The sequence below is a fragment of the Paenibacillus sp. J22P90 genome, assembly GCF_059692195.1.
The window spans coordinates 1,095,758-1,153,428 of record NZ_JCAUAY010000002.1 but is presented as its reverse complement, the minus strand read 5'-3'; the positions used below and the strand labels follow the sequence as shown (position 1 = coordinate 1,153,428).

Annotated in this window: 51 protein-coding genes (1 of these 51 cut by a window edge); 44 read left to right on the top strand and 7 right to left on the bottom strand. The window is 45.9% G+C overall.

Translation table 11 applies throughout. The features are described 5' to 3' along the window. From thrS to AC58UX_RS09725, 4 genes are all read left to right on the top strand, one after another. Positions 1–929, top strand: the 3' portion of a protein-coding gene (gene thrS, locus AC58UX_RS09740; protein WP_497251861.1) for a threonine--tRNA ligase. 1,006 nt of this gene lie to the left of the window's left edge; only the last 929 of its 1,935 coding nucleotides appear in the window; its start codon lies beyond the left edge, outside the window; the stop codon is at positions 927–929. Positions 930–1,126: 197 nt separating this feature from the next. Further along, positions 1,127–1,777 carry a 3D domain-containing protein gene (locus AC58UX_RS09735; protein ID WP_497251859.1) on the top strand — a complete coding sequence of 217 codons (651 nt, stop codon included), beginning with the start codon at positions 1,127–1,129 and terminating at the stop codon, positions 1,775–1,777. A 318-nt stretch (positions 1,778–2,095) separates the two neighbouring features. After that, entirely contained in the window at positions 2,096–3,619 is a 1,524-nt protein-coding gene (locus AC58UX_RS09730) for a methyl-accepting chemotaxis protein (protein ID WP_497252151.1), read from the top strand. 71 nt (positions 3,620–3,690) lie between these two features. Beyond that, positions 3,691–4,077, top strand: coding sequence for a hypothetical protein (locus AC58UX_RS09725; protein ID WP_497251857.1), 387 nt, complete (start codon positions 3,691–3,693; stop codon positions 4,075–4,077). Between the two features lie 40 nt (positions 4,078–4,117). Here the strand turns inward: AC58UX_RS09725 and AC58UX_RS09720 are convergent, their stop codons facing one another. Next, positions 4,118–5,404: an ammonium transporter gene (locus AC58UX_RS09720; protein WP_497251855.1), complete on the bottom strand. Its 1,287-nt coding sequence runs from the start codon at positions 5,402–5,404 to the stop codon at positions 4,118–4,120. A 270-nt stretch (positions 5,405–5,674) separates the two neighbouring features. Between AC58UX_RS09720 and liaF the strand changes: the two genes are divergently transcribed. From liaF to AC58UX_RS09605, 23 genes are all read left to right on the top strand, one after another. Then, positions 5,675–6,724 carry a cell wall-active antibiotics response protein LiaF gene (gene liaF, locus AC58UX_RS09715; protein ID WP_497251853.1) on the top strand — a complete coding sequence of 350 codons (1,050 nt, stop codon included), beginning with the start codon at positions 5,675–5,677 and terminating at the stop codon, positions 6,722–6,724. A gap of 10 nt (positions 6,725–6,734) precedes the next feature. Then, positions 6,735–7,769 carry a HAMP domain-containing sensor histidine kinase gene (locus tag AC58UX_RS09710; RefSeq protein ID WP_497251851.1) on the top strand — a complete coding sequence of 345 codons (1,035 nt, stop codon included), beginning with the start codon at positions 6,735–6,737 and terminating at the stop codon, positions 7,767–7,769. A 1-nt stretch (position 7,770) separates the two neighbouring features. After that, on the top strand, positions 7,771–8,424 hold the full coding sequence (locus AC58UX_RS09705; RefSeq protein WP_497251849.1) for a response regulator: 654 nt from the start codon (positions 7,771–7,773) through the stop codon (positions 8,422–8,424). 102 nt (positions 8,425–8,526) lie between these two features. Then, positions 8,527–8,940, top strand: a complete 414-nt coding sequence (locus tag AC58UX_RS09700) for a YugN family protein (RefSeq protein WP_497251847.1) — start codon at positions 8,527–8,529, stop codon at positions 8,938–8,940. Positions 8,941–9,077: 137 nt separating this feature from the next. Continuing rightward, the gene (locus tag AC58UX_RS09695; RefSeq protein WP_497251845.1) at positions 9,078–10,673 is read left to right on the top strand and encodes a S1C family serine protease; all 1,596 of its coding nucleotides are present in this window, start codon (positions 9,078–9,080) and stop codon (positions 10,671–10,673) included. Between the two features lie 113 nt (positions 10,674–10,786). After that, on the top strand, positions 10,787–11,476 hold the full coding sequence (locus AC58UX_RS09690) for a response regulator transcription factor (protein WP_497251843.1): 690 nt from the start codon (positions 10,787–10,789) through the stop codon (positions 11,474–11,476). A gap of 1 nt (position 11,477) precedes the next feature. Continuing rightward, the gene (locus AC58UX_RS09685) at positions 11,478–12,971 is read left to right on the top strand and encodes a sensor histidine kinase (protein WP_497251841.1); all 1,494 of its coding nucleotides are present in this window, start codon (positions 11,478–11,480) and stop codon (positions 12,969–12,971) included. Between the two features lie 46 nt (positions 12,972–13,017). After that, a complete protein-coding gene (locus AC58UX_RS09680) occupies positions 13,018–13,974 on the top strand; it encodes a 4-hydroxy-3-methylbut-2-enyl diphosphate reductase (RefSeq protein ID WP_497251839.1) in 957 nt (318 codons plus the stop codon). Positions 13,975–14,010: 36 nt separating this feature from the next. Continuing rightward, positions 14,011–14,550 carry a DUF2062 domain-containing protein gene (locus AC58UX_RS09675; RefSeq protein WP_497251837.1) on the top strand — a complete coding sequence of 180 codons (540 nt, stop codon included), beginning with the start codon at positions 14,011–14,013 and terminating at the stop codon, positions 14,548–14,550. Between the two features lie 149 nt (positions 14,551–14,699). Then, positions 14,700–15,743: a 3-deoxy-7-phosphoheptulonate synthase gene (aroF, locus tag AC58UX_RS09670; RefSeq protein ID WP_497251835.1), complete on the top strand. Its 1,044-nt coding sequence runs from the start codon at positions 14,700–14,702 to the stop codon at positions 15,741–15,743. A 240-nt stretch (positions 15,744–15,983) separates the two neighbouring features. Then, positions 15,984–17,408, top strand: coding sequence for a type I glutamate--ammonia ligase (gene glnA, locus AC58UX_RS09665; RefSeq protein WP_497251833.1), 1,425 nt, complete (start codon positions 15,984–15,986; stop codon positions 17,406–17,408). Between the two features lie 366 nt (positions 17,409–17,774). Next, positions 17,775–18,320, top strand: a complete 546-nt coding sequence (locus tag AC58UX_RS09660) for an NADPH-dependent FMN reductase (RefSeq protein WP_497251831.1) — start codon at positions 17,775–17,777, stop codon at positions 18,318–18,320. Positions 18,321–18,457: 137 nt separating this feature from the next. After that, positions 18,458–19,786 carry a DUF1800 domain-containing protein gene (locus tag AC58UX_RS09655; RefSeq protein ID WP_497251829.1) on the top strand — a complete coding sequence of 443 codons (1,329 nt, stop codon included), beginning with the start codon at positions 18,458–18,460 and terminating at the stop codon, positions 19,784–19,786. A gap of 11 nt (positions 19,787–19,797) precedes the next feature. Then, positions 19,798–21,033 (top strand): DUF1501 domain-containing protein, encoded by a 1,236-nt coding sequence (locus AC58UX_RS09650; protein ID WP_497251827.1) that lies wholly within the window; start codon positions 19,798–19,800, stop codon positions 21,031–21,033. A 23-nt stretch (positions 21,034–21,056) separates the two neighbouring features. Next, positions 21,057–21,560 (top strand): mismatch-specific DNA-glycosylase, encoded by a 504-nt coding sequence (locus AC58UX_RS09645; RefSeq protein ID WP_497252149.1) that lies wholly within the window; start codon positions 21,057–21,059, stop codon positions 21,558–21,560. 79 nt (positions 21,561–21,639) lie between these two features. Then, positions 21,640–22,728 (top strand): 3-phosphoserine/phosphohydroxythreonine transaminase, encoded by a 1,089-nt coding sequence (gene serC / locus AC58UX_RS09640; RefSeq protein WP_497251825.1) that lies wholly within the window; start codon positions 21,640–21,642, stop codon positions 22,726–22,728. Positions 22,729–23,329: 601 nt separating this feature from the next. Next, positions 23,330–23,689 carry a class Ib ribonucleoside-diphosphate reductase assembly flavoprotein NrdI gene (nrdI, locus tag AC58UX_RS09635; protein WP_497251823.1) on the top strand — a complete coding sequence of 120 codons (360 nt, stop codon included), beginning with the start codon at positions 23,330–23,332 and terminating at the stop codon, positions 23,687–23,689. Then, positions 23,676–25,760 (top strand): class 1b ribonucleoside-diphosphate reductase subunit alpha, encoded by a 2,085-nt coding sequence (gene nrdE / locus AC58UX_RS09630; protein WP_497251821.1) that lies wholly within the window; start codon positions 23,676–23,678, stop codon positions 25,758–25,760. The genes nrdI and nrdE overlap by 14 nt, the downstream gene beginning before the upstream one ends. A 21-nt stretch (positions 25,761–25,781) precedes the next feature. After that, positions 25,782–26,768: a class 1b ribonucleoside-diphosphate reductase subunit beta gene (gene nrdF, locus AC58UX_RS09625; protein ID WP_497251819.1), complete on the top strand. Its 987-nt coding sequence runs from the start codon at positions 25,782–25,784 to the stop codon at positions 26,766–26,768. A gap of 142 nt (positions 26,769–26,910) precedes the next feature. Further along, on the top strand, positions 26,911–27,540 hold the full coding sequence (locus AC58UX_RS09620; protein WP_497251817.1) for a YhbD family protein: 630 nt from the start codon (positions 26,911–26,913) through the stop codon (positions 27,538–27,540). 13 nt (positions 27,541–27,553) lie between these two features. Then, positions 27,554–28,231, top strand: coding sequence for a bactofilin family protein (locus AC58UX_RS09615; protein WP_497251815.1), 678 nt, complete (start codon positions 27,554–27,556; stop codon positions 28,229–28,231). A gap of 25 nt (positions 28,232–28,256) precedes the next feature. Then, complete coding sequence (locus AC58UX_RS09610) at positions 28,257–28,997, top strand: hypothetical protein (protein ID WP_497251813.1); 741 nt, start codon at positions 28,257–28,259, stop codon at positions 28,995–28,997. Between the two features lie 45 nt (positions 28,998–29,042). Next, complete coding sequence (locus AC58UX_RS09605) at positions 29,043–30,590, top strand: MDR family MFS transporter (protein ID WP_497251811.1); 1,548 nt, start codon at positions 29,043–29,045, stop codon at positions 30,588–30,590. Between the two features lie 62 nt (positions 30,591–30,652). Here the strand turns inward: AC58UX_RS09605 and AC58UX_RS09600 are convergent, their stop codons facing one another. Beyond that, the gene (locus tag AC58UX_RS09600) at positions 30,653–31,366 is read right to left on the bottom strand and encodes a response regulator transcription factor (protein ID WP_497251809.1); all 714 of its coding nucleotides are present in this window, start codon (positions 31,364–31,366) and stop codon (positions 30,653–30,655) included. A gap of 141 nt (positions 31,367–31,507) precedes the next feature. On the opposite strand from AC58UX_RS09600, the gene trmL reads away from it, so the two are divergent. Continuing rightward, a complete protein-coding gene (trmL, locus tag AC58UX_RS09595) occupies positions 31,508–31,972 on the top strand; it encodes a tRNA (uridine(34)/cytosine(34)/5-carboxymethylaminomethyluridine(34)-2'-O)-methyltransferase TrmL (protein WP_497251807.1) in 465 nt (154 codons plus the stop codon). 195 nt (positions 31,973–32,167) lie between these two features. After that, a complete protein-coding gene (locus AC58UX_RS09590; RefSeq protein WP_497252147.1) occupies positions 32,168–32,422 on the top strand; it encodes an AbrB/MazE/SpoVT family DNA-binding domain-containing protein in 255 nt (84 codons plus the stop codon). A gap of 276 nt (positions 32,423–32,698) precedes the next feature. On the opposite strand, the gene AC58UX_RS09585 is transcribed toward AC58UX_RS09590, so the two are convergent. From AC58UX_RS09585 to AC58UX_RS09570, 4 genes are read right to left on the bottom strand one after another with little or no spacing between them, the layout of a single operon-like run. Further along, positions 32,699–33,772, bottom strand: coding sequence for a phosphodiester glycosidase family protein (locus AC58UX_RS09585; RefSeq protein ID WP_497251805.1), 1,074 nt, complete (start codon positions 33,770–33,772; stop codon positions 32,699–32,701). Next, positions 33,772–34,203, bottom strand: a complete 432-nt coding sequence (locus tag AC58UX_RS09580) for a hypothetical protein (RefSeq protein WP_497251803.1) — start codon at positions 34,201–34,203, stop codon at positions 33,772–33,774. Before AC58UX_RS09580 ends, AC58UX_RS09585 begins: the two co-directional genes overlap by 1 nt. Before the next feature lie 52 nt (positions 34,204–34,255). Then, the gene (locus tag AC58UX_RS09575) at positions 34,256–35,884 is read right to left on the bottom strand and encodes a response regulator (RefSeq protein ID WP_497251801.1); all 1,629 of its coding nucleotides are present in this window, start codon (positions 35,882–35,884) and stop codon (positions 34,256–34,258) included. Between the two features lies 1 nt (position 35,885). Beyond that, positions 35,886–37,676 carry a sensor histidine kinase gene (locus AC58UX_RS09570; protein WP_497251799.1) on the bottom strand — a complete coding sequence of 597 codons (1,791 nt, stop codon included), beginning with the start codon at positions 37,674–37,676 and terminating at the stop codon, positions 35,886–35,888. A 211-nt stretch (positions 37,677–37,887) separates the two neighbouring features. Between AC58UX_RS09570 and AC58UX_RS09565 the strand changes: the two genes are divergently transcribed. The 5 genes from AC58UX_RS09565 to AC58UX_RS09545 all read left to right on the top strand — a co-directional run bounded on the left by AC58UX_RS09565 (position 37,888) and on the right by AC58UX_RS09545 (position 43,441). Further along, on the top strand, positions 37,888–38,757 hold the full coding sequence (locus AC58UX_RS09565; protein ID WP_497252145.1) for a carbohydrate ABC transporter permease: 870 nt from the start codon (positions 37,888–37,890) through the stop codon (positions 38,755–38,757). Then, entirely contained in the window at positions 38,757–39,593 is an 837-nt protein-coding gene (locus AC58UX_RS09560; protein WP_497251797.1) for a carbohydrate ABC transporter permease, read from the top strand. Before AC58UX_RS09565 ends, AC58UX_RS09560 begins: the two co-directional genes overlap by 1 nt. A 159-nt stretch (positions 39,594–39,752) precedes the next feature. Next, positions 39,753–41,075 carry an ABC transporter substrate-binding protein gene (locus AC58UX_RS09555; RefSeq protein ID WP_497251795.1) on the top strand — a complete coding sequence of 441 codons (1,323 nt, stop codon included), beginning with the start codon at positions 39,753–39,755 and terminating at the stop codon, positions 41,073–41,075. A gap of 111 nt (positions 41,076–41,186) precedes the next feature. Beyond that, positions 41,187–42,416 carry an MFS transporter gene (locus tag AC58UX_RS09550; RefSeq protein WP_497251793.1) on the top strand — a complete coding sequence of 410 codons (1,230 nt, stop codon included), beginning with the start codon at positions 41,187–41,189 and terminating at the stop codon, positions 42,414–42,416. Positions 42,417–42,490: 74 nt separating this feature from the next. Then, complete coding sequence (locus tag AC58UX_RS09545) at positions 42,491–43,441, top strand: NAD(P)/FAD-dependent oxidoreductase (RefSeq protein ID WP_497251791.1); 951 nt, start codon at positions 42,491–42,493, stop codon at positions 43,439–43,441. A gap of 92 nt (positions 43,442–43,533) precedes the next feature. Here the strand turns inward: AC58UX_RS09545 and AC58UX_RS09540 are convergent, their stop codons facing one another. Then, positions 43,534–44,247 carry a DUF2161 domain-containing phosphodiesterase gene (locus AC58UX_RS09540; protein ID WP_497251789.1) on the bottom strand — a complete coding sequence of 238 codons (714 nt, stop codon included), beginning with the start codon at positions 44,245–44,247 and terminating at the stop codon, positions 43,534–43,536. A gap of 98 nt (positions 44,248–44,345) precedes the next feature. On the opposite strand from AC58UX_RS09540, the gene AC58UX_RS09535 reads away from it, so the two are divergent. The 10 genes from AC58UX_RS09535 (at position 44,346) to AC58UX_RS09490 (ending at position 57,596) form a co-directional block, all read left to right on the top strand. Then, positions 44,346–45,653, top strand: a complete 1,308-nt coding sequence (locus tag AC58UX_RS09535) for a sn-glycerol-1-phosphate dehydrogenase (RefSeq protein WP_497251787.1) — start codon at positions 44,346–44,348, stop codon at positions 45,651–45,653. A gap of 454 nt (positions 45,654–46,107) precedes the next feature. Continuing rightward, complete coding sequence (locus AC58UX_RS09530) at positions 46,108–47,493, top strand: family 4 glycosyl hydrolase (RefSeq protein WP_497251785.1); 1,386 nt, start codon at positions 46,108–46,110, stop codon at positions 47,491–47,493. 13 nt (positions 47,494–47,506) lie between these two features. After that, complete coding sequence (locus tag AC58UX_RS09525) at positions 47,507–48,889, top strand: MATE family efflux transporter (RefSeq protein WP_497251783.1); 1,383 nt, start codon at positions 47,507–47,509, stop codon at positions 48,887–48,889. A 24-nt stretch (positions 48,890–48,913) separates the two neighbouring features. Continuing rightward, positions 48,914–51,124, top strand: coding sequence for an alpha-galactosidase (locus tag AC58UX_RS09520; RefSeq protein ID WP_497251781.1), 2,211 nt, complete (start codon positions 48,914–48,916; stop codon positions 51,122–51,124). 4 nt (positions 51,125–51,128) lie between these two features. Continuing rightward, entirely contained in the window at positions 51,129–51,503 is a 375-nt protein-coding gene (locus AC58UX_RS09515) for a cupin domain-containing protein (protein WP_497251779.1), read from the top strand. Beyond that, on the top strand, positions 51,500–53,275 hold the full coding sequence (locus AC58UX_RS09510) for a glycoside hydrolase family 36 protein (protein ID WP_497251777.1): 1,776 nt from the start codon (positions 51,500–51,502) through the stop codon (positions 53,273–53,275). Before AC58UX_RS09515 ends, AC58UX_RS09510 begins: the two co-directional genes overlap by 4 nt. Before the next feature lie 21 nt (positions 53,276–53,296). Then, positions 53,297–54,289 (top strand): aldo/keto reductase, encoded by a 993-nt coding sequence (locus AC58UX_RS09505; protein WP_497251775.1) that lies wholly within the window; start codon positions 53,297–53,299, stop codon positions 54,287–54,289. Positions 54,290–54,443: 154 nt separating this feature from the next. After that, positions 54,444–55,640, top strand: a complete 1,197-nt coding sequence (locus AC58UX_RS09500; protein ID WP_497251773.1) for a glucuronate isomerase — start codon at positions 54,444–54,446, stop codon at positions 55,638–55,640. Between the two features lie 134 nt (positions 55,641–55,774). Further along, positions 55,775–56,698 (top strand): ABC transporter permease, encoded by a 924-nt coding sequence (locus AC58UX_RS09495; protein ID WP_497252143.1) that lies wholly within the window; start codon positions 55,775–55,777, stop codon positions 56,696–56,698. A gap of 28 nt (positions 56,699–56,726) precedes the next feature. Next, entirely contained in the window at positions 56,727–57,596 is an 870-nt protein-coding gene (locus tag AC58UX_RS09490; protein ID WP_497251772.1) for a carbohydrate ABC transporter permease, read from the top strand. Positions 57,597–57,671: the final 75 nt, after the last annotated feature.

Below are 57,671 nucleotides of genomic sequence, written 5' to 3'. Positions count from 1 at the left end.
TGAACTGCCCTCACCACATGATGGTTTATAAGAGTGATATGCGCAGTTACCGTGACCTTCCGGTTCGTATTGCTGAGCTTGGAACTATGCACCGCTATGAAATGTCCGGCGCTTTGACAGGCTTGCACCGCGTGCGCGCGATGACATTGAATGATGCTCACATTTTCTGCCGTTTGGATCAAATCAAAGAAGAGTTCTCTCGCGTTGTTAACTTGATTCGTCAAGTGTACGCAGATTTCGGTATTACAGATTACCGTTTCCGTCTGTCCTACCGGGACCCTAACGATAAAGAGAAGTACTTCCAAGACGATCAAATGTGGGAAACTGCGCAACGCATGCTTCGCGAAGTTGTTGAAGAGCTTGGCTTGCCGTTCTTCGAAGCTGAGGGTGAAGCTGCATTCTACGGCCCTAAACTAGACGTTCAAATCAAAACAGCGTTGAAGAAGGAAGAGACACTTTCCACTGCGCAAATTGATTTCTTGCTGCCTGAGCGCTTCCAACTTGAATATACAGGCGAAGATGGTCAGAAGCACCGTCCAGTCGTTATTCACAGAGGGATTATCTCCACTATGGAGCGTATGACTGCCTTCTTGCTAGAGAATTTCGCTGGTGCACTGCCTACTTGGTTGATGCCAACTCAAGCGAAAGTTATCCCAGTTTCACCTGCATTTGAAGAGTTCTCTAACCAGGTGACAGACAGACTAAGAGAAGCTGGTATTCGTGTAGAGGCTGACAATCGCAATGAGAAGCTAGGCTACAAGATCAGAGAAGCGCAGCTGGAGAAAATTCCTTTCATGCTCGTCGTTGGCGAGAATGAAGTGAAGAATGACAGCTTGTCCATTCGTAAACGGGGTCAAGGGGATCTGGGTACTCAGCCAATTGATCAAGTTATCAGCATGATTAACGAAGAGATTAGCAAAAAGCTGTAAGTCCCCCTTTTTAAATAAGAGGTTGTCCGAAAGTAGATTTTCTACTTAGAGGGCAGCCTCTTTTTGCGTTCAAAATACTGGGTGCGCTGATGCATAACTACCTAAACGGAGGACATCTTATACAGTGAGTCTGTATGTGGAGGTTTAGTGATGACAGGAAATGGACAGCCTACTTTAGTAGGGGGAGGCCTAAAACAATGAAAATAACCGATGCTTCGAAGCAATCCAAATGGATAGTAGCATGGATGGTGCTTACCGTTCTGGTTGTGTTTTTCGGAGAAGAGGCAAGCAATCAAGGTAACGATAGGGCGGCTAAAACCGATACCCATATACGAGCCCAGCGGGACAATCAGCCAGGAACTGTGATGCCTGCTGCATGGCCTGTTGCGCAAGAGCACCAACAACAAGTAAGTTACCGCTTTGTTCCGAATTTGAATGGAGATTTATCCAAGTATACGGCTGTTGAAGTGACGGCGACCGGGTATTTCGCGGGTAAAGAATCTACAGGGAAAAATCCGGACCATCCGACCTATGGAATTACGTACTCAGGTATTAGAGTTATGCGTGATGATAAAGCATTATCAACGATCGCAGCAGATACCAAAGTGTTCCCGTTAGGTACCGTTTTGTTTATACCCGGATATGGCTATGGCGTTGTTGCGGATACAGGGAGTGCGATTAAGGGCAAGAAAATCGATCTGTATTTTGACACGAAGGATCAGGTGTATAAAGAGTGGGGGAAAAAGACCGTCAAAGTGTTCGTTGTGAAAAAAGGAAATGGCAAAGTGACGGATGTCATTTGGAAGCAGCTGAAGGACGAAATTCTTGCTCCAGCCAAAGCGTTGTAATGGTCAATTTTGTGAAAAAAGAAATTCATAAAAAATCCTGTTTGGGAAAACATATCTATACAGGAGGTGATTGACATGGCAAAGAACAAGAACAACAAGAAAGCAGCGCAAGATGCGGAATTTGCTACTGAAGTAGCGGTACCTAACAAGCAGCAACAAAACAACACACAAAACCAAAATAAATAAAACATAGCTACTGAGAAAAAAACGGAGACCCGAAAGGGGCTCCGTTTTTATTTCTTTTCAACCCCTCTTATATTCGATATAATGTAACAAAAACTAACATTATGTTCTTTTTGGGAGGAGTTTCGGTTGCTGATGTCGACGGATTCGAAGCAGAAAGCATGGTTTTACGGTTTTGTACTTATAGGTATAGGTGTAAATGTATTCGCTTTATTTGCTGCTTCACCATGGGTTACGGTAGGGACGCTCGCAATTTTCTTCATTATGGGTGTAAGCGCATTACTAAGTTCCAGAGCTTCCGTTAATGCACAAGAGCAGGGAATGCTTGATCAAGAAGATCAATTCCGTACATTTATTCAGGAATCCCAAGTGGTTGCGGATCGATTAGCTGCGGCGGTTGAAGAGGTCAATGGCGCTATCGGACATCTTCTGCAGATTGCTGATGCTTCCATACAAGGAGAAGAGGAATTGAAGGGGCGGAGCCAGCATGCCTCTGGACAGCTTCAGGAAGCTTTTGCTGCGATTCAACAGGTGGCGGCGGCTGCCGATCAGATACTGGATTCGTCGTTACATATGCATAGAGAAAGTGAACAAACGAAAGATACCGTAGTGGATGTTTGTCGCTCCTTAAATGCAACGGATGAAGTGATGAATGATCTACATGTGAATAATGATACTATGCAGAGGAAAATTCAAGACTTGACTGAGCATACCTCGAAAATTGAAGAAATCAATTTGTTTATTACCGAGGTCGTCGCTCAAACGTCGTTGCTTGCTTTAAACGCTTCAATTGAAGCGGCTAGAGCTGGCGAACATGGCAGAGGCTTCTCCGTCGTTGCGCAGGAGATTAAGAAGCTAGCTGCTCAAAGTCATGAAGCCGTTCAGAAGTCGTCGGAGCTTCTGGCTGATATTGAAAGTGGCGTATCGCAAGTTGTCGCTGCAGTTGCTGAAGAGAAAGCTTCTGTCACACATGGAATTGAGGAGATGAAGGTGATGAAAGGGAAGATTGATACGATTTTCTCCTTGATCCTTCATGTGAACAGCCTAGTGGCAAGTACCACGAGCTCAACGAAGCATCAATCTTCCTTGGTTACCGGGACTAGGACTTCTCTAGGAGAAGTTGTGGATTTGATGAACGAAACTATGTCGAGTGTTGAGCATACTCTGAATCAAATGAAAAAGCAGCGGCATGAAGTTTCACGACTGCAGCATATTAATCAAAATTTAGATCGCTCTTCGTCAGAGCTCATTAAGGCTATTCAAGCAGTTGGCCTGAAGAGTAAGCGAGGAACCGTTCATGTCAACATTGAAGAAATGAAGCAGTTGTTGAATGCGCTTGTTCGAGTACCTGACATCAAATCGTTGGTGGACGATAAACATGCGTCGCATTTAAGTGGTATTTTGAAGAAAACAGCTGGAATTGAAGCGATTTGGTCCAATCGAGGGGATGGCACCTTTATCTTCTCGCAGCCTGAGGCAGGCTTAGTGAATGCCAAAGGACGCGAGTGGTGGAAGCGTGCAATGGCAGGTGAACTCTTCATTTCGGAGGAGTACGTGTCAGCTATTACGAAAAAACCGTGCATTACGCTGTCGAAATCCATAATAGATGACATGGGAACGCCAATTGGTGTCGTAGGAATCGACCTGGTGTTAAATTAATAGTTCTCAAACCATTCTTTTTAGTGTAAAATAAGATTACTGTTATAAATCTTGACACGGGAAGATAGGTGATGTCTGTGCTACAAGCATTACGGTCGGATGGAAAGCCACTAAGAGCATCTAGGAAAGCAGCAGAGGTACTTCCTTTCTTGGAAGCTTTTATTACACGCAAAGAGCAGCAGGCTCGGGAGATCGAGCAGGTTGTTGAGCGTTATGAGGTCAAGAGAATGAAGGAAGAACGGGCTTATCAGACGATGTCATCATTTCGTCGCATGTTCTCGGGTAAGAAGCCAGATCATCATCTTGCTGTTGAGTATATCCATTATGTGAAGAAACCAATGGAGCAGGTAAGAAAGCTTCGTTACGAAATCGAGCAAGCTAGACAGATCATGAACGATTCTAAGCTGGATGACGAGATTACGTTTCCAGAGGAATTCGAAGACATATTTTCTAATTAATATGAAAGAGGACACTGCAACCGCAGTGTCCTCTTTCTGTTTATTTATTTTTCAATTGTTGTAAGTCCAAGAAGCCTTCTTCCTGACTGTAAGCAGGGACCCCATGAGAACCAACGTCAAGTCCAACCAATTCCTCATCCCGACTTACGCGCAATGGAACGATTAGCTTAATCAGCTTTAAGACAGCCCATGTGCTGAAGAAACCCCATGCACAGACGGTCACGAGCCCAAGTGCTTGAACACCCAATAGTTCGAATCCGCCGCCATAAAATAATCCAGCTGTGCCTTCGCGGATCGCGTCAGGCTTCGCACATAAGCCAACAGCTAGCGTACCGATGCTTCCGCTGATACCGTGCACAGGGAAGGCGCCAACAGGATCATCGATCTGTTTGGCTTCAAGTATTTCCGTTGCGTATACGACGGCGATTCCGCAGATCGCGCCAATGCAGATTGCTGCAATGTCACTGACGAACGCGCAGCCAGCGGTAATTCCGACGAGCCCGGCGAGTGCGCCGTTAATGACCATAGGTGGATCTGCTTTGCGATAGCGCATCATGGTAAACAGAATGCAGGCGGCACAGCCTGCTGCAGCGGATAGCATCGTGGTGACTGCGATGTGTCCGATAGAAGTATTGGTAGCGCTTAACGTACTTCCTGAGTTAAAACCAAACCATCCGAACCATAGAATAAATGCGCCTACTGAAGCAAGCGGCAGATTGGACGGAGGAACGATGTTCGCGGTTCCATCAGCAGAGAACTTACCAATTCGCGGACCGATAATCATCGCTGCGGCTAGAGCGGAGAAGCCGCCGAGTCCGTGGATGACAGCTGATCCTGCGAAGTCTACCATGCCGAGCTTGCCAAGCCATCCGTTAATGCCCCACACCCAGTGGCCAGCGATAGGATAGATTAATCCGGTCATGGCTATTGTATATAGAATATAAGCGCGAAAGTTAATGCGTTCCGCTACAGCTCCGGATACAATGGAGATAACGGCGATAACAAAGGCGCACTGGAATAACCAATAGGTATCATGTGTGATGGTTAAGGCGATGTGTGTTAAATCTCCTCCCATGAAAAAACCAGTTGTCCCGATGATGCCTCCAGCGTCTTTGCCATACATCAACGCAAATCCGAAAAAGTAGAAAATAAGTGCTCCAAATGAGATATCTACAAATACTTTCATGATAATACTGACGGCATTCTTTTGTCTGACGAACCCTGCTTCTAATAAGGCGAAGCCGCCTTCCATTAATAAAATCATGGCAGCAGTCAAAACAACCCAAATTGTGTCTAAGCCAGATGTTAGTTGTTGGATTTGATCCATCCCGTAATCTCCCCTTATAATACTTGACTTCCCAGCCCAATTATACGGTTCTGATGATAAGCATGTCAACGGAATGCGTAAGATTACATAACATCGATCGCGAAATGTTCGCCTTATACGACAGTCATGTGAGGTTTTGTAATAGTAGCTTTGAAAATATCGGTCTAGAGACCGAGGCCGCCTTCAATCCAACGTCTCTTTTCATTCTATCGTGTATCTTATAAACTAGAGTTATCTTAACAACGCTTCTCACAAATGGAGGAAGAACGTATGAATCCGCATATGTTTCAAAGAATGATCTGGGGACTTGTTCTCGTATCCGCGGGCACTCTCTTTTTATTAAATCAATTGGGAATCATTCATGTGGATGTTGCCTATATGTTTTCCACGTATTGGCCCTGCATTCTCATTTTTTATGGACTCATTGGTTTCGTTTCACAACGCAATTTTCATTGGGGGGCATCCATCGGAAGCTTGATGATGTGCGGTGTCGGTACTATTTTTCTATTAAAAAATTTACATCTAACCGAACTATCACTTGGCGAAATGTTTAAATTTCTAATTCCGGTAGCTTTAATATTTTTTGGATTACAAGTGATATTTAAACCAAGCCGAAAAGAATCACCGGAATGGGCTTCTATTAAGAAAGCAAGAGATGAGGAAAGAAGAGCTCGCCGAGAGGCAAACCGATCTCGACATGAGCAGTATAAAAAGCATTGGGAAGCCGGCAATTGGGATTCGTCAAGCAAATCGAAAGAACACACGGACCAATCGTCAGCAAGTAATGTGAAATATGGGCTAACCGATGAAGAGAAGGAAGTTCTGAAGGATATTCATGGTGTATATCCAGAGGAAGATACTAGTCAGCCGAAGACAAATCACTTTGATCACGATAACAAACATAAATATGATGGTTTTGTTCGGAATTACGATTCAAGTAACGTGCTTCACCGTCATGGCTTCATTGGAGATGTTCATCTGGGTCAAGAAGCTTGGGAATTAAAGCCGATTCAAATCTCTCATTTTATTGGAGACTCTGTGATTGATTTAACACGTGCCTCCATTCCGCGTGGTGAAACAACGATTCAGGTTTCGGCCTTTGTCGGTGATGTGAAGATTTTCATTCCAAATGATATGGATGTTGAGGTTCGTGTGATGGCCAACTCGTTTATTGGCGATATGAAGGTGCTTGATCGTTTTGAAAGTGGATTCCTGCGCAACATTCGAACACAAACCTCTAATTATGAAGAAGCTGAACATAAAATTGTCGTTACGACTAGTATGTTTATCGGTGATATCACGATTAAAAAGATAGGTTAAAGGATGGAGCATGTACAAATTGCGAATGTTCAATATGAAATGGCAGCTGCTGAATTACTTTCTGATCTCAAGTGTATTGACGGTTTCAGGTATATATATCGTACTTGAATATTACGAGGCATCGCTCGGATCTTGGGAGTTCCGGATGTGGTTTGCGCTAGCCATTTTTGTGGTGTGCTTGACGATAGGATTTATCGCAACCAGAAGGTGGCAGCGCAAGGTAGACGAATTGCATGTTGCGATGTTGGAATTGTCCAAAGGCAATTTCTCAGTTCGAATTGAGATGGAGCCGGTGGAGCCTTTCCTCTATTTATATGACGCTTTTAATAGCATGGCTAACTCGATCGAAGAACGTGTGCAGCTGACACAGAAGCTAGGGGAAGCAGAGGCCATTCGGGATCAGGAATTGACCGAGACTGCAGTCATGGAGGAAAGACGGCGACTCGCGCGAGATCTTCATGATACCGTGAGTCAAGAACTGTTCGCCATTCATATGTCAGCATCGTCGCTTCCGAAAATATTGGAGAGAAATCCTGCGGCTGCGCCTGCATTGATGAATCAGCTCATCGAGATGTCCCATCATGCCCAGAAGCAGATGCGAGGTCTTATTTCACAGCTAAGACCGATTGAATTAAAAGATATGAGCTTACAAGAAGCCCTGGAGAAATGGTTTCCGGAATATTGCCGGACCCATGAACTTCAGGGTCAACTTGATGTTTCGCTGCCTGAGTTGATTTCAGAGGCGATTGAACATCAGTTTTTTCTCATTATTCAAGAAGGACTTGCTAATGTCATTAAGCATGCTTCGGCCAAACAAGTTAGATTGGCGATCTATGAAAGAGAGCATCAGTATGTACTGCAATTGCAAGATGATGGTCAAGGTTTTGAACGAAGTGATATTCCTTCTGCGTCCCATGGATTGTCAACGATGAGAGAACGAGCACAAAAGCTGGGCGGCGAAGTGGAGATTGATAGCAAATTAGGTGCTGGAACTCGCGTGCGCGTACGTATTCCGCGGTTTTCAGGGCATTCAGGAGGAAACTAGAATGAATCCGAACATTAAAGTAATGATTGTTGACGACCATGATATGGTGCGAGTCGGTTTGCGAACGTACATTTCGTTGGAGCCAGGACTAGAAGTGGTAGGAGAGGCGTCAAATGGGCAAGATGCTTTTGATCAATTGAATAATGATCACTTAGAGACGTCAATGCCGGATGTGATTCTGATGGATTTGACAATGCCGGTCTTGGATGGGATTGGTGCGACCAAGCTCATTTGTGACAAGTTCCCACAAGTCAAAGTCATCATGCTGACCTCGTTTCTGGAAGAAGCCAAAGTACTGGAAGCCGTTGAATCCGGAGCCATCAGTTATATGCTGAAAACCGTCTCTTCCGATCAGCTGATTCATGCGATTCAAAGTGCTTACCGCGGGATGCCTGTCATGAATGCAGAAGTGTCGCAGGCGTTAACGAGAGGTATCAGGCAGCGGAGTGAATTGCCGGAGCAAGAAGGTTTGACTGCGCGGGAACGGGAAGTGCTCCTATTAATTGCCGAAGGGAAAAGCAATAAGGATATTTCTGAGGAGCTCTTCATCAGCATCAAAACGGTCAAAACACACGTAAGCAACCTCTTGATGAAGTGTGAGCTGGAGGATCGAACACAATTAGCCATTTTTGCTCATCGCAAAGGATGGGTTTAGCAGAACGAACAAATAGTGGAACGATTGCACATAAAAACGTCAATTTGGCACATTCTATGCGTAAGTAAAATAATATGAGCGCTTAAGGAGTGTCCAATTGCAATGAAACCACTAACTTCCTCACTGGAGCAAGTTCAAGAATCATTTGACAAGGTGCGTGCCCAATTAGAGCAATTTGATTTTAATTTGGGTGGAGGCTGGGAGTATGACCATGGCTACTTTGATCGTTCGCTGGATGAAGCGAATAAAGTTTGGCTGCGCATTCCAGTTCAAGTGATTACCGGCCGAATTGAAGGGGATGTTGAAGCGACGGATGCTGTCGTCGAGGTAGGTACTCCTTTTGTGCTGAAACATGTCTATAATGAAGGGCTTGATCCTGAGGCTGAACTTGAGACCGCTGGAGCATTGATCGACCAGTTTCAAACGCCGTTGGATGCTGATGCAGGAATTGAAGATAAATGGGTGAAAGAAGCCTCAAACGTGCTGCAAAAAGTCGAACAAGCTTGGATTCATTAAATAATGTCCTATTTTTACCTCCAATTTATTGTTTTTTAATATTCGTTTAAGGTTGTGAGTGCATGATAGACACATAGAGAACAACATGATCCTTCAAGAGAGCATGCACTTATAACTTTAATATGGAGGTAAGACCCATGGAAGATAACAAAAAAGACTATAGCGACTTTTTCAAGCCGCAGAATAATGATAACAACGAAGAGAAGAAGCAGGAGCATGCACGAGCTAATGAGGGGCAAGACCCGAATAAAGAAAGACCTTCCTATTACTATTCTTATGGGCCTTACAAATCCGCTTTTAATGAAGAAAACGAAGGGCAATCCTTAACGACTTCCTCCTCAAGCTCAGAAGGTACAACGAATGTTGAAGTGACGCCGCCTAAAACGTTGCGCCCATTCAGCTTTGGACCTGAGAATGCTGCGCAAGGTCCAGCTGGTTGGGATCCAAATGCGAAGAAGCGTTCATCGGTCAAAGGTATTTTTGCAGCCTTCATGGCAGGCGCACTCGTTGTAAGCGCATTGATGTTTACAGCGGACAAAACGAACATGTTCTCCGGCAACCAGCCGCTAGCTTCTGGTTCAAGTACAGCAACAACTGTAGCCAATGGCTCTAACAATAGCAACGGCGAAGTAAAAAATGCAGCCCTTGACGTTGTTCGTCCTGGTAACATCGCGGCGATTGCGCAAAATGCGGGTCCTGCGATCGTAAAGGTTGAAGCGCTAGTTAAACCGAAGCAATCCAGCCGCAGCGGTGGTGGCAACTCACTGTTTGACGATCCGTTCTTCCGTCAGTTTTTCGGTGACAATGGTGGTGGCCAAACAACGCCTAAGAGTGGTCAAAATGACGCAGGGAGCGGACAGCTCCAACCAGCGGGTATGGGAACTGGCTTTATTTTCGAAAAAACAGGCTATATCCTGACGAATGAGCACGTAGTTGACGGTGCGGATGAAATTCAAGTAACGGTAGAAGGCTACGACAAGCCATTCACAGCGAAATTACAAGGTAGCTCTTACGATTTGGACTTAGCGGTTCTTAAAATTGAAGGCACTAAGGATTTCCCAATCCTGCCTCTTGGTAAAGCTGACGATGTTAACGTAGGCGACTGGGTTGTTGCAATCGGGAATCCATATGGCTTTGACCATACGGTAACGGTTGGTGTACTTAGTGCGAAGGAACGTCCAATTAGTATCCCTGATGAAAAGGGTACTCGTGAATATAAACATTTACTACAAACCGATGCTTCCATTAACCCTGGTAACTCAGGCGGCCCTCTACTTAACCTAAACGGTGAAGTTATTGGGATCAACACAGCGGTAAGCTCACAAGCGCAAGGTATTGGTTTTGCGATTCCAACAAGCACAATCTCTTCCGTTCTTGAGAATTTGAAAAACAATGTGACCATTCCGAAAGAACCGGTTCCTTACCTAGGAGTAGGTCTGCAAGATATCGGTAAAGATTGGGTAAGTGAGTTGAAGCTTTCCAATACAGACGGCGCTTTGGTTGGCAGTGTTCAACGTAAGAGCCCAGCGTTCCAAGCAGGCTTGCGTCAATATGATGTGATCGTAGATTTGAATGGAACCAAGATCAAAAACTCGCAAGAGTTAATTACGAAGGTTCAAGCAACGAAAGTTGGCGACAAAGTAACGCTAGGCATTATTCGTGATGGTAAGCGTACGGAAGTTCCAGTTACGGTTGGCGATAAAAACACGCTTGCTGAGACACCAGCTCAGTAAACTGTATGCCCAATGAAGGGAAGTAGAGTCCGCGGCCTCAAGCTTGCAGGCTCTGCTTCTTTTTGCTAAGCGGATATTTTGCTACAATAAAGAGTAGAATGGGGGACGGGTCGATGAGAGAAAATATTATGGTTATTGACGATGATGAGAAAATCACATCTATGCTTCGAAGAGGACTAGCCTTTGAAGGTTATTTAGTTACGACAGCTGCCAATGGCCTAGAGGGTCTCAAGCAAATGCTGGTGACAGAGCCGCAGCTTATTATATTGGATGTTATGATGCCGCAAATCGATGGCTGGGAAGTCGTTCGACGGATTCGTGAAAGCGGCAGCGAGGTACCGATTCTTATGCTGACTGCGAAAGATGACATTAGTGATCGGGTAAAAGGTTTGGATTTAGGTGCTGACGATTATTTGGTCAAGCCCTTCGCTTTGGAGGAGCTGCTGGCTAGAGTACGTGTATTGCTTCGGAGAAGAGCGGAACGGCCAGAACAAACGAACAATCGACTGGCATTTGAAGATGCGATCCTGGATTTAGATACACGCGAGGTGTTCCGCGGCGAGAAGTTGATTGAATTAACGACGAAAGAGTTTGATTTATTGCATCTTTTCATGCAGAATCCCAAACGAGTTCTGTCGCGAGATATCATTATGGAGAAGATATGGGGTTACGATTACAGCGGCGAGTCCAATGTCCTAGAGGTTTACATAGCCTTACTGCGTCAGAAGACAGAAGAGTTTGGTCACAAACGTCTGATTCAAACGGTCCGAGGAGCAGGCTATGTATTGAGAGGGGAAAATTAAAATGTCGCTTCGCCTGCGGCTAACGCTCTGGTATTCAGGCATATTGGCCATTACGATGCTGCTTTTTGGAATTGTGCTCTACTTCTTCTTGAACTATTTCCTATATGATCAAATTCGGCAAGATGTCAAAAGGGAAGCCGTGAACAGCTCCACGCGTATTCAGAAGAGCATCGCGCTATCTCAGAAGGGGCTAGTTGTCGATCTGGAGTTAGAGAGCAGAGACTTCTACTCTACGAATACTTTTTTGCAATTATATAATATTGCACTGAAGAGCTATAACCGATCGGCTAATTTACAATATTATGATCAAACGCTACCGATTGATCAATCGACCATTGATAAACTGCAACGTCAGGTGGACAAGCAAGAAGATGAGGTCGGATTTTTTCAGAAAACGAAAATTCTGAATCAGGATTTTCTGATCTATCACTTAGGCATAACCTCTGATAACCAATCCAAGCTCATTGGTATTCTACAGTCGGCAGTGCCCATCGGAAGTTATGAAAGAACGGCTGTTACGCTTCGCTATACGCTGATCATTTGGGCTATTTTAACCGTTATTGTTGCGGCATCGTTGGGCTGGTTCTTGGCACGTAAGGCGCTGAAACCAATCGAGCGCGTCATTGATGCGGCGAACCAAATCGAGAGCGGAGACGATCTGGAAAAACGGATCCACTATGATGGTCCATTAGATGAAATAGGCCGGTTGACGAATACGATCAATGGCATGCTGTCGCGCATACAGATAACCTATGTGGAATTAGATGAAGCTTACCGCGCACAGCGGCGTTTCGTATCCGATGCATCGCACGAGCTCAGGACACCGCTGACGACGATTCGTGGGAACGTAGATTTGCTGGAGAAAATGTGGAAGCAAACGTCAGGGACGCAAGCGCTGGCAACGCCAGAGCAAGTTCAGATGTCTTTAGAAGCTATGCACGATATTGCGGGTGAAGCTCAACGGATGAGTAGATTAGTCAACGATTTACTCGCGCTGGCGAGGGCGGATGCGGGTGTACTCATGGAGAAAGAGCCGGTCGAGTTTAAGCCGCTTGTCCAAGAGGTGGTCAGAAGAGCGCAGCTGCTCGAGCATACAGCGGAGTGGCAGGTTGGTGATTTGGAAGATCTCGAAGATGCAATCGTGCAAGGAAACCGCGATTATCTGCAGCAATTGTTGTTTATCTTTATTGAAAATGCTTTTAAGTACACACCTTCAGGGACTGTCTCAATTGAGGCTATCCGAAGAAATAGTTTTATCGGCATCCGGATATCAGATACGGGTATTGGGATGGATAAGGATGACATTCCTCATATCTTTGATCGCTTCTATCGCGCGGATCTGTCCAGAGGCGTTACCTCAGGGACGGGATTGGGTCTTTCTATCGCCAAATGGATCATTGATGAGCATGATGGGTCCGTCGAAGTGACGACTAGGAAGGATGAAGGAAGCACCTTTTTAATATGGCTTCCGGCAAACTTTCCTCATTCTATATAATCAGATATAATTAAAGGAAATACGATTGTTTAGGCAGGTGGAAGAAATGGAAGTTGTTCGAATATCCCCCAGAGGATACTGTTATGGGGTTGTTGATGCCATGGCGCTGGCCATGCAAACCGCTAAAAATTTAAATCTTCCCAGACCTATATATATCTTAGGCATGATTGTTCATAATGCGCATGTGACAGATTTCTTCAAAGAAGAAGGAGTTATCACGCTGGATGGCGAGAACCGTCTCGAGATTTTGCAGCAAGTGGAGACAGGAACTGTTATCTTTACCGCGCATGGGGTTTCGCCTGAAGTAAGGCGTTTAGCGCGTGACAAGGGGTTGACGGTTGTCGATGCTACTTGTCCAGATGTGACGAAGACGCATGATTTGATTCGTGAGAAAGTCGCAGACGACTACGATATTATTTATATTGGCAAAAAAGGTCATCCAGAGCCAGAGGGCGCAATCGGGGTTGCTCCTGATCATGTGCATCTCATTGAGAAGCTTGAGGAAGCTGAGCAGCTCAACCTCAAGCGTGAGCGAATTATTATTACGAACCAAACAACCATGAGTCAATGGGATATTAAGCACATCATGAATCGGTTATTGGATCTGTTCCCAAAAGCTGAAATTCATAATGAAATTTGTTTGGCTACGCAGGTCAGACAAGAAGCGGTTGCGGAGCAAGCGAAGGAAGTTGACCTTGTTATTGTTGTTGGTGACCCGAAAAGTAACAATTCAAACCGTTTAGCACAGGTTTCTCAAGAGATTGCTGGTGTGATGGCGTACCGTATTTCAGATGTCTCCGAGTTGAAAATCGAATGGTTAGCAAACGTACGTAAAGTAGGTGTAACCTCGGGCGCTTCCACGCCTACACCGATTACCAAAGAGGTTATTACTTATCTGGAAAACTACGATGCGAAAGATGAAACCAGTTGGGAAATTAAACGTACTATTAATATGAAGAAACTTATACCCACTGTTAAATCCAAAGCAGCAAGTAACGTGTAATTCCTGCTTATTCCACTCGACGGGATTGAAACTAGCATGCAAAGTACTCAGAAGGTGAAAATGATGAAACCTCGCTACGATTGGAAAAGTATTAAACGTTGGTTTAAATACAAATATATCCTGCTTTTACGTGCCAAGGGTGGTCCTTCCAAAGTAGGTAGAGGCTTTTCGATTGGGTTATTCGTTGAAATGTTCACGCTGCCGACCGCAGGGACGGCATTTGTTCTCATTTTCCCCTTGGTTTATTTATTGAGAGCGAACCTGCCTGCAGCTTTAATTGGTTTTGTGTTCGGTAAAGTCATTTATATTCCCTTTTCGATTCTCAATAAGCAAGTCGGGGAATATTTAGTACCGAAACACTTCAAGATCTATCTGATCCATCATCTTCCACATCTCCTGTCTAATATCATTAGAAGCGGGCTCGATTTAATCGTCGGAGGTATGGTTGTTGGTCTTGCCCTTGGAATCATTGCCTATTTTCCTGTTGTGCTGTTGCTTAAATACCACACGAATCGCCGCAAAGAGAAACGTAGAATTCGTAAAGATCAGTTGGCTCCCGCGGATACAAATGAATAGTGAAATAAATTAACGCTTGACGAAAACTCGTCAAGCGTTGTATATTTGCTTTAGTGGTTAAAAGCGTAGAAGCGAACAAGCGTTGAAGCATGTAAGTGAAATTATTATAAATTATGCCATTATAAATGAAAATTAGGAGCGTGGATTACATGATCGCAATTACATCCAACAAAACTTCAGATGAGCGTATTCAGGAAATCGTACAATTTATTCAAAGCAAAGGCGTTCAAGCGCATGTTTCCAAGGGCGAGGATCGTACGGTCATCGGTATCATTGGTCAAGCGGATCCGAAATTAGCCGAACAGCTTCGCCAAATGTCTGGCGTTGAGCAAGTTGTGAAGATCTCGAAATCTTACAAGCTGGCTAGCCGTGATTTCCATCCTGCTGATACGGTTATTTCTATTAAAGGCGTTGATATTGGCGGCGAGCAGCTTGTGGTTATGGGTGGTCCTTGTGCGGTTGAAACACCAGAGCAAATCGATGAGATTGCTCGCTTGGTGAAAGCAGCTGGCGGACAGGTGCTGCGCGGCGGTGCTTTTAAGCCTAGAACAGGTCCTTACAGCTTCCAAGGTGTCGGCGTTGAAGGTTTGATCATGATGGCGGAAGCGGGTAAAAAGCACGGTCTTCTTACGATTACAGAAGTTATGACGCCGGAGTACGTTGATGTATGCGCACAGTACGCGGACATTCTTCAAGTCGGAACGCGTAACATGCAAAACTTTGATCTCCTTCGTAAATTAGGAACGATTCAAACGCCTGTCCTGCTCAAACGTGGATTTAGCTCTACGTATGATGAATTTTTGAATGCAGCGGAATACATTCTTGCTGGCGGCAATCCGAACGTTATGCTTTGTGAGCGCGGAATCCGTACATTCGAGACCTACACACGCAATACGTTAGATTTATCGGCAATTCCTGTGCTTAAACAGCTGAGCCACTTGCCAGTGATCTCTGATCCAAGTCATGGCACAGGCCGCAGAGAGCTTGTCGTTCCAATGACGAAGGCATCAGTCGCTGCTGGGGCAGACGGTTTGATCATCGAAATGCATACAGATCCAGACAATTCCATGACAGGCGACGGCGTACAGTCCTTGTTCCCAGACCAATTTGCTCATTTGCTGTCTGACCTTGAGAAGCTTGCTCCATTGCTTGGTAAGAAATTTGATACGAAAAAAGAAGCCATCTTGGCGTAATATACGGTTTTAATAGGAAAAGGTCTCTCTAGAAATGGAGACACCTTTTTCCTGTTTCTGGATATATGGCAATTGTGAATAAAGAGTGTAAGAATAGCTTACACTCCTTTAAAAAATACCTGACATAAGTATTGACTGTGCCAACGGAATCGCTATATAATATGTGAAAGAAAACAAGCAAAAGTTGAACATTAATCATGCAAAGTACGTTGAATGTACGGAAATGGGAGGGTTTTTTAAATGTCAGTTCAAAATGTGTTGAACCTTATCAAGGAAAAAAATATTGAGTGGGTAGATTTTCGTTTCGTTGGTCTTTCCGGTAAAGCGCAGCATATCTCTTTGCCAGCAACAGAAGTTGATGAAGAAACATTCGTGAATGGCGTAGCTTTTGACGGTTCATCCATCCCAGGATTCCGTGGTATTGAACAATCTGACATGGTAATGATGCCAGATACAGAAACTGCTTATGTTGATCCTTTCACTGCACACCCAACTCTAGTAATTATGAGCAACATCCATACACCTGAAGGCGACCGTTATGACCGTGATCCACGTAGCATCGCTCAAAAGGCTGAAGAATATTTGCAAACAACTGGTGTTGGTACAACTGCATACTTCGCTCCTGAATCCGAATTCTTCATTTTTGATGATGTTCGTTACGAAAATGGTATGAACAAATCATACTTCGAAGTTGATTCCGAAGAAGCTGGTTGGAACACAGGCCGTAAAGAAGAAGGCGGCAACCTTGCTTATAAAGTTCCAGTTAAAGGCGGTTACGTTCCAGTAGCTCCTATCGATTCCCAACAAGATATCCGTTCTGAAATGTGTAATAAACTTGCTGATGCAGGTCTTCGCATCGAGCGTCATCACCACGAAGTAGCAACAGCTGGTCAAGCTGAAATCAACTTCCGTTTTGACACTTTGACTAAAACTGCTGATAACCTTCTTAAATACAAATATATCGTTGCTAACACAGCTAGAGAATATGGTAAAGTTGCAACTTTCATGCCGAAACCACTATTTGGTGACAACGGTAGCGGTATGCACGTTCATATGTCCATCTTCAACGAAGGTAACCCTTTGTTCTACGAAAAAGGCGCATATGCTAACCTTTCCGAAATGGCTATCAACTATATCGGTGGTATCCTGTATCACGCTCCAGCGTTGATCGCGATCACGAACCCAAGTACAAACTCCTTCAAACGTCTAGTTCCTGGTTACGAAGCTCCGGTAAACCTTGTATTCTCCAAAGGTAACCGTTCCGCAGCAGTTCGTATTCCAATCGCAGCTGTGACACCTAAAGGTTGCCGTATTGAGTTCCGTACACCAGATAGCACAGCTAACCCATACCTTGCTTTCGCAGCAATGTTGATGGCTGGTCTTGACGGTATCAAAAAGAAAATCGATCCACGTGCTCTTGGATACGGTCCTTTCGATACTAACATCTATGAAATGTCAGATGCTGAGAAAGCTGAAATCCGCAGCGTTCCTGGTACATTGGAAGAAGCTTTGGATGCACTTGCAGCTGATTCCGACTTCTTGCTTGAAGGCGGCGTATTCACACAAGATTTCATCGATAACTACATCGACTTGAAACGTGGCGAAGCGAAACAAGTTGCAATCCGTATTCACCCACACGAGTACAACCTTTACTTCGATTGCTAATCTTTAGCACTTATTCGAAATATTCATAGGAACTGCTCCTTTCATAGTGATCTATGAAGGGGGCAGTTTTTTTAATATATTGTTCGGTACACAGGTGGCAAAAATGCAAATGAGCATCTTTTCAGGGGGGATTCACTTCAACGTTTTAAATAAATGCAAAAAGGCATCTTTTGGGGTCGAAAATGTCTAAACAGAGCTGAAGATGCAGAAATTGATGCCTTTTCGCATCAATTTTAGCTGAAATCATGTTTTCAATAGAGAAAAGTTGCACTTTTACATTTCTCAACTGATGGAGAGGTAGCTGGTGGTTAGAAATGCCTCGATAGGGCTTTACTTATATAATTAGAATTAGGAAGGATGAAAATAATGAAAATTACAATTGTAGCAGGTAGCAATCACGGAGCTGCCACAAGTACACGACTTGCTGCATATATTCAGCATTTGGCGACGCAGGAACACCATAAAGTAACGTTGTTCGATTTATACAAGACGCCGCTGCCATTCTATTCACCTGAAGATGAAGGTGACAATAACGAATCGCTTGTGGCGTTTAAACAAGCGATGCTGTCTGCTGATGCGATTGTATTGGCAACGCCAGAGTATCACAGCGGAATGTCAGGCGTTTTGAAAAATGCGCTTGATCATGTTGGTAAGGATCATTTCAATAACAAGGCTGTTTTGTCCGTTAGCTCATCTGGCGGGGCGGTTGCTGTCAGTTCGCTGACACAGATGCAGACGACAGTCCGCAATTTACATGGCATTAACTGCCCGGAATGGATTTCAATTGGCGGTGATCAACGCAAAAGCTTCCGCGGAGATGTTAGCTTCGAGGACATTCACCCTGATGTAGATAAGCGTGTTCGACGCGTAGTGGCGTCCTTTGTACAGCTTGCTGCACAGCTTAAGAAATAAATGGAAGTGTAACCGCCGCAGCAGCATAAGGGCATGCCTTGCTAAACCAAGTCAACATGACTTGGTTTTTTCTCATTCTACACACTTTTGACACATTTATATGGTACAGTATGGAAAAAAACGGGCGGAGGGAGTTCATGGGCTTTCAGTGGACGGACAAGGAAGTGGTTCATCTTTTAGGGCGCGCAGGATTCGGTTCAACGAGAGAAGAAGTTGCGGCATGCTTATCGCTAGGACGTGATGAAACGGTTCGACGTTTAGTAAGCGGAGAACCTTTGATGGATAAAGCTCCGAAGTTAGTTTCGTTTGATCAATTTCAAGCAGACGGAAAGAAAGCTTTGGACCCAACTTTACTAGTGAATCAACAGATGTTTTGGCTATATCGGATGGTAAACACACCTGCGCCGCTTATTGAGAAGATGACGTTATTTTGGCATGGGCATTTTGCGACGGCGAATTACAAGGTCAAGGATGCGGAGCTTATGGTACGGCAAAATGAACTCTTTCGAAAATATGCCCTAGGCAATTTTAAACAACTGCTAATCGAAATCGGCAAGGATCCTGCCATGATGATCTGGCTGGATGTGAATCAGAACAAAAAGGGCAAGCCCAATGAGAATTATGCCCGAGAGGTAATGGAGCTATTTACTCTGGGCATCGGTCACTATACCGAGATGGATGTGCAGGAGTCAGCGCGGGCATTCACAGGCTGGTCTTATAATAAAAATGAACATAAAGTCAACTACAATGCCAAACAGCACGATAACGATCCCAAAACATTCCTAGGGGAAAGTGGCAAACTGGACGCTGACGATGTGATTGATATTTTATTTCATCAAAAAGCATTGCCAACTTTTTTGGCTGAGAAGCTGTTGCAGTATTTTGCGACCGAGACGCCATCGGACAGCTGGGTTCAGACCTTAGCAGCGCTCATCGCGCAGAAGTCCACAGTGGGAGAGGTGCTGCAGGAGCTTTTCCTATCCGATGAGTTCTACTCAGAGAATCATAGGATGGCATTGGTTAAAACGCCGGCTGATTATGTAGCGGGTATTCTGAAGTGCTGCAAGCTCACTGTCGCCAAGGGGCATGCGCAAGCGATGCGGAAGATGGGGCAGGAACTATTCGTCCCTCCAGATGTTGCAGGCTGGCGAGGGGGCGCCTCTTGGCTCACAACGAACTGTTTGTTGGCAAGGTATCAATTTGCTGAGAGCATTGCGAAACAAATAAATGGACAACGGTTAGTCTCACCAGAGTTCAAGCCCGATCAAACCGAGTCTTCAACAGCATGGGTGAAGTACTACGCACAGCTCATAGGAATCACTGAGTTGTCTGAGCAAACACAGATGAGTTTGAGCGCCTATGCAGACGACACCATCGTACATACCAATCAGTCGAAACAGAAAACGACAGGCCTGCGCGGCTTATTGCAGCTCGTCTTCATTAGTCCTGAAGCTCAGATGAAATAGGAGGGAATTGTGTGAAATTAACGAGAAGAGACTTTCTGATCAAAGGTACGGCGTTTTTCGCAACCCTTGGGCTTGGCGGAGCACTTTTCACAGAGACGGGTAAATCACTATGGTCCGGAGCCTCAGCATCAGACGACGTTGAAGACCCGGTGTTGGTGGTTGTGCAATTAAACGGCGGCAATGACGGTATTAATACATTGATCCCTTATGGACAGGGTATTTATTATGATTCGCGGCCCTCACTTGCTTACCAGCAGAAGGAAATACTGGCACTTGATCAGCATGTTGGCTTGCATCCAAGTCTCATAGGCTTGGCAGCGTTGTATAAGTTAGGCAAAATGGCTATCATACAAGGAGTTGGATATCCAGAGCCTAATCGTTCTCACTTTCGTTCCATGGAGATTTGGCAAACGGCAGAGCCTGCCAAGATGAGCCGCAGCGGCTGGCTGGCCAGATACGCGGAATCTTCCTTACAAAGCAGTGCAAATCCGCTAAAAGCGATTCAAATTGGCGGTTCAAGCAGCAAAGCGTTCGCTTCGGACCGATCCAGCTTCCCAGTGATTCAATCGCTGGAGTCCTATCATGTATTTGACCCGAAGACGGCCTTAATGGACAAGAATAGAATGACCAAAGCTTTCTTAGATATGTACGGCGGATCCCAGCGTCTAGAACAGCTGCGAGTTGCCGCGACAAGAGGCTCAGATGCGTACAAAAGCGTTGAAGCGATCCAATCACTAGCCGCGACGTATACGCAGAAAATTGAGTATCCGAATACGAATTTTGCTAGGGATTTGCAGCTTGTGACGAAGCTGTTGGCAGGAAAGTCGGGTACGCGGCTCTTCCAAGTCGAAGTTGGCGGATTTGATGATCATGCCGATGAGAAGCTGCAGCATGCTCAAATGCTGACGCAAGTGGATGAAGGCCTGACGGCGTTCTATCAGGATTTGCAGGCTCAGGGGCTGCAGGATCGTGTAGCGATCATGGTGTTCTCTGAGTTTGGCCGCCGTGCGAAGGAGAATGGAAGCGGAGGAACTGACCACGGAACAGCGGCACCGATGTTCGTCATTGGCGGAAAGGTGAAGGGTGGATTGTATGGAAGCTACCCAAGCTTAAGTAATTTGGACAACGGTGATCTGAAGTATGAAGTGGATTTCCGTTCCGTATATAGCACGATCATTGATTCGTGGTTAAAAGGTGACACAACAACTGTTCTAGGCAAGACATACGAAAATTTAAAGTTTATTTAAAAGGAAGAGGTGCGCTGGTGGAACTGGCGGCGATTTCAGATCATATTAGGGAGGATTTGCAAATTCTCTTCGTTGGCTATAACCCTAGTATCCGCTCCGGGGAAACGGGACATCATTATGCGAATCCGAGCAATCGATTTTACCGCATATTATTTCAAGCGGGAATAACACCTCGGCTCTATAAGCCTCAGGAAGACGGAGACATGCTTCAAATCGGCTACGGCTTTACGAATATTGTGTCACGACCTTCGTTGACAGCCGCGGAAATTACGCCAGAAGAGTACCGTGAGGGCAGACTTATTTTAAAAAAGAAAATAGAGAATTACCGGCCTAAGGTTGTTTGTTTCGTGGGAAAAGGCGTTTACGAACAATATAGCGGCCGCAGAGGCATTGTCTGGGGGGAACAACCGAGCCCGATGGTAGACGGTGTCATTGATTATGTATGCCCGTCTTCCAGTGGACTTGTTCGGATGAAGCTGGAGGAAATGGTTGCCATTTACAGTGGTATTGTGGCTGCGCTTGCATAGCTTGTTTGAGGTTTTACTTGATGCTTGAACAGAATATTGCTATCATAGCCATAATACAAAAGCAAAGGTGTGGTCACTCATGGGAAACAGGGCCTATAACTTTAACGCAGGGCCTGCGGCGTTACCGCTCGAAGTACTTCAAAGAGCGCAAGAGGAGTTTGTTGATTTTAAAGGTATTGGCATGTCCATCATGGAAATTTCTCACCGAAGTAGCGAATATGAGCAAGTACATAATGAAACACAGGAATTGTTGAAGCGAATTTTTGGTATTCCTGCTGGCTACCAAATTCTTTTCTTGCAAGGTGGGGCAAGCTCCCAGTTTGCTATGATTCCTATGAATTTCTTGAAAGCCGGTAAAGTGGGTAGTTACGTTCTTACTGGTGCTTGGGCTGAGAAAGCTGTTCAAGAGGCTGCGCTATTTGGCGAAGTGGCACTTGCGGCAAGCTCGAAGGAACAGAAATTCATGAAAATTCCTGCTCTAAGTGAAATTAACCTAGATCCGAATTCAGCTTACCTGCACATCACATCGAATGAAACAATCGAAGGCGCGCAGTTCCAAAGCTATCCAGATACAGGCAACATCCCTTTGATCGGTGATATGTCCAGTGATATTCTTAGCCGTCCTGTGGATGTGTCGAAATTCAGCATGATCTATGCGGGTGCACAGAAGAATCTTGGACCGTCTGGTGTGACGGTTGCCATTATTAAAGATGATATGCTGCAGGATCTGCCTAAAACGATTCCGACCATGATGCGCTATGAAACGCATAGCAAAAACAATTCCCTCTACAACACGCCACCGGCTTATTCGATTTACATGGTGAATTTGGTGTTGAAATGGATTGAAGAGCAAGGCGGATTAGCGGTTATTGAGAAGAATAATGTAGAAAAATCAGGTCTTATCTATAGCGCTATCGACAGCAGCAATGGTTTCTACCGCGGACCAGTTGAGCTAGGCAGCCGTTCCACAATGAATATTACATTCCGCTTGCAGGATGAAGAGCTGGAGAAGAAGTTCATTAAAGAAACCGAGCAGCAAGGCTTTGTTGGGTTGAAAGGTCACCGTAGCGTTGGCGGTTTACGTGCATCCACGTATAACGCTGTACCTTACGCTTCATGTAAAGCACTTGCTGATTTCATGACGGATTTCCAACAACGCAACAGCTAGTAGATGATAAAAAGCTATTCATGGCACCTCGTGTGCGCGTGAATAGCTTTTTTTGCGTTGGAGGCATGAGTTATCGATCCTAGTGTTTGGATGCCTGTAGAGGGTCTCTGAGAGGTTCTGGAGGTGGTTATTAATGGTGGTTTTGAATCTATATCTAGTAGGGGATTAACGTCCTAGTCATTTCGACATATCCGAAAAAATCAAGTGATTTTTGAAAATATTTTTTCTAAACCCAGCGAGCCACGCCACGTCTAGGATTAGCTGTTTTCGGGGAGTTTTTGTGGTGTCAATAGGTCGTTTTGCTCGTTGACAAACACAATATATTGATATAAATTTGAATCTATCAACTAGATGTCGTGATAAAAAGCGCATTGCGAGATTGCTAGACGGAGGCTGAAATACCGCCGAAAATCAAGCAAAACCGCAGGTTTTAAGCCTTTTTTGACCGCTAACGGCGCAGTTAAGGAAATGCAGATTCTGTCGAATACGGTTAGTCTACACCCTAGTATGACAGACGATAGAATTAGACTATTCACTACATATAGGTTACCCACTAGAGATGACACAAGAGAGAGAATTGAGATGATAGGAGACGGAAGCTATGTTGATTGCTTACGATTCGAAGACTGGAAATGTTCGCCGTTTTATTGCGAAACTCCAAATGCCCGCGGTTCAAATTGAGGAAGCTATGACGATGGACGAGCCATTCGTTCTAGTCACGTATACAACTGGATTTGGTCAAATTCCTCCAAAGGTAGCTTCGTTCCTAGAAAGTAATTCTTCTCAACTTCAAGGCGTTGCAGCTAGCGGTAACCGCAACTGGGGAGACGGCTTCGCCAAAAGCGCAGATACGATCTCAGCGCTTTATGATGTTCCCGTTTTAACCAAATTTGAATTATCAGGCACCAAAAATGACGTAGAACGATTTGTTCAGGGGGTACAAGCAATTGCGGCACATTGAACTTAATAATGAATTAATGCAACGCGGTACGGATGGTTTTTTTCAATTAGAGAAGGATAAAGAAGCTGTTGAAGTATTCATGAAGGAAGTTCACAGCCGAAGCCTCGCATTCCCCGATACCTCTTCGAAGGTTCGATACATGATCGATAATAACTTCTACGAAAACGTTTATGACAAATACACCGAAGATGAAGTAAACAGCGTGTATCAAGTGGCACATGACAATCAATTCAAGTTCGCATCATATATGGCAGCTTCGAAATTTTATACAGATTATGCTTTACGCAGTGATGATAAGACGTTATACCTCGAGCATTTCCCAGATCGCGTAGCGATCGTAGCTTTATACTTAGGACGCGGAAACGCGGAAACAGCGCGAGTGCTGGCCCTGTCTATGATGGAGCAACGCTTGCAGCCAGCAACACCTACATTCCTGAACGCAGGCAAGAGTCGTCGAGGCGAAATGGTATCCTGCTTCTTATTGGAAATGGACGATTCCTTAAATTCCATCAACTATGTACTCGCAACGTGCATGCAGCTTTCCAAAATTGGCGGCGGAGTAGCTGTGAATTTATCTAAGCTTCGCGGGCGCGGTGAAACGATTAAAGGCGTTGAGGGCGCAGCCAAAGGAATTATCCCTGTTCTTAAGCTGATGGAGGATGCATTCTCCTACGCGGATCAAATGGGGCAACGCAAAGGTTCAGGCGCGGCGTATTACAACATTTTTGGCTGGGACGTATTGGAATTCCTGGATAGCAAGAAAATTAACGCGGATGAGAAATCCCGTTTGAAAACTCTCTCCATCGGACTTATTGTACCGAATAAGTTTTATAAGCTGGCAGAGGAGAATAAGCCTCTACATATTTTTGCACCTTACACCGTTCTTCAAGCCTATGGCAAGCATCTAGATGATCTTGATTTGGATGAAATGTATGATGAGCTTTTAGCGAATCCTAAAGTGAAAAAGAAAGCAATCATGAATGCACGTGATATGCTGACCAAAATTGCGACTACTCAACTGGAATCCGGTTATCCATATATGATGAATCGTACAAATGCGAATAAGGATCATGCCCTGAAGGGGATCGGGACGATTAAGATGTCCAATCTTTGTACGGAAATTTTCCAACTGCAGGAAACATCAGAAATTAATGATTACGGTCAAGAAGATACGATTCTACGCGATATCAGCTGTAATCTAGCTTCTATGAACATTGCCAATGTGATGGATCGTAAAAAGCTGCGCGAAACCGTTCACGAAGGCATGATTGCCCTAACTTCGGTGAGTGATATGACGACGATTCACAATGCGCCAGGTGTTGCTAAAGCGAACCGTGAGCTGCATTCTGTCGGTCTTGGCGTTATGAACTTGCACGGCTATTTGTCCAAGAACAAAATTGCTTATGAGAGTGCTGAAGCGAAGGATTTCGTTCGTACGTTCTTCGCAGCGATGAATTTCTATTCCATCGAGAAAAGTATGGAGATTGCCAAAGAATCCGGTCAAACTTTCGAAGGCTTTGAGCTGTCCGAGTATGCGAATGGGAACTATTTTACCCGTTATACGGAAATCGATTACCGCCCGCTGTCGGACAAGGTGAAAGCATTATTCGAAGGTATGCCGATTCCGTCACCAGACGACTGGAAAGCGTTGCAAGGTGACGTTCAGAAGCACGGTCTTTACCATGCGTACCGTTTGGCTGTAGCGCCGACGCAAAGCATCTCGTACATTCAGAATTCAACATCAAGCGTTATGCCAATTGTTGAACCGATTGAGACACGTACGTATGCCAACTCAACAACGTATTATCCGATGCCATTCATGGCGCGCGACAATTTCTTCTACTATAAATCGGCGTATCAAATGGATCAATTCAAGATACTTGACCTCATTTCGGAGATTCAAACGCATGTGGATCAAGGGATCTCGACGATTTTACACGTAAACAGTGATGTTTCAACAAGACAACTTGCTAGATTATACCTGTATGCGGCACACAAAGGACTTAAATCGCTCTACTACACACGAACCAATCAGCTATCCGTTGAGGAATGTGTAAGCTGCTCGGTATAATTAGGAAGGGGATTATCATTCATGACAAGTGCACCAACCATCAATAAGCCGATCGTCAAAAAAGCGGTGAACTGGAACCGCCCTGATGATGATTTTACAATAACGTTCTGGAATCAAAATATTATGCAATTCTGGACAGATGAAGAGATTCCACTGTCTGATGATAAAATGTCCTGGATTACCTTGAGCGGACAAGAGCGCGAGCTCTATATGAAGGTGCTTGGCGGCCTGACGCTGCTAGATACGATGCAAGGCGGCATCGGAATGCCGAAAATTCTTGAGCATGTCGATGGACTTCAGCGCAAAGCGGTGCTTAGCTTCATGGGAATGATGGAGCAGATTCATGCGAAGTCGTATAGCTCGATTTTTACAACACTGTCTACGACAGAAGAGATTAATGAGCTATTCCAATGGGTGGAGCGCAATCCACACTTGCAGTTTAAGGCGAACAAGATTTCACATTACTATGAGAATATTGAAACGACCAAAGATCTGTATCTCGCGATGGCTTCATCTGTTTTGTTGGAAAGCTACTTGTTCTATAGCGGATTCTACTATCCGTTGTATCTTGCTGGGCAAGGTAAAATGACGAGCAGCGGCGAAATCATTGATTTGATTCTACGCGATGAGAGCATCCACGGGTTGTACATTGGCGTGTTAGCACAAGAGGTTTACGCAGAGCTTAGCCCGTTCGAGCAGGATGAGGCGTATGCGAAGCTGTGTGCCCTGTTAAAGGAGCTTCATGCGAATGAAGAAGGCTACACAGACAGTCTGTACGGACCGCTAGGTCTAGCAGACGAAGTGAAAGCATTCCTTCGCTATAACGCGAATAAAGCGTTTATGAACTTGGGTGTTGAACCGATGTTCCCGGAAGAGGACATCAACCCGATTGTACTGAACGGACTGAGCACGAAGACGAAGCAGCATGACTTTTTCTCCAAAAAAGGAAACGGTTATGTGCGCACGATCCATGTCGAGGCTTTGACGGATGACGATTTTGTATTTTAATTTTAAGTTGTGAAACATAGAAATGAAGAAATGAACCACTCGGCGGCTGCTGGGTGGTTTGTTTGTGTTTTATTCAGTCTCAAGGCTGATTTACTGCGTAACAATGTTATGTTACATTGAAATGGCGAAGGAGGGATGGCGATTGGAAGAGGATTTGATCTCGAAAAAAGAACTACTGGAGCTTACAGGGATATCGTATGGTCAACTATACCGCTGGAAACGTAAAAATTTAGTTCCTGAGGAGTGGTTTATACGTAAATCGGCGTTTACTGGGCAGGAAACGTTTTTTCCAAAGGGGCAGATGCTGGCGCGTATTGATAAGATTTTGAATATGAAGGATGATTTATCGCTGGACGAATTAGCGGATGTGTTCTCGATCGTTCCGAGTGATCTGAAAATAGATAAATTAGAGTTAGTGAAACGTAACATTGTTTCTTTGGTGACGATTGAATATGCTTCCCCCTTTTTAGGTACGACAGCGGTATACAGCTTTGAAGAGACGTTGTTTCTGTTCCTATTAGAGGAAGGCTTACAATCTGGTGAAATGAGCCTTGATGAAGGAAAGCACCTGCTTCTGACGATGAAAGAGCAATTTGCCAAATTTGAAGGAAAGCCCTGTGATTTGATTTTTATCCGGAAGATGGGGATGACTGTATTTTTACTCGTTTCGACGGGCAGTGAGCTGTATTTTGAGCATGGGGTGAAGGTTGTGCTCCGCGTGCAGGTGGCGAAGAAAATAGAAGAGCTGAAGCTGAAAATAACGACAGTGTGAGGAGGTGGCATATATGTATGCAGACACGAAACGTAATTTGTTAATTAACGGAATCGGTTCTTCGAATGGCGGGAACTTTCGTGCTGTCAGAGTTGATGGTCTTGGACGACTGGAAGGGGATATTAGCTGCTCAAATTTTACTGTAAATGGTCGAGCAGAAGTCAATGGCAGCATATCTGCTGAGACTGCTGAGATGCACGGCACTCTTACCATTCATGGGAATTTGAAGGCGGAGCGTACTCGTATCCATGGCAGAGCCAAGATTGAGGGCAATTATGTTGGAGAAAATCTTGAGATCCATGGCTCGACATCGATATCTGGCAGCTGTGAGGCAGAGAAGTTTAGAGCGAATGGCAAGCTGCACGTGGGTACGCTCAATGCGGATGCCATCCATGTTACGCTTCATGGGCATTGTAAAATTGCTGAGATCGGCGGAGAGCGGATTCAGATTCAAAAGCAACCGGGCATAGATTTGGTTCGTTGGTTGAAGATTCTGCCTAAAGCCATCGGTAATCATTTGACGGCTCAAACCATTGAAGGCGATCATATTTATCTGGAATATACAACGGCTGATGTTGTAAGAGGCGCGAATATTAAGATCGGACCTGGATGCGAGATCGGACGCATTGAATATACGGAGAAGCTCGAACAGGATAAACGATCCAAAGTGAAGCATAGTGAAAAATTGTAGCAAAGAAAGGAGGGTTTGAGGTATAATGACAACAGACACAAACAAACGTTCGGCAGTTGGTAATTTGAGCATAACGGGCAGCTCGACCGCGGCAGGGGGCCTTTATGATCGTGTGAAAATTGTTGGCGAAGGCATCATTGATGGGGATATGACATGCAGTCATCTTAGATGCGTCGGCACGCTAGAGATGGAAGGTGATTTGCAGAGCGGGCATACTGGCATCGTGGGCACATTTTCATTGACGGGCAATGTTCAAACCGATACAATGAAAAATTCGGGGACGGTGAGTATCAGCGGTGATGCGGATATTGGCACACTTACGGGCTCAGGGACAATTGAAGTGAAAGGCCATATGCAGGGCACCCGGATTGATGTAAAGGGGCATGTTGCTGCTGGAGGAGATTGCGAAGTCGATGTTTTTAAGCTGAAGGGTATGTTCGATGTCGGAGGACTACTTAACGCAGGGGAGATCGACATTCGACTTTTCCAAGACTCCTCAGTGAAGGAAATTGGCGGGGAGAAAATTAGAATCCGTAAAGCCAGTTTGCTCCATCCATTAAGCTTGTTCTTCAGACCCTCACCGCATGCCGCAGTTACGGTTTCGTTGATTGAAGGTGATGATATTTATTTGGAGAATACGCGTGCCAAGGTAGTACGCGGCAACCAAGTCGTTATTGGTCCTGGGTGCGAAATCGATCTGGTGGAATACAAGGTGCTTCTAGAGGAAAAGAAGGGTGCCAGTGTGAAGGGATCACGCAAGATGTAAAGCTCCATAGTTACAAGAAATCAAAAAGTAAAGGAATGTGTAAGCATGACAAGTAATGGTAATAAAGTGGGCTTTGTATTAGCAGGTCTACTCTTGGCAATGTTGATGGCATCAATGGACAATACCATTGTTGCTACTGCGATGGGAACCATCGTAGGAGATCTTGGTGGTCTTGATAAGTTTGTATGGGTGACATCGGCTTATATGGTGGCTGAAATGGCTGGTATGCCAATCTTTGGGAAGCTGTCCGATATGTTCGGGCGCAAACGATTTTTTATTTTTGGCTTAATTGTATTCTTAGTTGCCTCCATCCTGTGCGGTACAGCAGAAAGTATTGTTCAGCTTAGTATTTACCGTGCACTTCAAGGGATCGGTGGCGGAGCGCTCATTCCAATTGCGTTCACGATCATGTTCGATACGGTGCCTGTTGAACAACGCGGGAAGTTAGGCGGTTTGTTCGGCGCAGTGTTTGGTTTATCGAGTATTTTCGGACCGTTGCTGGGTGCCTATATTACAGATTATATTAACTGGCACTGGGTGTTCTATGTGAATATTCCGCTTGGTATTTTGGCTCTTATCTTTATTGCCATCTACTACAAAGAATCACCGATTCATACGAAACAAAAGATCGACTGGTGGGGCGCATTTACGCTTGTTGGTGCCGTTGTCAGCATGATGTTTGCTCTTGAGCTTGGCGGCAATAAATATGCTTGGGATTCCAGCGTAATTCTAGGGCTATTTGCAGCGTTCACGGTACTTACGATTTGCTTTATCTTTATTGAAAGAAAAGTGATCGAACCGATTATTTCATTTCCGATGTTTAAGAATCGCTTGTTTACGACGAGTAATGCGCTTGGTTTATTGAGCGGGATGGGCTTCATCACGGCATCCGTGTATATCCCAATTTATATTCAAGGTGTGCTTGGCGGAACAGCTACCAATTCAGGACTAGTTCTATTACCGATGATGGTAGGCTCCGTTTTCTCAGCTGTGGGTGGCGGTTTCTTGATGAATAAAGTTCCATACCGCAACATTATGATGGTGTTTGTTGTTATTCTAGCAGCTGGTATGTTCATGCTGACACAGCTTGAGCCAGATACAAGCCGCTGGTATGTGACACTATGCATGATTGTCGTCGGTGTTGGTATCGGTGCGAGTTTCTCCGTGCTTTCGAACTCAGCGATTCATCACTTTGATCCGTCGCAGCGTGGTTCTGTGAACGCGACTGTATCTTTCGTTCGTTCCCTCGGGATGACGCTAGGGATTACACTATTCGGGATTATTCAACGAAATGATTTCACGGCGAAGCTCAAGGAGATTTTCGCTGGAAGCGGGCAAGGAAACATGGCCGATAATCCAGCATTTAGTGACCCTAGGGTTCTGCTTGCGCCTGAGATGCGTGCACAAATCCCTACGCCTGTACTGGATAAAATTACGGCGGGACTGTCCTCTTCAATTAGCTATACGTTCATGTGGGCACTGATTCCAACAGCCTTAGCTGTCGTGGCAGCAGTTCTCATGAGTAAAGAACGTTTAAGCGAATCATTGGAGCATAAGCAAGCTGAGCAAGCCGCAGCGGAACAGAAGGCTTAATAATGAAATAGCCGCTCCTCAAGGTATATTCAACCTTGTGGGAGCGGCTATTTTTTATTATCTTAAGCGTACGATTCCTTGATAACAGGCTCAGTCAGCTTGTAGCCGACGTTACGAATGGTCATGATGTATTCAGGGTGACGGGCGTTTTGTTCAATCTTATCACGCAGATGGGAGATATGAACGTCCACGATACGCGTATCGCCAAGGAAGTGATAATCCCAGACGCCGTGAAGCAGCTGCTGCCGGCTAAGCACTTTGCCACGATGCTTGCAGAGGAAAAGAAGCAGTTCGAATTCCTTCGGCGTAAGCTCAACAGGCGCGCCATTCATCGTCACTTCGCGCTGCTCTGCCTTGACAGAGATTTGGCCGATCGCTATCGGTGCTTCTTCTGTCGTAGAAGGCAAGGTCTGAATGCGGCGATGGATCGCTTGAATGCGAGAGACGAGCTCAAGCGGGGAGAATGGCTTTGTCATGTAATCATCTGCGCCGTTGTCTAAACCGGCAATTTTATCGGTAAGATCCTGCATGGCGGTTAACATAATGATAGGCACGAGGTTGTTCTGGCTTCTAAGTTTACGGCATACTTGTAAGCCGTCCATTTTGGGCAGCATGAGATCAAGGACAATGAGATCAGGGCGGAACGTTTGAATCGCACCGAAGACAGCTTCCCCGTCGAACACGCAGTGTACCTCGAAGCCGGCAAGCTTGAGGTTGAATTCAATTAACATGGAGATGGAAGGTTCGTCATCAACAATAAGAATTTTCTTTTTCATCGTAGGTTGACTCCTTTAATGAAGGATAACTCTAGTATGACGTACCTCTATCATCGTGATATTAAGATTAAGTTAACCCTGTGTTAAATTGCAATCCATCAGCGGTTATAATAGGATAGAGAATGAGGTGAATGAACAGAGATGGCTTTTCATATTGTATTAGTAGAACCCGAAATTCCTGCGAACACAGGCAATATTTCAAGAACCTGTGCCGCAACAGGCACTCATCTTCATTTGGTCCGCCCGCTGGGCTTTGATACCGATGATAAGACGTTGAAACGCGCTGGTCTGGATTACTGGCATTCAGTAAAAATCGACTACCATGACTCCTTCGATGAAGTCTTGGCGGCGTACGAGGGCCATAGATTTTTCTTCGCATCCACGAAAGCGAGCAAGCGTTACTCGGACTTTACGTTCCAAGATGGCGATTTCTTCGTCTTTGGGAAAGAGACCAAAGGGCTGCCTGAGGAGCTCTTGCGCCAGCACCCGGAGACTTTGATCCGGTTGCCAATGTCTGACGCGGTAAGATCTTTGAATCTTTCTAACTCTGCGGCCATTATCTTATATGAGGGATTACGCCAAACTGGCTTTGTAGGTCTGGAGTAGGAATTCTTTTGACCTATTATTTATGGCGCAGAACAGACATTTCTGACAAGAAAAGAAAGTTTTCTAGGTCTAAGCAGAAGGAATTTCTTGAAACACGGCGAATAATATCGGTAAGCTCGATATTGCTGTGTGGGTCGAAGTGAAATTGCCGGAAACGTAGAAAACGTCTGGGAAAAAGAGAGGTGAAGTCCTATGATGAAGCCAGCTGGAGTCGTACGTAAAGTCGATCAATTGGGACGAATCGTATTGCCTAAATCGTTAAGAAAGCGATATCAAATGAACGAGGGAGATCCTGTAGAAATTCTAGTTCAGGGTGACCATATCATTCTCGAGAGATATCGTCCGAAATGTGTGTTCTGTGGAAGCATGGAAAGTGTCAGTGAATTCAAAGAACGTTATATTTGCGGCGTTTGTATAACTGAAATGAACCTGCTTAAGGCGAGAGCCTAGTAGTTAAAAAAAAGAAAAAGCATCGCTTCCTCCATATGGAGAAGGCGATGCTTTTTTTCTTGAATTAAAGGCCTTTTGATTTGTCCTCGTTATAGGAAGCCGTCATCATAGCGACGATGAATAACAGGAAAACAGTATTAACGAGCCAAAATGTTGCAGATAAACCGAACATTGCTGCACCTCCTACAGTGTTAAAGAACATTTTTGCACATAGTTAAAGTTTATTATACCCAACGATCTCCAAAAAAGAAACGACTATTGTGTGAATAATTTGGGTCATTTGAAAAACAGGAAGTGTGTAGCGAGTGGCCGCATTCTACCATCCGAAGGACGGTTGATTACGCTGCCTCCCCAGACTAATGTCGTGGAGCCGCCTCCATCCAAATTGTAAGCATCCACGGCGCCTAATTGCTGGAGCTTGTCCTGCAATTCTGCAAGTGTAGCGCCTGAATTGCCACTCTCGTCGTAGCCGTCTGTGACAAGGAACAAGAGCTGGTCATGCTTGTAATTGGCCATGACGGTTCGAGCGGCTCTCGCTGGTGAGCTCTGCCATTGGTACGGAATAGACATCTTGCTGCCGTTTTTCAGCAGGACAGGTACGAAGGTCGTACCCATCAGCGGGTTCAGCTTGTCGAGATCGGCCTGCGAGCTGAACTTGCCACCAATCAGCTTGCGATCCTTGTTCAAGCCAATGAACGCTGTGTCATTATTGGTGGGAAAGAAGCCGTTGAGATACTTACCGTTCATAACGGTGGTATCGAGCGGGTAGCGTCTTCCGCGATTGTCGTCTGCGAAGCCGCCAGCGTTAATGCCAACAACTGCGCCATAGCGCGAAGCTGCGGCTAAGGTTGTTTCACTGGAGCCGAGTTTGTCATTCCCCAGCACGAGCTTAATGGCTTTATCGTTCTTCAGGTTTACTTTAAGAGCATAACCTGAATAATGTTTTTCATTCAACGCGTATAGCTGAATGTCGATATTGCCTGAACTCGCCTGGCGGATGGGGCTGCCCAGCTTAGCAGTAATCCTTGCATCATAAATAAGTCCGGGTTTGGCGACTTGAGAAGCCGCGCTCTGAAGCATGGCGGTTACTTCTGCCGTGCTTTTCTCATACAGCTGGAAATACTGCTGAATAATAGATTTGGTCTGGACCGCATCCGTATTCGCTTGGGTGAGCAGGTTGTTCATGGCCTGTGTCTCTTGATTGAAATTGACCGGTGCTGTTATCTCAGGAGCCCTTAACGGGATAGAAATATCAAGGGACACGGAGAGCAGCCAAATGAGCATTCCCAGAAAGGGGGCGCAGGCAAGCAGCATGACACGATTGATTTGCTGAATCGAATTCGCTGTCATTATTTCAACACATCCAAGTTTTTGGTCAGCTCATCCAGCTTTTTCTTAACGTCGGCAAGCTGCGTATAAAGTTGATTGCTATTATCCGTCTTGCTGTTAGCGCTATCTTTGGTGAAAGCCAGTAGTTCATTCAGTGAATCTACCTTGGCTTGCAAAGTCTTCATATCGGAAGTCACACTATCCTTTAATTGAGAGACTTGCTTCTGATAATCTTGTTGAATTACTTGTAATTGCTGTTGGGTTTGCTGTGCGATATCGGTCGATATTTGTTGCCTCAGATGGTCTGTGTACATCATCGTAGCTGCGACTCCGACTGCGATCAGCATGACCCAACCCATGAATAACAGGATGTACGTTTTCTTCTTTACCCTGGTTGCCTTTGATGTGCGGGGAAAAGAATTCACCGATACATTCTCAATGGGCATACTCATGAAAATCACCTCTTACACTTAGTATAGCATATTCCAATATTTTCTCGGAAGATTAGATAGAATTCGTTGTTTTTCGATATTCATTGGGGGTCATACCCGATATTTTTTTGAAAACTTTGCTGAAATATTTTTCATCTTGATAGCCAACCATCTCAGCAACCTGTGAAATACGAAGATTTGGATTACAAAGAAGTACCTTCGCCTTGCTCATCCGAATTTGACCTAAGTAATCAGAGAGATTGACTTCAAACTCCTGCTTAAACTTACGAGAGATGTACTCGCGGCTAAGATAGAAGCGGCTGGCGATATCCGCAAGCGAAATATCCTCATGGTAATGCTTTTCGAGAAAGCTGGCGATTTCGAAAATAACATTGTTATCTTTATGCTGACTCTCCAGATGGAGCTTGGCTACTTGAACGAGGCTGCGGGTTAGTTCCTGCTGCCACAGAGATAAGGATAAAATGCCTTTCTCATCCAGCGTAATGATCGCTGCCGCGCTGTCCTCAAGGAGCAAAGGATGAACGTCTTCCTCACGGGTATTCGGAATGAGCTGCTGGATCCAGCGACGCATCATTACCCGATATTCCCCCCACCAGTGCTCCAGTTGTTCAGGGGTTATGATTTCGCAGCTGCGAATGGCATCAATCCATTGCTGGACAATGTCCTGGATTTGCTCCTCATTCCCACTTCGCAGGGCTAGATGAATTTGCTCCTCAAATTGGTGAAAGGTCAACGTCGCTTGTGAGCTCTTGGTCGTGTGCGAGGTGTTATGAATCCACGTTTCTTTCGATTTCAAATTACGGTGTCTTAGGGCATCTCGCGCTTCTTGATAGCTGAGCTTTAAATGGGCAGGAAAGCCATGTGCTTGTCCAATTCCAAAGTCCACGCGCGTATGCAGCGCAGTACGAATCCCCTCATTAATCGTCGCAAGCAGCTCCTCAGCCTTAGAGGGATCTGCCCATAAGAAAAGCACAATTTCATTGGGATTATGCCAGTGTCGGAAGGAGTATCCGCGTTTCTGCGTGACGAGAAATTCATTACAAATATTAATCAATGAGAAGAGAAGCAGATCGATGTTTTGGCTGAATTTATTTTTAATACTCGCTTCCATCGTATCTAGAGAAAGAATGGCAACACGACAAGTCGTAACGTTTCTGGACAAATGCAGCTCTCGCTCCAGCTGGTCAGCCACCGGCTCGTACGTACTTGGTTCGGCAATTAGCGCGGAGAGGAGCTTGTCCCAGTATATCGGTTTGAATTGATTAACTTCGATATTCAGCTCGCGATTCGCATGCCTTTGTTCTTCATCCTTAAGCCAGGTTTGGATGGCTTTATCTAAAGCTTCATTTAATTGATCCGGATCGATCGGTTTCAAAATATAGTCCGTACCGCCAAACTTCACCGTGTGTCGAAGCAAGGAGAAATCGTCGTGGCCGCTGATGACGATAGTTTTAGAGTCTGGCGCATAGCGATGCAGCCACTCCAACAGCTTGACGCCGTTCATGACGGGCATCATCATATCGGTCATAATAATCTCCGGATGCTCGCTGCGGATCAATGTAATCGCGGCTTCGCCGTCAGGGGCTTCCAAGATCGTATCGATCCCATGTTGTTTCCAATTCACGAGCAAACGGATCGCGTCACGAACATGCTTTTCATCATCTACTAGTAGTACTTTCATATCAGGTAACTCCCTTTTTCATCGGAATAAGGATGACGATCCGCAGGCCGTGGGGATGTACATGGTCAATCTCAAGTAGCGCATCATCATTGAAATAAAGCTGGACGCGCGTCAGGACGTTGCGAAGCCCAATGTAGGAATCATCCGTGACCGAAGGAGCTTTCAAGCGACTGCGGACCTCACTCATTCGCTGATCCGACATCCCAACGCCATTATCTTCTACAGTAAGTCTTAGGAAGTCCCCGTCAGGAGTGGTCAGCTTTTTAGACTCGATACGTAATAACCCCACGTCATGGGAATGGCTTGGTTTAAAGCCATGCTTGAAATAATTTTCCACAAGCGGTTGTAGGATCATTTTAGGCACAGAAAAAACTTGGGTTCCCTCTTCAATCTCGTAAACAATCTCAAATTGATGTTCAAAACGCTGCTTCTGCAGCTCCAAATACGCCTTGATATGATCGATTTCTTTCCGTAATGGAACGACTGATTCATTCGTATTCATGCTGTAATGCATCATTTTAGCTAAAGAATTAATCAGTGCGTAAATCTTAGGCGCCTCGTGCTGCAAGGCGAGAGTTCCAATAGATTGGAGGGCATTATTCAGAAAATGCGGATTAATTTGCGCTTGCAGCGCCATCAGCTGATTCGATTTATTCGCTAGCTCAAGCCGATATTCACGCATCACCATTTGATTCAAATCCTGCATCAGCCCATGGAAACGATTCGCTAGTATGCCCATTTCATCGGTCCTTGTTAACTCAACATCGCTATGATGATCTCCAAGCCCGACTTGTCCCGTTTGAATGCGGGTAATGTAACGGATCAACTGCTTAATAGGAGCTGTGAAACGAATACTAATATAGACGGTTCCAGCCATGACGATCAGCATGGAGAAGGTAAGAATAAGAGCATTAATGAAGGTTAATTGTCGCGCATTCTTCGTTAGCTGTTCATATGGAAGACGTTTTACAATCGTCCAATTCAGATAGTCAGAATGCATTTTCTCATACATATTTATTCCCGCAAAAGCACCTTTTGTCCACTCGTAGTTGCCTTTGTCAAGTTTACTGTGAACGGCTTCATCTCCCCAGTTGCCTTCTAATGGAAGTCCCCATTTGCTAGGATCCGGACCGAAGACGATGTGTCCCGTTTCATCTAATATGTAGAGTTCTTCTTGATCAGTCGTGAATAGACTTTGGGCAATCTCAGATACAAGGTCTAAATTCAAATCAATAATGAGCTCGCCAATAGACTGATTGTTAGGTGAGTACATGATGTTTCGGTGCATAGAAATAACTGGCGATGGGAGAGAATATGCAGAGAGTGACTTACCATATAGGTTGCTCTGGTGTGTTGTTTCGAAATACACGAGTTTGCCCGCAGGGAACGGCTTAAGCCCTTCATATTTACCAGCCATGCTGACTTGAATGTCATTGTTGGTCAGGAAAGAACTGTTGCTGACGGAGGCATACAGGTAAATTTGTTTGATTTCCTTCACAGAGTGGGACATGACCTGCAGGCCGCTTTTGATCACTTTATCACTCGTATAATCGATCTCGGATTTCGTTTGAATAATCTCATAGAATTGGTCAATCCCATACGTCGGAGTCTTTCCCGTGTAAATCGTGGAAGAGGCTTGAACCACGCCATCCAGATAGTTCATGAGATTCGTCTTACCTTGTGTAAGTAAAGCGGAGTTGTTGGTCAGCGTATCTTCTGTCACCTTCTGTTTCGTAAAGTAATAGGAGACGACAAGGGAGGTTAGGAAGGGTACAAGAGTGGCAATTAGCAAAAATAAGATCAATTTATTACGAATACTGTGTCGTATCAGACTTCATCAGCTCGGTTTCTATAATGGGATTTTCCCCTACATTGTAGCAGGAGAGGTCAACAAATTCCACCTAATGGGTCACCATCGTCTGTGTTTTGGGGTACTGCAGCACTCTATACTTGGAGTATAGTAGCAGAATGGTAAGGGGGACGTCCCAGTGAAAACAAAAAGAATGCTTTCAGGATGGCTTCAGCAATGGGTATTTGTCGGACCGGCATTAATCTTTTTTAGTGTTGTGGTCTTGGTTCCATTTTTGATGAGCATCTATTATTCATTTACCGAATGGAATGGTGTAACAACCAAAGTAACCTTTAATGGATTAGAGAATTTCAAACAAATTCTATTCCATGACAAGGATTATCGCAATGCCTTTAACTTTACGTCACGATTAACCGTGACGAACGTGATTCTGACGAACCTTGTAGGCTTCCTACTCGCCTTGCTGCTTACGCAAGCGTTGAAAACAAGGAACGTGCTGCGCACGATCTTTTTTATGCCTAACGTCATCGGTGGTTTGCTGCTTGGATTTATTTGGCAGTTCATCTTTGTTAAAGGTTTTGCAACCTTAGGCAATCTCACGCATATTGGATTTTTCGAATTGCCTTGGCTAGGGGATTCACCTACAGCTTTCTGGGCGATTGTCATCGTTAGTGTGTGGCAGGGTGCAGGTTATCTCATGATTATCTACATAGCGGCCTTGTCGAATGTACCTAAGGATATGCTGGAAGCAGCGTACATCGATGGTGCATCACGTTTACAAGTACTGCGAAGCATCATCGTTCCACTCATCATGCCAGCGGTTACCGTCTGCTTGTTCTTGACGATCTCGTGGTCCTTCAAAATCTTTGACTTGAACTTTTCGTTAACCAAAGGCGGGCCGTTCAACTCCACAGAGTCGGTTTCCATCAATATTTATCAAGAAGCTTTCCGTAATAATCGCTATGGTTTAGGTACGGCGAAAGCCCTTGTCTTCTTCATCGTGGTTGCCATCATTTCAACCATCCAAGTGATGTACACCAAGCGCAAGGAGGTTGAGGTCTAATGTCTACCATCAAAAAATATTCAGGTCGATTGTTTGCCCTTGAAGTTCTCGGCATCCTGGTCGCCTTGCTGTTCTTAGTTCCGTTTTACTTCGTTATCGCGAATTCTTTGAAGACTTTTCCTGAGCTCGCTGCGAATACAGCTAAGCTTCCTAGCTCGCTATATTTGGATAACTACACCAAAGTTTGGAGCATCATGAAGTTCCCGAAGGCGTTTTTCAACTCCTTGTTCATTACCGTTTTGGCTAATGTGGGCCTCGTGGTCATCTCCTCGATGGCGGCGTACCGTATGGTGAGAAGAGCGACGAAATTCAACAATCTCGTATTCTTGGCTTTCGTTGCTGCGATGGTTATTCCATTTCAGTCAATCATGATTCCACTGGTGCGCGTTGCAAGCCAAGTAGGTTTTATGGATAGCAAGCTGGGATTGGTTGCATGCTATTATGGATTTGGTGTTTCCTTAAATGTGTTCTTATATCACGGCTTCATTAAGTCCATCCCGCTGGAAATTGAAGAGTCTGCGAAAGTAGATGGAAGCTCTGCGTACGGTGTTTTTTGGAAAATCGTATTCCCGCTGCTCAAACCGATGTCGATTACGATTATTATTTTGAACAGCTTATGGATTTGGAATGACTACTTACTTCCTTCACTTGTACTGGGCAATCCGGAACTGCGTACCATTCCGCTTGCCACCTTCTCTTTCTTTGGACAGTATACAAAGCAGTGGGATTTAGCTCTTGCAGGATTAACATTAAGCGTATTACCGATCGTCATTTTCTTCTTGTTCTTGCAAAAGCACATTGTTGAAGGGATTACAGCCGGATCAGTAAAAGGATAACAAAATTGCAAATATGTTCAAGATTTTCCACCTTTATGTTCAATATACTCGGTGTTAAGCCACGATGTAAGTGTTTACAATGAAACTTGTAAGGAAGCAACAGAAGAACACTCACACAGAGTTCAAACAAAGAAACATATTAAAGGGAGGCATTACCACATGAAAAAATTAACCATGGTCTCAATGGCGGCTGTACTATCGTTGTCCTTAATCGCAGCTGGCTGCGGTAAAAAAGAAGACACAGCAAGCCCAGCCCCAACTACAGGAGCTTCCACAGGAACTGCAACGCCTGCAGCTAGCGGCAAGCCTGTTACCATTAAAATTTTCCAATTCAAAGTAGAGATCGCAGATCAGCTTGGAAAAATGGTGCAAGAATATCAGAAGTTGAATCCGAACGTGAAAATTCAAGTCGACACTGTCGGCGGTGGCGCAGATTACGGCGCAGCGCTTCTTGCGAAATTTAACGCAGGAGACAAACCGGATATTTTCAACAATGGTGGTTTCACGGATCTAGATAAATGGATCGAGAACCTAGAAGATCTATCCGATCAACCTTGGGTAAAAGATCTAGTAGACGTTGCGAAAGAGCCAATGACTAAAGGTGGAAAACTGTACGGTCAACCACTTAACCTTGAAGGTTATGGCTTCCAATACAACAAAGATCTATTTGCTAAAGCTGGCATCACAGAGCTTCCAAAAACGTTCTCCCAATTAGAAGCAGCGGCTAAAAAGCTAAAAGATGCGGGTATCACTCCTTTTGAAACAGGCTACGCAGAGTGGTGGGTACTTGGTAACCATTTCGTAAACCTTCCGTTCGCTTACCAAAAGGATCCGAATGCGTTCATCGATGGTTTGAACAAAGGTACAGCGAAAATTACTGGCAACGAAGTGTTCAACCAATGGGTGAAATTGTTCGACCTTCAATTGCAATATGGCAACAAAAACCCGCTACAAACCGACTACAATACACAAGTAACGGATTTTGCAACGGGTAAAGCGGCTATGACGCAACAAGGTAACTGGACACAAGTTCAAATTTCCAAAACAAACCCAGACATCAAAATTGGCTTCTTGCCAATGCCGATCAGTGATGACGCAGCAGCGAACGACAAATTGTTCGTAGGCGTACCGAATAACTGGGTTATCAACAAAAACTCTGCAGTTAAAGACGAAGCTAAGAAATTCCTGAACTGGATGGTTAGCTCCGATATCGGTAAGAAATATATCACAGATGAGTTCAAGTTCATCCCAGCGTTCAAAACAATTCCTGCTGACGAGAAAGTTCTAGGGCCTCTAGCTGCTGACATCATTACTTACAGCAAAGCTGGCAAAACATTGAGCTGGAACTGGTTCAAATTCCCTGGTGGAGAAGCATCCAGTAAGAAATTCGGCGATGTTATGCAAGGTTACGTAGCTAAGAAGTATACGAAAGATCAAATGTTGGAAGAATTCCAGAAAACATGGGATAGCCTTAAGAAGTAATACCAATCCAGACGTACGTCAAGCCTCAGCGCCAATGCTGGGGCTTTTTGCTGTTTAACAGATGAGGCAAGGGCTGATACAATGAAGAGGACTGGAGGTCGGAGGTCTAACATGTATCTTAAAATCAGAGCTTGGCTGCAAAACAGAGGGAATGCGCTTCCGCTAGAGAAAAAACTATCGCACGAGGCAGTCATTTCGCTGCTTATTCATTCCATTTTTCAATTCGGAGCTTCCATGTCAGGGGTGTTTCTTAATTTATACTTATGGCGGTTAACGCATAGTGTTGTTGTGAATGGTACATACAGTATCATCGTGTATATCTTAACTCCGATTGGTTTCGCCATTGGCGGTTATATGATTAAGAAGAAGGATCGTATGGTATCGTACCGGTTGGGAATTATCTTGATTGGTCTCTTCTATTTATGTGTCATTATTGCGGGAGAGCGGCTTGTTGAGTATTACGTTCTGTTTGCGATCTTTAATGGACTTGCAGGAAGCTTCTATTGGGTCGGTTACTTGACGCTCATGTATGATGTGTCAACCGAGCAGAATCGCATTCGATATTTGGCTTATAATATGATGTTTTTTACTGCGGCTACCCTCGCGGGACCTGCACTGGCTGGCTTCATTATTCGTTTAAAAGAAGGTCTAAGCGGCTATACAATCGTCTTCTCGATTGCTTTCGTCATGTTCTTCTTGGCTGCGCTTATCTCTCTAAAGATTAAGGCGTTAGGCGGTCATCATCGGGTGTACTATTTAAAATACACAGGATTGATTATGAAGAAAAAGCAAGAGTGGTCTAAAGCGCTCTTTGGATTTTTTGGTATTGGCTTGCTTCAGGGTATCATGCTGTTTCTACCTAACATTCTTCTATTTAAAGTGCTGCCGCGTGAAGATTTGGTAGGGTATCTAGGTGTTCTTTATTCAAGTTTGAGCATTGTGATGGGGATCTTTATTTCAAAATATGCGAAAGCGAATCGTGCGAGGCTGTATCTGACGATATCGACCGTGGGCTACATCTTCGGCGTCTCTTGTATTATCGGAAGTTTAAATGTGTGGTCCGTGGTTGGATTTATGGTTCTGTATTCCATCTTTGCACCGCTTCAAGGGAACACGATGACTGGCTACTATTACAGCTTGATAGCGAGGCTTCCTCTGAAAGGCGAATTGAAAGTAGAAAGCGTAGTTGTTCGAGAGTTTTTCGTGAATGTAGGTAGGGTTATTTCCATTTTCATTCTGATTACGTTCGGCAGTGACTTGGATAGCGGCATCGTACCTTGGATCCTATTGATCGCCGCTGTAACGCAGTTTGGTATCGTCTGGTCAGTTAAGAATCAGTAGGTATATAAGGATGATAGTCCCTTAATTCGGTTATCCTAGAAGGTAGTGAACTGGAGAAGAGGGGCATCATATAGATGGAGAAAGTGGACAGTGTGATCGTTGGAGGCGGCATTGCTGGTCTTCAAGCGGCGATTCAATTAGGCCGATATGAGCATAAAGTGCTTGTGATTGATGCTGGATATGGCCGTTCAACCCTATGCAGAAGCTATCATAATATTTTAGGTTGGCCTGATGGGGTGTCGGGTGAGGAGCTGCGTCGATTAGGCAGATTACAAGCCGAGAAGCTAGGCGTTGCTTTTGTTCAAGATGATGTTGTACAGGCTGTCGCCAAAGGAAGAATCGGTGATGGCTTCGAGCTGTGGGGAAAAAGTGGTCGAGGCTACGAAGCGAGGACGCTTCTGCTGGCAACTGGCTTAATGGATCGCATGCCTGAGCTGCCGAAGCTGAAGGAATGCTTGGGATTAACTGTGTATGTGTGTCCGGATTGCGATGGCTATGAGATAAAGGATCGAAGTACGATCGTGATGGGATCTGGCGATGCTGGAGCTGCTATGGCGATCAAACTTCGACACCGCACGGAAAGGCTGATCTATGTCAATCACCAGAATCGCGCTGTGAAAAGTGAATATTTATCGGAAATGAAAAATAGAGGCATTACATATGTGACGGAAGATCTTGCAGAGATCGTGACTGATTCACCAGGACGATTTAAGGGAGTCATGTTAAAAGATGGCGGAAATCTTGAAGCGGAGCGGGGCTTTATCGCTTTTGGCGGCAATGAAGTGAAGTCGGATCTGGCACGTCAGCTTGGTGCTGAACGGATGGAGAATCGGCATATTATGACCGATCCTCGAAGTAAGATGACGAGCGTACCCTTCGTATGGGCCGCTGGGGACGTTGGCGTCCACGCGGAGCAAGTGACGATTGCGATGGGGGAAGGCTCCCAGGCGGCGATATGGATGAACAAAGCGCTGCTGCGGATGAATGAGGAAGCGAATGTGCATCGGGTTGTGATAAGGTCTTAGGGTGAGAGAGGTTCGTCCGCAGCCCACACCGCCGCTTGAGCACAGTTTTTGTGCGCAAGCGGCCTGGACGATCATAGTTTAACGCTGGATATTTAAGGGATAGATACGGCTGGAAAAGCTGCCACAACGTGAGCATACTCTTGTAAGGCTTTTTCGCCGCTAGGTGTCAGATGATAGATGCCTCGGCTTTGTCTAACGAACCAACGATAATAGTTTTGCTGCAGAAGCGAGCTCACCTTCATATTGCTAGTATACTCACGGAGTTTACGTGGACTAAGTGGTCCGTGCTGCTGCATGAGAAAGGCGCAATGCAGGGATTTCTCGCGGTACGCTGTCATCAGCTTCTGTTGGGAGCTTCCACCCACATTATAGTCGCCGCTGCGCTCATGAAATTCGGTCATTAGTTTGCCAGAAGCCCTTTTGTTCGGGCGTAAGGTATAAGGTGTAGGCTCACAGACGAGATCGACTGTGGGCTGTTTGCGTTTATAGAATTGAACCGTTAAGACGCCTAGCCCCAACATACGACAAAGTCGCCGAATGTCCTCCCATTGCAGTCGATGGGGGGCTTTTCCTTTATTAGGGAGCTCAAAGGCGACATACACGTCTTGTGTAAGCCTTAGCCGCTCGATGCCTTGAACAAGAAGCGGGATGTTGAAGCCTTTTTTCAGTTCAACAATGACAGGTGGCTCTTCGCCGCGTATCGCGACTAAGTCACAGTGCTTCACTTCCCCGCGGACGGTATAGCCACGCTGCTCGAAGTAGGATTTGATCGGTGCATACAGCTCAGTTTCGCTTTGAATCGGCATGAGGTATTGTCTCCTCTTTTCATGCATGAAATCGGTCAGAACGGCTTTAATTATAGCATAGGTTACGCTAGAATAGGGGGAGATGTACAGGTCAGGAGATGATAGATTTGAGTGAATTGCTGAACGAATGGTTAGGCAAAAAGGTGGCGTGCGCCTGCGGGCAGAAGCATGAGATTCCGATTCGCCGAATTGTGATAGAACGAAATGCGTTGGTTGATGCTGTCGCCTATGTGAGGGAAGCAGGCTATACGGAAGTGACCCTTGTGGCGGATGCGAATACGTATGCGGTGGCTGGGGAGAAGCTTCGCTCGTTATTGGAAGAAGGGCAGATAAACGTTGGCTTGAGCGTCATTCGCGAGAACGGGATGGGGGAAGTGGCTGCTGATGAGGAAGCTATCGTGCAGCTGATGTTGGACACCACACTTACATCACAAGTATTACTCGCTGTGGGTACTGGGACGATTCATGACATCGTGCGTTTCGTCAGTCACCGTACGAATAGGCCGTTCCTATCCGTGCCGACAGCGCCGTCCGTTGACGGCTTTGCGTCTGTGGGCGCACCACTGATCGTTCGCGGCTTCAAGCAAACGATCCCTTGCTCGGCGCCGGAAGCAATCTTCGCCGACTTAAGCATCCTCGCAGCCTCGCCGCAGGCGATGATTGCGGCCGGCGTAGGCGATATGCTCGGCAAGCACACCTCGCTTGCGGACTGGTCGCTCGGCCGCGTGCTGCTGGACGAGCACTACTGCGAGCTTAGCGCTCGGTTGACGTTGGAGGCGGTGGAGCTGGTCACCGCACATCTGGAAGAGATTGCGCAGCGCACCGAGCTGGGCATGCGTCGATTAATGGAAGGCCTGATCCTATCCGGCCTTTCCATGCTCTTGGTCGGCCACTCGCGGCCGGCCTCCGGGGCTGAGCACCATCTCTCCCATTATTGGGAGATGGTGCTTCTGCAGCAGCGCCGCCGGGCGCTGCTGCACGGCGCGAAGGTCGGCGTCGCGACCGTGCTCATGGCGCAGCGCTATCAAGCGCTGCTGGGGCTCACGGCCGACGAGGCCGCTGCGCGCCTAGCGCAAGGGCAGGCCCCGAGTGCGCAGACGGATGCGGAACGCATCCGGGCGGCCTACGGGGCCATGGCCGAAGCCATCATCGCCGAAAATGCGTCGGCGATGGGGGTTGATGCGCGCGCGCTGAGGGCGCGCATCGCGGCTTGCTGGGGCGATGTGCAAGACATCGCCCGCGGGGTTCCGGCGCCTTCGCTGCTTGCTGCGTGGCTCGCGGCGGTGCAGGGGCCGGTGACGCCGGCCCAGCTTGGCGTGGAGCCGGAGCTAGTAGAGGCGTCGCTGCAGGATGCGCTGTTCGTGCGCAACCGGTTTACGATTTTACGCTTACAGCGGCTGCTGTAAGCATGTATAGGGGGTTGTCCCAAAAGTAGCTGGATCTACTTTTGGGGCAGCCCCTTTTTTTGACATGTAAGTAGTAAAGGTCTGACTCATAGAAAGCAAAGATGCAAAAGAGCATCTTTTCCAAGGGAATCTATGTCAACGTTTCAAATAAGTGCAGAAAGGCATCTTTTTGGGGAGAAAAGGACTAGTTGGAGGAGAAAACACAGAAATTGATGCCTTTTTGCATCAATTTCAACTAAAATCGTGTATTTGATTGAAAAAAGTTGCACTTTTGCAATTCTCATTAGCCAGAGAGTAGGTTTAGACACTGGAATCACGTTCCGCATTTCCCCCTCTCATCACCCCAGCATAAAAAATCACAACCCCACTTAATTTTTGCCATCCTCTAATGTGGATTTGTTTTCTATACTGGTAGCGAATGATAGACGGTTCTACATGATGAAGGAGGGGCAACATGAAATTTGCTCAAGAGAAGGTCAGCGATATCCAAATCGCTTATATTGGCGGCGGCTCGATGTATTGGGCTAAAAATCTGATTGCCGACTTGGCGCTGGACGGTCAATTATCGGGCACCATTCGTTTGTATGATCTTGACTACGGCAAAGCCAAAAATAATGAAAAACTGGGTAACTCGGTTTCTGATTATGCAGAGACGAAATCCAAATGGACATACAAGGCGTATCCAACGCTTCAAGAGGCGTTGAATGGATGCGATTTTGTTTTTATCTCGATTCTACCAGGCACTTTTGAAGAAATGGCATCCGATGTCCATGCGCCGGAACAATACGGTATATACCAAGCCGTTGGAGATACGACAGGACCAGGGGGACTGTTAAGAGCTCTTCGCACCATTCCGATGTATGTGGAAATCGCGCAAGCAATTGAGCGATACTCCCCTGATGCTTGGGTGTTTAATTATACGAACCCCATGACGCTCTGCACACGGACGCTTTACGAAGTATTTCCTAAAATAAAAGCGATTGGCTGCTGCCATGAGATATTCGGTGTGCAAGGACTATTGATTCGCATGCTTCGCGATATGGAAGGAATTGAAGGTGTCCATCGCGATCAAGTGAAAGTGAATGTGCTGGGCATTAACCATTTTACATGGATCGATCAAGCGACGTATCACAATATGGACTTACTTCCGATGTATCGCAAGTTTGTTGATAAATATTATGAATCCGGATTTGAACACAACAAAGATGCCTGGGTTACGAACACGTACACGGCGGCGAATCGCGTGAAATTTGATTTATTTCGGCGTTATGGGGTTATTGCAGCAGCGGGTGATCGCCACTTGGCGGAATTCATGCCTCCTTGGTATTTGAAAAATCCAGAGACGGTGCGATCCTGGAAATTTGGTTTAACGTCGGTCCAAAGTCGTGTCGAGAAGCATGCTGCAACGGAATTGTTTTACGGGAAGTTGTTAAGTGGTGAGGAGAAGCTGCCGCTCAAGACATCCGGAGAAGAAGAAGTTAGACAGTTAAAAGGTCTGATCGGTCTTGAACAATTCGTAACGAATATTAATGTTCCTAATGTCGGTCAAATGAAGGGGATTCCGCTGGGCGCAGTTGTAGAAACGAATGCTGTGTTCTCTGCAAATAGCTTGCGTCCGGTCTACGCCGGCGAGCTTCCGATGGAAGTGAATAATCTCGTCTTGCAGCATACGATGAATCAGGAGCTTATTTTGAAGGCTGCTCTCCAAAAGGACAAAGATATGGCATTCAAAGCGTTTATCAATGATCCGTTAGTGACGATCGATATCCACGATGCAGAAGTATTGTTCGATCAGATGCTGCACAATACGAAAGCTTATTTGCCTGGATGGAACATCTGATGGCGGGCCAGCCATGAGTGAAGAAGCAGCGTTATACAGCGAATCCGCCTCCGTAAACCCGCAGGATGATAAAGCAGTTCGCCGGATGATTTTCAAATTGGCAGGTCCATCTTTGACGGAAATGCTGCTTATGAACGCTACGCAAATGGTGATGATGATCCTGGTCGGGCACCTTGGAGCGGTTGCCGTGGCAGCTGTTGGCTTAACCAGCCAACCTTATTCCTTATTAACGGTTCTTTTTGCCGCGTTGAATTCGGGAACAACCGTTATCGTCGCCCGTTCCACTGGAGCAGGGAAGATGGGGGACGCTAATTTGGCTGCAGGGCAATCGCTGTTGCTCGGTACAGTCCTTTCTGTCCTCATTGTTGCCTTCGGCGTTACCTTTGCGGAGAGTTTGCTTCACTTGATGGGAGCCAGCGATGAGGTCGTTCAGATTGGCTTATCCTATGCGAAGATCATGTTCCTCTCGATCGGTTTTTCTTCCATCTCGTCTGCTGTATCCGCTATTTTGCGAGGTTCTGGAGATACTCGAACGCCAATGAAAATCAACGTGCTGACAGGCTGCGTGAATGTGTCCCTTGGGTTTGTGCTAATTTACGGTCATCTCGGTTTGCCCCAAATGGGCATTACAGGCGCAGCGATTGCTACTTTGGCGGTTCAGTCTGGGGCGATGATTTGCTTTATTGCTGTCCTGTTTAGCGGCAAATTTACGGTTCGTATCGGCTGGTCCGAGATAAGTCGTTTGGATCGAGTGATGATTAGCCGAATGTTGCGGATTGGGATACCGAGCAGTCTTGAGCAGTTGATCATGCGCGTAGGGATTATGATGTTTGTAAAAATCAGTGCGGGTTTGGGAACCGTTGCCATCGCGGCTTCGCAAATTGTAACGAGCATCATTGGCATCTCGTTTATGCCGGGTGCTGCATTTGCCATTGCCGCTTCAACGCTGGTTGGGCAGACCCTAGGTGTAAACAAGCCCGATCTTGCTGAACGCTACGTGTGGCAGGTGCGGAAGTACGGCATGATTGTGGCTGGGTTTATGGGAGCGCTTTTCATTTTGTTCGCTCCACATATTCTATCGCTGTATACCAATGACGAAACAATGATTCGTGAAGGAGCTTGGGCCCTTCGGATCGTAGGCTTTATCCAAGTCTCACAAATTTCACAGTTTGTTCTTGGAGGCGCGTTACGTGGAGCGGGAGATACCCGTTATCCCCTGTATTCCACATTCATTGGCGTCTGGGGAATTCGAGTGGTACTGAGTTATTTGTTTGTAGAAGTCTTTCATTGGGGCATGATCGGTTTATGGTGTGCGGTGGCAAGTGATCAATTTCTGAGGTCTAATTTGATTTATTTGAGGTTCAAACGCGGGATTTGGAAGCATCTCAAGGTTTAATAAGCACAAAGGGGACGCGTCAAAATGGGGATTGTGTACGATTCAATTTCGCAAACTTTCCATCTTCAAGGAAAGTCATCGAGCTATATCATGCAGCTGATCAAATCCAAGTATGTGGCTCATGTTCATTGGGGACGCCAAGTGCGCGGCAGCAACCCGGGAGGGCTGCTCGCTATCAGGCGTCGCTGCTCTTTCTCTCCATCTACGGATCCGAATGATCTTACATTATCTTTGGACACCTTGCCGCAGGAATTTCCAGCATATGGCGGGAGTGATTTTCGAGTTCCGGCCTATCAGGTGCAAATGGAAGACGGAACCACAGTCAGTGAACTCGTTTATGAGTCCCACCGGATTTACGCAGGAAAAGCACCGTTAGAGGGGTTACCATCCACCTATACGGAGGATGAAAGCGAAGCAGAGAGTATCGATATCGTATTGTGTGATCCATTGCTCGGATTAAAGGCGATTCTCACGTATACCGTATTTCGTGATTTTGATGCGATAACCCGGTCCGTTCGTTTCATTAATGAGGGAGATCAGTCCATCAAGCTGCTGCGAGCATTGAGCTTCGGTATGGATATGTCACATAGCGATTTCGATATGCTTCATTTATCGGGGACATGGGCGCGCGAGCGTCATGTGGAAAGACGTCCCATTACCACAGGCGGGTCTGTGATAGAAAGCCGAAGGGGATCTAGCAGCCATTCGCTCAACCCCTTCATGGCACTGCTTTCCAAGCAAGCGGATGAAGATAACGGAGAAGTTTACGGATTTAGTCTTGTATACAGCGGAAGCTTCGTTGCTCAAGCCGAAGTGGACCCATATGGAACGACCCGTGTCGTGATGGGCATCAATTCGTTTGATTTTTCGTGGCTGTTGGAGCCTGGTCAAGCGTTTCAAACGCCGGAAGCGGTTCTCGTTTATTCTGCCGAAGGCATCGGCGGGATGTCGCGCACGTATCACAAGCTGTATCGCACGAGATTATGCCGGGGAGCTTTCCGTGATCGTCATCGGCCGATTCTCATCAATAACTGGGAAGCTACATATTTCAATTTTGATGCAGATAAAATAGAAGAGCTTGCGCGAGTGGGCAAGGAGCTCGGTTTAGAGCTTCTCGTGCTAGACGATGGTTGGTTCGGCAAGCGAGACAATGATAAAAGCTCACTCGGCGATTGGTTCGTTGATCGAAACAAGCTTCCACTAGGCATGCCTGATTTGGTAAGCCGTGTGAAAGAACAAGAACTAGAGTTCGGCTTATGGTTTGAGCCTGAAATGGTATCTCCGGACAGTGATCTGTATCGGGCCCATCCCGACTGGTGTCTGCACGTGACAGGCCGACGTAGGACAGAAGCAAGACAGCAGCTGATTCTCGACTATTCACGTCAAGATGTTAGAGATTACATCGTTAAGGTCATCACCGATATCCTTGCGAGCAGCCCCATCACGTATGTGAAATGGGATATGAACCGCAATATGACGGAAATTGGTTCTGCTCAGCTCCCGCCAGAACGACAACGGGAAACAGCACATCGGTATATGCTCGGGCTTTACGAAGTGTTGGATCGGATTACCACCGCATTTCCGCACGTCTTGTTCGAAAGCTGTTCCGGCGGCGGCGGGAGGTTCGATCCTGGGATGCTTTACTACATGCCGCAGACGTGGACGAGTGATAATACGGACGCCATTGAACGGCTAAAAATTCAATATGGCACAAGCATGGTGTACCCAATTAGCACGATGGGCGCGCATGTTTCTGCCGTTCCTAACCATCAGGTGCATCGTATGACGTCGCTTGAGATGCGTGGGCATGTGGCGATGTCGGGTAACTTCGGCTATGAGCTTGATTTGACAACATTTACGCAAGAGGAAAAGGATGCCGTGAAGCAGCAAGTCGCGCTGTATAAACAATTGCGCCCCTTAATCCAGTTTGGGGAGTTTTACCGACTGATCAGTCCTTTTGAACACAATCATGCGGCTTGGATGTTTGTTTCCGAGGATAAGAAGGAAGCGTTGGTCGCTTTTTTCAAAGTGCTGTCAGAGCCGAACGCGCCTCTTAGGAAAATGCGTTTGAAGGGCCTTGCACCAGAGAGCAATTATTTACTTTATGATATGGGAGATCAGGATGGAGTTGTGGAAATATTTGGAGGAGATGAGCTCATGCACGTTGGTCTTAATTTGCCGATCTGGAAGGGCGATTTCCGAAGCCGTCTGTACAGCTTGAAAATGGAGGAATGACAAGATGAAAAAGCTGCGTTTGAGCGATTTGCAGGATAAGAGGAACGGTCATATTTTGCAGGATGTATTACCAGGTGCTTATTTATCGTCGGGCGGCTTGTCTTTCGCGAAACGAGGCGGCCGCAGTCATACGAACGATGGACCTGATGGAAGGGACTATCATGTTCACGGAGATTGTGAAGCGTTCATTATTTTACAGGGAACAGGAACGATGGAGATGAATGGCGAGCATATTCCGGTTACAACCGGAGATATCGTCATTATTGAACCCGGTGAGGATCATCACCTCAATTCGAGTGAGGACGACCCGATTGTCACGGTGTGGTGCCATGCTGGTCCGATTCGGCATAAGAATCAACTGAAGGAGGATGCAGTGTGAACAAAATCATAAACACGGGTACCCATTCTTTTCATTTATCTGGGGAGGATACTGGATTTATTGCCACACTGTTTACGGAAAAGCTGCAAGAAGGAATCGATCTCATCACACTGCGATTGGATGCAGAGGAGGCGTTGACGCCTCCCGTATTTACGCTTCGTTGGTCCCATCCTGCTTGTGACATTCAAGGCAGCTGGCATCCAGCTCAAGACCGTAATAAAAGTTTTAAGGCGGATTGGATGCGCACATTGCGTTCCAATGCTGCTGCGTCGGCACCTGTTTACGCGTTGTTTAATAGCTTGGGGCGCAACAGGCTGACATTTGCCTATTCGGATGCACTTAACACAGTGCACTATTCGGGGGGCATCAGCGAGGAAACGGCTGATTTTCATTGCCGCGTCCAATTGTTTACAGAGACGACGGCGCCATTCCAATCGTATGAAGCGAAGCTTCTCGTAGATACGAGAGATGTTCCGTACTATGAAAGCCTTGATGGCGTTCAAGCATGGTGGAGTGAGATGCCGGAATATCAACCAGCATTCGTTCCTGAAGCGGCGAAAGAACCGATGTATTCGACTTGGTACAGCATGCATCAGAATGTTACAGACGCACATATCGAAGAACAGTGCCGTATCGCCAAAACGTTGGGGATGGAAGCCGTCATTGTGGACGATGGCTGGCAGACGGCAGATAATCGCAGAGGGTATGCTTATTGCGGCGATTGGGAGACCTATGAGGGCAAATTCCCCGATATGAAGCGGCATGTGGATGTGGTTCATGCGTTAGGCATGAAGTTTATCCTCTGGTACTCCGTTCCTTTTATCGGTAAATACAGTAGGGCATGGGATCGATTTAACAATAAAATTCTTCGCTATAACGAAGGACACGGAGCAGCAGTATTGGATCCGCGATACCCGGATGTCAGGGAATACATTATTAATACATATGAAAAAGCGGTTATAGAATGGGGCTTGGACGGCTTCAAGCTGGACTTCATTGATACGTTCTATTCGCCGGAGCTGCAGCTGCCTTCCACAGTGGAAGGTAAGGATTATGAATCGATACCTGCTGCTGTTGACCGGCTACTGACGGACTGTATCGGCAGACTGAGGGAATTGAACCCTGCCATTATGATTGAGTTCCGTCAAATGTATATCGGCCCTGCCATGCGCAAATACGGCAATATGTTCCGTGCGTCTGACTGTCCGAACGACAGCATTCAGAATCGTGTGCGAACGCTGGATCTTAGGCTGATTTGTGGAAATACGGCGGCTCATGCCGATATGATTATGTGGCATCCGGAAGAACCCGTAGAAAGCGCCGCCTTACAATTGATTAACTGTTTGTTCTCGGTGCCGCAGATATCCGTCCTTTTGGATAAGCTGCCTTCCGATCATTTAAAAATGCTGACCTACTGGCTGGCTTTCTGGAAAGAGAACCGCACCTTGTTGCTGGACGGCTCTATTGAGCCTATGAATCCGGAATTATTATATCCGCTAGTCAGAGCTGTACATGAGAATCGAGGGATTGTCGTCGCTTATCAGGAGCAAATTGTGCCTCTCGATGCAGCTACGAAGGTAGCTCAATGGATCGTTGTGAACGGCAGAAGGCAGGACGGACTCTATGTAGAGGTTACGGGTGAAATGGGTACAGCGAAAGTGACCATTCACAATTGCTGTGGTGAAATCACGGAAGAGCTATCTGTCCTGTTGAAGACAGGCATTCATAAGCTTGCCATTCCGGCGTCAGGCCTTGCAACCATATCAATTTGATTTAAAAAAGGGGGATCAGCAATGAACTATGCAGCAAATGAGAGAAGATATGCCGACATGCCGTACAATCGAAGCGGAAAGAGCGGCCTTAAGCTGCCGCCGATTTCGTTTGGATTGTGGCACAATTTTGGCGGTGTCGATCACTTTGAGAATAGTAGAGCGCTAGCGCGTCATGCCTTTGATCTGGGGATTACCCATTTCGATCTTGCCAACAATTATGGTCCACCGACAGGCTCTGCCGAAGAAGTGTTTGGGCACATTTTGAAAAAAGATTTGCAGCCATATCGGGATGAGTTGATCATTGCTACGAAAGCTGGCTATCGCATGTGGGACGGTCCCTATGGAGAGCGTGGCTCCCGCAAAAGCATGCTCGCCAGCCTCGATCAAAGCTTGAAGCGACTAGGCTTGGATTATGTCGATATTTATTATTCGCACCGTTTTGATGCGGAGACACCTTTGGAAGAAACGATGAGCGCACTGGATCAAGCGGTCCGTCAGGGCAAAGCGCTGTATGTAGGCGTGTCCAACTATAACGCGGAGCAAACGGAGCAAGCTGCAGCCATTTTGAAAGGCCTTGGCACGCCGTTTATTATCCATCAAGTTCACTACTCGATGTTCGAGAGAAGATTGGAGCAGGGTCTGCAAGACATTTTAGCAAGAGAAGGTGTGGGGTCCATCGCCTACAGTCCACTGGCTAGGGGACTTCTGACGGATCGTTATTTGGAAAACATTCCGGCGGATTCTCGTGCTGCAGGGGGAAGTGTGTTCCTAAGACCTGAGGATATTACGGAGGAAAAGATTGCGAAGTCTCGTCTATTGAATGTTCTAGCTCAGGAGCGAGGGCAAAGTCTGGCCCAGATGGCTTTAGCATGGGTTCTTCGCAAGGGACATGTAACTTCTGCCTTAATTGGCGCAAGTAAAGTGAGTCAGCTGGATGATAATGTGGCCGCTTTGAAGCAGCCAAATTTTACGCAGGAAGAATTGGACATTATCGATCACATATTAAGTAAATGAGATAAGAACATCGAGTGGACAGTGTCGTCCATTCGGTGTTTTTTTCATTTTCAACAATCATAAAAAATCACAACCCAGTGGAAGTTACCCCATGTAACAGATCAGGCAATCCATGTACCATCAGGACATATGACGTGTAGAAGGAGGAAGAGGAATGGATAAGCAGATGAAGCGGGGAAAGGAAGATTTTGAGGCGCAGATCATGCAGCTGCCCGTTGTGGATACGCACACCCATCTAGTGGGGGATCGACTCTGTGCAGGCGACTTCTGGGAGATTGCCCACTATTTCTGGTTGTTTCGTGAGCTGCAGGCTGCCGGTTACCCGGCGAATGCCATGGAGCTTCCGGAGGACGAACGGATCGCTGCCTTCCTGGAAGCTTACCACGGGTCGAGAAATACGATGATGAATGTGGCCATGACGCATATTTTCCGAGATTTATACGGCATTGTCATCCGTGACGCTGCCTCGGTAAGGGAAGCTGATGCCGCCGTTAAACAGTCTGCGCAACGTGCAACGTGGGCGCAAGAAGTAGCAGACCGATTGAACGTAAAAAGATTCGTCACGAATATAGCGGAACATGCAGATTTTCAAAATATGCGTGAGAATGCCATCCTGATTCCACGAATTGATGGTAAATTAGGCGGTTGGGTCAGTGAAGTCGAGCAATCACATGACCCGGCAGGAGCATTCGCACAAGTGCGAGTGAAACTGGCTCAGCTATTGGATACCTATAAGGAAGCGGGTTACCCGGGCATCATGACCACATTGCCGAGCTATGAAGCTAGAGCGAACCGCAAGGTTGTGGTCGGGCAGGGCAGCACCAAGGATGAGATCTTAATGATGCTTCTGCACGAATTAGGAGCCGCAGCCGAGCAAAGGGGACTACTCATACAGCTATTTCTCGGTGTGGAACGTTCCTGGTGTGGAACAGCCACGCCAGTCAATGATCCAGCTCGCATCCTAAAGCTGTCTGCCTTGTTTGATGCTTATGCTTGTACCTTTGAGCTCGTGGTAGCCTCGGAGCTTAACAATCTGGATATTGTCCAAGCGGCATGGAACTTTCCGAATGTTCATGTTGGTGGACATTGGTGGTTTAACTTCCGAGCGAGTACGTATCGAGATAGTATGCAGTACCGATTAGAGGCGCTTCCAGCGATCAAAAGCTCACTCATTGTTTCTGATGCCAGATGTATGGAGTGGAGCTATGGCAAGATTGTGCTTGTCAAACGGATTGTGAGCGACTTCCTATGGGGGCAGATCGCGGCAGGCTGGATTGATTACGACACGGCGATCTATGTGGCGGAGAATTGGCTGTACCATAGTGCAGCGAAGCGGTATGGCGTATCGTAAAAAAACACAATCCGCTATAAGTTACACCATCGTCGCATCGGAGCAACCCTAGTAAGATGAAGAAGTCAAATCCATGCAGCATGCAAGAAGGGGAGGAAACTATGGCCAGCAAAATACAGCCAGCCGATCAAAACATGTATCAATTCTCATCGCAGAGCCAGAAATGGGCTTTTATGCGAAAACATTGGCCGATTTATGTGATCTCATTACCGGGAATTATTTATTTTTTACTTTTTAAATACATCCCCTTATTCGGTTCAGTCATTGCCTTTCAGAACTACAACATTTTCAAAGGAATTAAAGGAAGCGACTGGGTCGGATTAGAGCATTTTCAACGCATGTTCGCTTATACCGATTTCCTTCAAATTTTAAAAAATACGATATTAATCGGTATTTATGATATGTTTTTCGCTTTTCCAATTCCAATCATCTTGGCTCTGCTCATTAATGAAGTACGCATTATGGCCTATAAACGAATTGTACAAACCGTGGTGTATCTGCCCCATTTCCTGTCGTGGGTCATCGTCGGCGGTATTGTCGTTGGGGTATTGTCGCCTTCCACGGGAATCGTCAATCATTTACTCTCTTTGTTCGGCGTTGAGCCCATTTATTTCTTAGGGGAAAATAGCTATATTCGGACCATTCTCATTAGTTCGGGGATTTGGAAGGATAGCGGTTGGGGGACGATCATCTACTTGGCAGCGATTGCAGGCATTAATCCTGATCTGTACGAAGCCGCACAAATTGATGGAGCTAGTCGCATTCGGCAAGTGTTCTCCATCACGCTTCCAAGCATCTTACCAACGATCGTCATTTTATTTTTGCTTCAGATAGGTAATTTCCTCGATTTCGGTTTCGAACGCGTCTTTGTATTTCTTAACCCGCTCAACAATGAGAATGGGGAAATTATTGATACGTTTGTGTACCGGGCAGGGCTTGTTGATCGTCAATACAGCTACACGACAGCCATCGGATTGTTCAAATCGGTTGTGGGTCTGATGTTAATTATGATCAGTAATATGTTTAGTAAAAAAATGACCGGCGAGGGCTTGTACTGATGCGGAAAGGGACCGGAGGTGAATGGCTATGATTATGACAAGAGGCCATAAAATTTTTAATATCGTCAACATGCTATTGTTAGGTGGCCTTGGATTGAGCATGGTGCTGCCCCTTATTCACATTATTGCCCAGTCTTTAAGCAACAACGCGGCAATTAATGCAGGAGAGGTATCATTTTGGCCTGTAGGTTTTACATTGGGCAGCTATAAACTTATTTTAGAGGATCCGACGATCTGGCTGGGGTTCCGGAATAGCGTCATTATTACGGTATTTGGCACATTCATTAATCTATTTATGACAACTACGCTCGCATATCCTTTGTCCAGACCTGAGTATTTGTATCGTAAAACCATCCTTTTGTTGGTGTTGTTTACTTTAATTTTCAGCGCACCGTTAATTCCTAACTATTTGTTGATCAAGCAATTAGGGATGTTGAATACCCTCTGGGCTTTAATGCTTCCTATGGCAATAAGCGCGTTTAATTTATTCGTAATGCGTTCGTTTTTCCTGAATCTGCCTTCAGAGCTGCTGGATTCGGCACGCATGGACGGGTGCGGAGAGTTCCGGATCCTTTGGAATATCGTCTTGCCGCTCTCTAAACCAGCAATGGCGACTATGGGCATCATGTATGCAGTGGGTCATTGGAACCGTTATGCCGAAGCCGTCTTCTATATCGATCATCGACAATGGATTCCGCTGCAGGTACGGCTGAGGGAAATTGTATTTACAGATCAGATGGGGCAATCGGATGTATCCTCGGAACTTCTGCAGCTCCTATCTCCTGAAGGGATTAAGATGGCAGTCATTGTCGTGGCTACGATTCCAATCCTGTGCGTCTATCCGTTCCTGCAAAAGCACTTTATCCAAGGGATGATGGTAGGTTCGGTTAAATCTTAAAACAGCAAAGATCAGCCACCCTGTGAATGTGAATGGGGTGGTTTTTTGCTCCAATAAGCATGACAGCAAAATCGT

Coding starts and splice junctions, on each gene's coding strand:
- AC58UX_RS09735 (WP_497251859.1), top strand. CDS start 1,127: ATGAAAATAACCGATGCTTCGAAGCAATCCAAATGGATAGTAGCATGG.
- AC58UX_RS09730 (WP_497252151.1), top strand. CDS start 2,096: ATGTCGACGGATTCGAAGCAGAAAGCATGGTTTTACGGTTTTGTACTT.
- AC58UX_RS09725 (WP_497251857.1), top strand. CDS start 3,691: ATGTCTGTGCTACAAGCATTACGGTCGGATGGAAAGCCACTAAGAGCA.
- AC58UX_RS09720 (WP_497251855.1), bottom strand. CDS start 5,404: ATGGATCAAATCCAACAACTAACATCTGGCTTAGACACAATTTGGGTT.
- liaF (WP_497251853.1), top strand. CDS start 5,675: ATGAATCCGCATATGTTTCAAAGAATGATCTGGGGACTTGTTCTCGTA.
- AC58UX_RS09710 (WP_497251851.1), top strand. CDS start 6,735: ATGTACAAATTGCGAATGTTCAATATGAAATGGCAGCTGCTGAATTAC.
- AC58UX_RS09705 (WP_497251849.1), top strand. CDS start 7,771: ATGAATCCGAACATTAAAGTAATGATTGTTGACGACCATGATATGGTG.
- AC58UX_RS09700 (WP_497251847.1), top strand. CDS start 8,527: ATGAAACCACTAACTTCCTCACTGGAGCAAGTTCAAGAATCATTTGAC.
- AC58UX_RS09695 (WP_497251845.1), top strand. CDS start 9,078: ATGGAAGATAACAAAAAAGACTATAGCGACTTTTTCAAGCCGCAGAAT.
- AC58UX_RS09690 (WP_497251843.1), top strand. CDS start 10,787: ATGAGAGAAAATATTATGGTTATTGACGATGATGAGAAAATCACATCT.
- AC58UX_RS09685 (WP_497251841.1), top strand. CDS start 11,478: ATGTCGCTTCGCCTGCGGCTAACGCTCTGGTATTCAGGCATATTGGCC.
- AC58UX_RS09680 (WP_497251839.1), top strand. CDS start 13,018: ATGGAAGTTGTTCGAATATCCCCCAGAGGATACTGTTATGGGGTTGTT.
- AC58UX_RS09675 (WP_497251837.1), top strand. CDS start 14,011: ATGCAAAGTACTCAGAAGGTGAAAATGATGAAACCTCGCTACGATTGG.
- aroF (WP_497251835.1), top strand. CDS start 14,700: ATGATCGCAATTACATCCAACAAAACTTCAGATGAGCGTATTCAGGAA.
- glnA (WP_497251833.1), top strand. CDS start 15,984: ATGTCAGTTCAAAATGTGTTGAACCTTATCAAGGAAAAAAATATTGAG.
- AC58UX_RS09660 (WP_497251831.1), top strand. CDS start 17,775: ATGAAAATTACAATTGTAGCAGGTAGCAATCACGGAGCTGCCACAAGT.
- AC58UX_RS09655 (WP_497251829.1), top strand. CDS start 18,458: ATGGGCTTTCAGTGGACGGACAAGGAAGTGGTTCATCTTTTAGGGCGC.
- serC (WP_497251825.1), top strand. CDS start 21,640: ATGGGAAACAGGGCCTATAACTTTAACGCAGGGCCTGCGGCGTTACCG.
- nrdI (WP_497251823.1), top strand. CDS start 23,330: ATGTTGATTGCTTACGATTCGAAGACTGGAAATGTTCGCCGTTTTATT.
- nrdF (WP_497251819.1), top strand. CDS start 25,782: ATGACAAGTGCACCAACCATCAATAAGCCGATCGTCAAAAAAGCGGTG.
- AC58UX_RS09615 (WP_497251815.1), top strand. CDS start 27,554: ATGTATGCAGACACGAAACGTAATTTGTTAATTAACGGAATCGGTTCT.
- AC58UX_RS09610 (WP_497251813.1), top strand. CDS start 28,257: ATGACAACAGACACAAACAAACGTTCGGCAGTTGGTAATTTGAGCATA.
- AC58UX_RS09605 (WP_497251811.1), top strand. CDS start 29,043: ATGACAAGTAATGGTAATAAAGTGGGCTTTGTATTAGCAGGTCTACTC.
- AC58UX_RS09600 (WP_497251809.1), bottom strand. CDS start 31,366: ATGAAAAAGAAAATTCTTATTGTTGATGACGAACCTTCCATCTCCATG.
- trmL (WP_497251807.1), top strand. CDS start 31,508: ATGGCTTTTCATATTGTATTAGTAGAACCCGAAATTCCTGCGAACACA.
- AC58UX_RS09590 (WP_497252147.1), top strand. CDS start 32,168: ATGAAGCCAGCTGGAGTCGTACGTAAAGTCGATCAATTGGGACGAATC.
- AC58UX_RS09585 (WP_497251805.1), bottom strand. CDS start 33,772: ATGACAGCGAATTCGATTCAGCAAATCAATCGTGTCATGCTGCTTGCC.
- AC58UX_RS09580 (WP_497251803.1), bottom strand. CDS start 34,203: ATGAGTATGCCCATTGAGAATGTATCGGTGAATTCTTTTCCCCGCACA.
- AC58UX_RS09575 (WP_497251801.1), bottom strand. CDS start 35,884: ATGAAAGTACTACTAGTAGATGATGAAAAGCATGTTCGTGACGCGATC.
- AC58UX_RS09565 (WP_497252145.1), top strand. CDS start 37,888: ATGCTTTCAGGATGGCTTCAGCAATGGGTATTTGTCGGACCGGCATTA.
- AC58UX_RS09560 (WP_497251797.1), top strand. CDS start 38,757: ATGTCTACCATCAAAAAATATTCAGGTCGATTGTTTGCCCTTGAAGTT.
- AC58UX_RS09555 (WP_497251795.1), top strand. CDS start 39,753: ATGAAAAAATTAACCATGGTCTCAATGGCGGCTGTACTATCGTTGTCC.
- AC58UX_RS09550 (WP_497251793.1), top strand. CDS start 41,187: ATGTATCTTAAAATCAGAGCTTGGCTGCAAAACAGAGGGAATGCGCTT.
- AC58UX_RS09545 (WP_497251791.1), top strand. CDS start 42,491: ATGGAGAAAGTGGACAGTGTGATCGTTGGAGGCGGCATTGCTGGTCTT.
- AC58UX_RS09540 (WP_497251789.1), bottom strand. CDS start 44,247: ATGCCGATTCAAAGCGAAACTGAGCTGTATGCACCGATCAAATCCTAC.
- AC58UX_RS09535 (WP_497251787.1), top strand. CDS start 44,346: ATGATAGATTTGAGTGAATTGCTGAACGAATGGTTAGGCAAAAAGGTG.
- AC58UX_RS09530 (WP_497251785.1), top strand. CDS start 46,108: ATGAAATTTGCTCAAGAGAAGGTCAGCGATATCCAAATCGCTTATATT.
- AC58UX_RS09525 (WP_497251783.1), top strand. CDS start 47,507: ATGAGTGAAGAAGCAGCGTTATACAGCGAATCCGCCTCCGTAAACCCG.
- AC58UX_RS09520 (WP_497251781.1), top strand. CDS start 48,914: ATGGGGATTGTGTACGATTCAATTTCGCAAACTTTCCATCTTCAAGGA.
- AC58UX_RS09515 (WP_497251779.1), top strand. CDS start 51,129: ATGAAAAAGCTGCGTTTGAGCGATTTGCAGGATAAGAGGAACGGTCAT.
- AC58UX_RS09505 (WP_497251775.1), top strand. CDS start 53,297: ATGAACTATGCAGCAAATGAGAGAAGATATGCCGACATGCCGTACAAT.
- AC58UX_RS09500 (WP_497251773.1), top strand. CDS start 54,444: ATGGATAAGCAGATGAAGCGGGGAAAGGAAGATTTTGAGGCGCAGATC.
- AC58UX_RS09495 (WP_497252143.1), top strand. CDS start 55,775: ATGTATCAATTCTCATCGCAGAGCCAGAAATGGGCTTTTATGCGAAAA.
- AC58UX_RS09490 (WP_497251772.1), top strand. CDS start 56,727: ATGATTATGACAAGAGGCCATAAAATTTTTAATATCGTCAACATGCTA.